The organism is Leuconostoc sp. BM2, from assembly GCF_002095565.1.
Lineage (GTDB): Bacteria > Bacillota > Bacilli > Lactobacillales > Lactobacillaceae > Leuconostoc > Leuconostoc falkenbergense.
In genome coordinates this window covers 57,672-115,342 of sequence record NZ_MOWQ01000002.1, presented here as the reverse complement: position 1 = coordinate 115,342, position 57,671 = coordinate 57,672, and the positions used below count along the sequence as shown (strand labels likewise).

General features: G+C 39.8%; 53 protein-coding genes and 1 riboswitch (2 of these 54 cut by a window edge). Of the genes, 49 read left to right on the top strand and 4 right to left on the bottom strand.

Translation table 11 applies throughout. From position 1 onward, the window contains the following. Window positions 1-297: the 5' end (the start) of a DsbA family protein gene (locus BMG01_RS01645; protein WP_004916071.1), read on the bottom strand. The gene continues 318 nt to the left of window position 1, outside the view; 297 of the gene's 615 nt are visible here — the first part of the coding sequence; its start codon is at window positions 295-297; its stop codon lies beyond the left edge, outside the window. 138 nt (window positions 298-435) lie between these two features. Between BMG01_RS01645 and BMG01_RS01640 the strand changes: the two genes are divergently transcribed. From BMG01_RS01640 to mgtE, 4 genes are read left to right on the top strand one after another with little or no spacing between them, the layout of a single operon-like run. Beyond that, on the top strand, window positions 436-1,011 hold the full coding sequence (locus tag BMG01_RS01640; protein ID WP_004916070.1) for a GTP pyrophosphokinase family protein: 576 nt from the start codon (window positions 436-438) through the stop codon (window positions 1,009-1,011). Next, the gene (locus tag BMG01_RS01635) at window positions 1,008-1,802 is read left to right on the top strand and encodes an NAD kinase (protein ID WP_004916067.1); all 795 of its coding nucleotides are present in this window, start codon (window positions 1,008-1,010) and stop codon (window positions 1,800-1,802) included. The genes BMG01_RS01640 and BMG01_RS01635 overlap by 4 nt, the downstream gene beginning before the upstream one ends. A 59-nt stretch (window positions 1,803-1,861) precedes the next feature. After that, on the top strand, window positions 1,862-2,764 hold the full coding sequence (locus tag BMG01_RS01630) for an RluA family pseudouridine synthase (protein ID WP_004916065.1): 903 nt from the start codon (window positions 1,862-1,864) through the stop codon (window positions 2,762-2,764). A gap of 2 nt (window positions 2,765-2,766) precedes the next feature. Further along, a complete protein-coding gene (mgtE, locus tag BMG01_RS01625; RefSeq protein WP_004916063.1) occupies window positions 2,767-4,128 on the top strand; it encodes a magnesium transporter in 1,362 nt (453 codons plus the stop codon). A 46-nt stretch (window positions 4,129-4,174) separates the two neighbouring features. Here the strand turns inward: mgtE and BMG01_RS01620 are convergent, their stop codons facing one another. Next, window positions 4,175-4,663, bottom strand: coding sequence for a hypothetical protein (locus BMG01_RS01620; protein ID WP_004916062.1), 489 nt, complete (start codon window positions 4,661-4,663; stop codon window positions 4,175-4,177). Beyond that, window positions 4,660-6,333 (bottom strand): adenine deaminase, encoded by a 1,674-nt coding sequence (ade, locus tag BMG01_RS01615; RefSeq protein ID WP_004916060.1) that lies wholly within the window; start codon window positions 6,331-6,333, stop codon window positions 4,660-4,662. The genes BMG01_RS01620 and ade overlap by 4 nt, the downstream gene beginning before the upstream one ends. Window positions 6,334-6,539: 206 nt before the next feature. On the opposite strand from ade, the gene glmS reads away from it, so the two are divergent. The 29 genes from glmS (at window position 6,540) to BMG01_RS01475 (ending at window position 39,855) form a co-directional block, all read left to right on the top strand. Beyond that, complete coding sequence (gene glmS / locus BMG01_RS01610; RefSeq protein ID WP_084013410.1) at window positions 6,540-8,345, top strand: glutamine--fructose-6-phosphate transaminase (isomerizing); 1,806 nt, start codon at window positions 6,540-6,542, stop codon at window positions 8,343-8,345. A gap of 118 nt (window positions 8,346-8,463) precedes the next feature. Continuing rightward, complete coding sequence (locus BMG01_RS01605) at window positions 8,464-9,237, top strand: isoprenyl transferase (protein WP_004916056.1); 774 nt, start codon at window positions 8,464-8,466, stop codon at window positions 9,235-9,237. A gap of 6 nt (window positions 9,238-9,243) precedes the next feature. Further along, window positions 9,244-10,038: a phosphatidate cytidylyltransferase gene (locus tag BMG01_RS01600; RefSeq protein ID WP_004916054.1), complete on the top strand. Its 795-nt coding sequence runs from the start codon at window positions 9,244-9,246 to the stop codon at window positions 10,036-10,038. Between the two features lie 13 nt (window positions 10,039-10,051). Beyond that, entirely contained in the window at window positions 10,052-11,305 is a 1,254-nt protein-coding gene (gene rseP / locus BMG01_RS01595; protein WP_004916053.1) for an RIP metalloprotease RseP, read from the top strand. A gap of 37 nt (window positions 11,306-11,342) precedes the next feature. Beyond that, window positions 11,343-13,061 carry a proline--tRNA ligase gene (locus tag BMG01_RS01590; protein ID WP_004916051.1) on the top strand — a complete coding sequence of 573 codons (1,719 nt, stop codon included), beginning with the start codon at window positions 11,343-11,345 and terminating at the stop codon, window positions 13,059-13,061. Between the two features lie 61 nt (window positions 13,062-13,122). Beyond that, the gene (locus BMG01_RS01585; RefSeq protein WP_004916050.1) at window positions 13,123-17,436 is read left to right on the top strand and encodes a PolC-type DNA polymerase III; all 4,314 of its coding nucleotides are present in this window, start codon (window positions 13,123-13,125) and stop codon (window positions 17,434-17,436) included. Between the two features lie 29 nt (window positions 17,437-17,465). After that, a complete protein-coding gene (locus BMG01_RS01580) occupies window positions 17,466-17,873 on the top strand; it encodes a phosphate-starvation-inducible protein PsiE (RefSeq protein ID WP_004916048.1) in 408 nt (135 codons plus the stop codon). Window positions 17,874-17,980: 107 nt separating this feature from the next. Further along, a complete protein-coding gene (locus BMG01_RS01575) occupies window positions 17,981-18,982 on the top strand; it encodes a VOC family protein (protein WP_004916046.1) in 1,002 nt (333 codons plus the stop codon). A 116-nt stretch (window positions 18,983-19,098) separates the two neighbouring features. Beyond that, the gene (locus tag BMG01_RS01570; protein WP_004916044.1) at window positions 19,099-19,458 is read left to right on the top strand and encodes a hypothetical protein; all 360 of its coding nucleotides are present in this window, start codon (window positions 19,099-19,101) and stop codon (window positions 19,456-19,458) included. Window positions 19,459-19,591: 133 nt separating this feature from the next. Further along, entirely contained in the window at window positions 19,592-20,506 is a 915-nt protein-coding gene (gene rbsK / locus BMG01_RS01565) for a ribokinase (protein WP_036067300.1), read from the top strand. Next, entirely contained in the window at window positions 20,503-21,921 is a 1,419-nt protein-coding gene (locus tag BMG01_RS01560; RefSeq protein ID WP_004916040.1) for an RsmF rRNA methyltransferase first C-terminal domain-containing protein, read from the top strand. The genes rbsK and BMG01_RS01560 overlap by 4 nt, the downstream gene beginning before the upstream one ends. Before the next feature lie 63 nt (window positions 21,922-21,984). Continuing rightward, window positions 21,985-22,482, top strand: a complete 498-nt coding sequence (locus BMG01_RS01555) for a hypothetical protein (RefSeq protein ID WP_004916037.1) — start codon at window positions 21,985-21,987, stop codon at window positions 22,480-22,482. A gap of 210 nt (window positions 22,483-22,692) precedes the next feature. Then, entirely contained in the window at window positions 22,693-23,808 is a 1,116-nt protein-coding gene (locus tag BMG01_RS01550; protein ID WP_004916036.1) for a BMP family protein, read from the top strand. A 72-nt stretch (window positions 23,809-23,880) separates the two neighbouring features. Then, on the top strand, window positions 23,881-24,222 hold the full coding sequence (locus tag BMG01_RS01545) for a DUF1831 domain-containing protein (protein WP_004916034.1): 342 nt from the start codon (window positions 23,881-23,883) through the stop codon (window positions 24,220-24,222). Between the two features lie 44 nt (window positions 24,223-24,266). After that, entirely contained in the window at window positions 24,267-24,920 is a 654-nt protein-coding gene (locus BMG01_RS01540) for a histidine phosphatase family protein (RefSeq protein ID WP_004916032.1), read from the top strand. After that, window positions 24,920-27,325: an ATP-dependent RecD-like DNA helicase gene (locus tag BMG01_RS01535; RefSeq protein WP_036067610.1), complete on the top strand. Its 2,406-nt coding sequence runs from the start codon at window positions 24,920-24,922 to the stop codon at window positions 27,323-27,325. Before BMG01_RS01540 ends, BMG01_RS01535 begins: the two co-directional genes overlap by 1 nt. A 51-nt stretch (window positions 27,326-27,376) precedes the next feature. Next, window positions 27,377-28,348, top strand: a complete 972-nt coding sequence (locus tag BMG01_RS01530) for a ribose-phosphate pyrophosphokinase (RefSeq protein WP_004916026.1) — start codon at window positions 27,377-27,379, stop codon at window positions 28,346-28,348. Continuing rightward, window positions 28,345-29,235 (top strand): SGNH/GDSL hydrolase family protein, encoded by an 891-nt coding sequence (locus BMG01_RS01525; protein WP_004916025.1) that lies wholly within the window; start codon window positions 28,345-28,347, stop codon window positions 29,233-29,235. Before BMG01_RS01530 ends, BMG01_RS01525 begins: the two co-directional genes overlap by 4 nt. Beyond that, on the top strand, window positions 29,235-30,227 hold the full coding sequence (locus tag BMG01_RS01520; protein ID WP_004916023.1) for an aldo/keto reductase: 993 nt from the start codon (window positions 29,235-29,237) through the stop codon (window positions 30,225-30,227). Before BMG01_RS01525 ends, BMG01_RS01520 begins: the two co-directional genes overlap by 1 nt. 127 nt (window positions 30,228-30,354) lie before the next feature. Beyond that, window positions 30,355-31,113: a glucose 1-dehydrogenase gene (locus BMG01_RS01515; protein WP_004916020.1), complete on the top strand. Its 759-nt coding sequence runs from the start codon at window positions 30,355-30,357 to the stop codon at window positions 31,111-31,113. A gap of 173 nt (window positions 31,114-31,286) precedes the next feature. Beyond that, entirely contained in the window at window positions 31,287-32,525 is a 1,239-nt protein-coding gene (gene purD, locus BMG01_RS01510; protein ID WP_036067297.1) for a phosphoribosylamine--glycine ligase, read from the top strand. 275 nt (window positions 32,526-32,800) lie between these two features. Continuing rightward, window positions 32,801-32,941, top strand: a complete 141-nt coding sequence (locus tag BMG01_RS11275; RefSeq protein ID WP_004916016.1) for a hypothetical protein — start codon at window positions 32,801-32,803, stop codon at window positions 32,939-32,941. Window positions 32,942-33,171: 230 nt separating this feature from the next. Further along, on the top strand, window positions 33,172-34,836 hold the full coding sequence (locus tag BMG01_RS01505; protein WP_004916014.1) for a formate--tetrahydrofolate ligase: 1,665 nt from the start codon (window positions 33,172-33,174) through the stop codon (window positions 34,834-34,836). 189 nt (window positions 34,837-35,025) lie between these two features. Beyond that, window positions 35,026-36,390, top strand: a complete 1,365-nt coding sequence (locus BMG01_RS01500; RefSeq protein WP_080519024.1) for an ATP-binding cassette domain-containing protein — start codon at window positions 35,026-35,028, stop codon at window positions 36,388-36,390. Between the two features lie 36 nt (window positions 36,391-36,426). After that, a riboswitch (purine riboswitch) is annotated at window positions 36,427-36,523 on the top strand. Between the two features lie 55 nt (window positions 36,524-36,578). Next, window positions 36,579-38,027, top strand: coding sequence for an NCS2 family permease (locus tag BMG01_RS01495; RefSeq protein ID WP_036067612.1), 1,449 nt, complete (start codon window positions 36,579-36,581; stop codon window positions 38,025-38,027). A 61-nt stretch (window positions 38,028-38,088) separates the two neighbouring features. Continuing rightward, the gene (locus BMG01_RS01490; RefSeq protein WP_004916006.1) at window positions 38,089-38,313 is read left to right on the top strand and encodes a cold-shock protein; all 225 of its coding nucleotides are present in this window, start codon (window positions 38,089-38,091) and stop codon (window positions 38,311-38,313) included. Beyond that, entirely contained in the window at window positions 38,313-38,864 is a 552-nt protein-coding gene (locus BMG01_RS01485; protein ID WP_004916005.1) for an NUDIX hydrolase, read from the top strand. The genes BMG01_RS01490 and BMG01_RS01485 overlap by 1 nt, the downstream gene beginning before the upstream one ends. A 3-nt stretch (window positions 38,865-38,867) precedes the next feature. Further along, on the top strand, window positions 38,868-39,161 hold the full coding sequence (locus BMG01_RS01480) for a membrane protein (RefSeq protein WP_004916002.1): 294 nt from the start codon (window positions 38,868-38,870) through the stop codon (window positions 39,159-39,161). A gap of 19 nt (window positions 39,162-39,180) precedes the next feature. After that, complete coding sequence (locus BMG01_RS01475) at window positions 39,181-39,855, top strand: 5'-methylthioadenosine/adenosylhomocysteine nucleosidase (protein ID WP_036067615.1); 675 nt, start codon at window positions 39,181-39,183, stop codon at window positions 39,853-39,855. Window positions 39,856-39,859: 4 nt separating this feature from the next. Here BMG01_RS01475 and BMG01_RS01470 read toward each other — a convergent pair whose 3' ends face one another. Continuing rightward, window positions 39,860-40,843, bottom strand: coding sequence for a DMT family transporter (locus BMG01_RS01470; protein WP_036067618.1), 984 nt, complete (start codon window positions 40,841-40,843; stop codon window positions 39,860-39,862). Window positions 40,844-40,979: 136 nt separating this feature from the next. Here BMG01_RS01470 and ytpR point away from each other — a divergent pair, with 136 nt between their 5' ends. The 16 genes from ytpR to purM form a co-directional block, all read left to right on the top strand. Next, on the top strand, window positions 40,980-41,636 hold the full coding sequence (ytpR, locus tag BMG01_RS01465) for a YtpR family tRNA-binding protein (protein ID WP_036067621.1): 657 nt from the start codon (window positions 40,980-40,982) through the stop codon (window positions 41,634-41,636). After that, window positions 41,636-41,779, top strand: coding sequence for a hypothetical protein (locus tag BMG01_RS11385; protein WP_036067623.1), 144 nt, complete (start codon window positions 41,636-41,638; stop codon window positions 41,777-41,779). Before ytpR ends, BMG01_RS11385 begins: the two co-directional genes overlap by 1 nt. Further along, window positions 41,772-43,106: a UDP-N-acetylmuramate--L-alanine ligase gene (gene murC / locus BMG01_RS01455; RefSeq protein WP_036067625.1), complete on the top strand. Its 1,335-nt coding sequence runs from the start codon at window positions 41,772-41,774 to the stop codon at window positions 43,104-43,106. The genes BMG01_RS11385 and murC overlap by 8 nt, the downstream gene beginning before the upstream one ends. A gap of 85 nt (window positions 43,107-43,191) precedes the next feature. Further along, entirely contained in the window at window positions 43,192-43,914 is a 723-nt protein-coding gene (locus BMG01_RS01450) for a Bax inhibitor-1/YccA family protein (protein ID WP_004915990.1), read from the top strand. A 138-nt stretch (window positions 43,915-44,052) separates the two neighbouring features. Further along, window positions 44,053-46,737 carry a DNA polymerase I gene (gene polA / locus BMG01_RS01445; protein ID WP_036067626.1) on the top strand — a complete coding sequence of 895 codons (2,685 nt, stop codon included), beginning with the start codon at window positions 44,053-44,055 and terminating at the stop codon, window positions 46,735-46,737. 20 nt (window positions 46,738-46,757) lie between these two features. Further along, window positions 46,758-47,750, top strand: a complete 993-nt coding sequence (locus tag BMG01_RS01440; protein WP_004915987.1) for a class A sortase — start codon at window positions 46,758-46,760, stop codon at window positions 47,748-47,750. 161 nt (window positions 47,751-47,911) lie between these two features. Beyond that, window positions 47,912-48,250, top strand: a complete 339-nt coding sequence (locus tag BMG01_RS01435) for a MerR family transcriptional regulator (protein WP_004915986.1) — start codon at window positions 47,912-47,914, stop codon at window positions 48,248-48,250. A 12-nt stretch (window positions 48,251-48,262) separates the two neighbouring features. After that, entirely contained in the window at window positions 48,263-49,609 is a 1,347-nt protein-coding gene (glnA, locus tag BMG01_RS01430; RefSeq protein ID WP_004915984.1) for a type I glutamate--ammonia ligase, read from the top strand. A 257-nt stretch (window positions 49,610-49,866) separates the two neighbouring features. Beyond that, complete coding sequence (purE, locus tag BMG01_RS01425) at window positions 49,867-50,352, top strand: 5-(carboxyamino)imidazole ribonucleotide mutase (protein ID WP_004915983.1); 486 nt, start codon at window positions 49,867-49,869, stop codon at window positions 50,350-50,352. Continuing rightward, complete coding sequence (gene purK / locus BMG01_RS01420) at window positions 50,349-51,464, top strand: 5-(carboxyamino)imidazole ribonucleotide synthase (RefSeq protein WP_004915982.1); 1,116 nt, start codon at window positions 50,349-50,351, stop codon at window positions 51,462-51,464. The genes purE and purK overlap by 4 nt, the downstream gene beginning before the upstream one ends. Next, complete coding sequence (locus tag BMG01_RS01415; RefSeq protein WP_004915981.1) at window positions 51,442-52,191, top strand: phosphoribosylaminoimidazolesuccinocarboxamide synthase; 750 nt, start codon at window positions 51,442-51,444, stop codon at window positions 52,189-52,191. The genes purK and BMG01_RS01415 overlap by 23 nt, the downstream gene beginning before the upstream one ends. A gap of 2 nt (window positions 52,192-52,193) precedes the next feature. Next, window positions 52,194-52,463 (top strand): phosphoribosylformylglycinamidine synthase subunit PurS, encoded by a 270-nt coding sequence (gene purS / locus BMG01_RS01410; protein ID WP_004915980.1) that lies wholly within the window; start codon window positions 52,194-52,196, stop codon window positions 52,461-52,463. Further along, window positions 52,460-53,125 (top strand): phosphoribosylformylglycinamidine synthase subunit PurQ, encoded by a 666-nt coding sequence (purQ, locus tag BMG01_RS01405; RefSeq protein WP_004915979.1) that lies wholly within the window; start codon window positions 52,460-52,462, stop codon window positions 53,123-53,125. The genes purS and purQ overlap by 4 nt, the downstream gene beginning before the upstream one ends. Before the next feature lie 3 nt (window positions 53,126-53,128). Beyond that, window positions 53,129-55,345 carry a phosphoribosylformylglycinamidine synthase subunit PurL gene (gene purL / locus BMG01_RS01400; protein ID WP_036067628.1) on the top strand — a complete coding sequence of 739 codons (2,217 nt, stop codon included), beginning with the start codon at window positions 53,129-53,131 and terminating at the stop codon, window positions 55,343-55,345. Further along, window positions 55,327-56,952, top strand: a complete 1,626-nt coding sequence (purF, locus tag BMG01_RS01395) for an amidophosphoribosyltransferase (protein ID WP_004915977.1) — start codon at window positions 55,327-55,329, stop codon at window positions 56,950-56,952. The genes purL and purF overlap by 19 nt, the downstream gene beginning before the upstream one ends. Then, a protein-coding gene (gene purM, locus BMG01_RS01390) for a phosphoribosylformylglycinamidine cyclo-ligase (protein ID WP_036067630.1) crosses the window boundary here: on the top strand, window positions 56,949-57,671 show its 5' portion. The gene runs 315 nt beyond the window's last position; 723 of the gene's 1,038 nt are visible here — the first part of the coding sequence; its start codon is at window positions 56,949-56,951; the stop codon falls past the right edge of the window. Before purF ends, purM begins: the two co-directional genes overlap by 4 nt.

Sequence of the window (57,671 nt, the reverse complement as noted above, 5' to 3'; positions counted from 1 at the left end):
AATCAATGCAGTCTGTAAGGCTAATAAAAAAGGTCGCGCTTTTTTATTGCCTTCAATTTGTGCCGCTTTAAAATCAAGAATTACACGACAAATGAGGGATTCTCTGTCATAAGGTATGTCCATTAACGGCAATGATTGCTCACCTTGGATTAATTTGGCACTGACTTGTTCATTGATGAGTGGAATAAAGCGTAAGCGCGCCTTTTGGAAAACTGTATGAGTGAGTTTTTCAAGGCATTCTTCGGTGGCTAAACAGTTTTCTGATAAAGGATTAGCGAAGTGGTAAATGTCGATCATGATGTTTCTCCTACGTAAAACAATATAAATATCCAAGATATTAGTATAACCGTCAATATTGGGATTGACAAATGGTAGGCTCAAAAATATGTTAAAATGTAATAGTAATGTTTTAAATTGTATAAAAGGGGTAGTAATATGGATTGGGAAATCTTTTTTACACCATACGTTCAAACTGTATCAGAATTAAAAGTTAAATTACGCGGATTACGCGATCAATATGAAAAAAACGGTGAGGATTCACCGATTGAATTTGTGACAGGCCGTGTCAAATCACAGGCCTCTATTGAAGAAAAAATTGTGCGACGTCATTTAGACGAAAATCGTTTATCACTTGATTTACAAGATATCGCTGGTGTACGAATTATGACCAAGTACGTGGAAGATATCTATACTGTGGTTGATTTGCTAAGACAACGTACGGATTTTCAAATTTTAGAAGAGCGAGATTATGTGACTAATGCCAAGCCGTCAGGCTACCGATCATATCATATCGTCATTGAATATCCTGTTCAAATGTATAGTGGTGAACTAAAAGTACTAGCGGAAATTCAAGTTCGTACAATGGCCATGAATTTTTGGGCAACAGTCGAGCATGATTTGCGTTACAAACACGGTGAATTAAGTGATAATTTGGCTGATCGCCTCACCAAATTATCAGAATCAACATTTGCTTTAGATCAAGAATTAAGTGAAATAAGAGCGGTCGAATGAAGTATGCTATTTTCAACAATGAAGATGTTAGCAGTCGTGTTGTTGCCAAAAATCTTGCTTTAGAAATGCGAAAACAGGGTTTGACTGTTGATAATGATGAGCCTGATATTGTCGTCTCTGTTGGTGGGGATGGCACCCTTTTGGGCGCTTTTCAGCATTATGTCAACCGAATTGACCATATTAGATTTGTTGGTTTACATACTGGACATTTGGGATTTTACACTGATTGGTTAAGCACAGAATTAGATCAATTAGTAGCTAGTTTAAGCCACGACAACGGTCAAAAAGTCAGTTATCCGTTGTTAGAATTGACAGTTATTCAAACGAGTGGTGAGAAGAGCCAATATTTGGCATTGAACGAAGCCGTCATTAAACAACCACTTGGTACGCTAGTCGCTGATATCTATTTAGGTGGCGAAGTTTTTGAACGTTTTAGGGGTGATGGTATTGCTGTGGCGACGCCGACGGGTTCAACTGCCTACAACAAGGCTAATGGTGGGGCTGTTTTGCACCCTGCTTTACAAGCAATTCAAATGTCGGAAATTGCTTCAATTAACAATCGTGTTTTTAGAACGTTAGGATCACCATTGATTGTACCTCGTGATCAAGAAATTGTAATGAGGCCGCAGAGTAATAACTTTTTGGTGATGTATGATCAGGGAGAAATTGCCAGTGATCATATTTTAGAGTTGCGATTTAGAGTGTCTGAAAAATGTGTCCATTTTGCTAGATACCGTCACGTCGATTTTTGGCGTCGCGTACAAAATGCCTTCATCAATGACATTGAATAAATATTTTAAATTTTTTAGGAGAAAAATACACGTCGACAAATGATGTGTATGATAAGAATATGCAGTTTACTTGGACTTATACTGGATCAGAAGCGCGCAAAGTGCGTACGTTTCTACAAAAACATGGCGTTTCTCACCGTATGTTTAGTCAAATGAAACATAATGGTGGGGCGATTTTGGTCAATGAGAAGCCAGTTTATACGTCTGATTATTTAAAAGATGAGGATAAAGTGACGATTGTGATGCCGGTAGAAGAGAGTAATGATCTCGTCGTACCTGATTACAAACCTCTAAACATCATTTTTGAAAATGAGCATTGGCTGGTAGTTGATAAACCGTATGGTGTCACAACAGTGCCAGGACATGCTGATCGGCTACACACATTGGTTAATCAAGTTAAGGGCCATTTGGAACAAATTGAGGCACAAGATTTGGTTCCTCATGTAGTGACACGACTTGATCGGGATACATCAGGTATTGTTTTGCTGGCAAAACATCGATTCGCCCATGCTGTATTAGATCAACAGTTACAAGATCATACTGTGGAAAAATTTTATCTGGCTTATCCGTCTGGTATTATATCAGATGATCACGGGGATATTAACGCCCCAATTGGTCGTGTTGAGGGCGATTTTATTAAGCGTGAAGTTCGTGATGATGGTAAACCATCTCGAACAGAATACTGGGTTGAACGCCGTTATGATGAAGATGGACAACATCCCATGACGCGTGTCAAGGTACAATTGCACACTGGGAGAACGCATCAAATACGGGTTCATTTTGCAAACATTGGGCATCCATTAGTGGGTGACGATCTTTATAATGGACCACTTTGGTATGGGCTCCAACGTCAAGCGTTGCATGCCTATCATATGAAATTTTACGACCCATTTATTGAAGATTTTCGTGAGTTTAATACAAAATTACCTGAGGATCTCAAAACATTAAGGGATATTGATTAAGTTTGGAAGAAACTGCAGAACAATTACAAAAGACTGTCACTCACTTGGCCGATTTAATCCATTCAGGTCAAGATGAGGATTTTGTGGTCTCATTTAAAGCGTTGCACGATTTTGAAATGGGCCAAGTTTATAGTAGTTTGCCTGAACAAATGCGAGCAGTCGCATGGCGCTTACTAGATGATGAGACTTTGGCAGATGTCTTCGATAATTTGGATGCGGATGATGACGACATTGGGGAATTACTCCAAGAAATGCCGCCTCAAAAAGCGACTGAAATTTTGCGTAACATGTACGCCGATAATGAGGCGGATGTCTTGCAAAATCTACCATCTCGTTTGGTTGCAACGTACTTGAGCTTGATGCCTAAGGATGAAGCAGATGAAATGCGTAAGCTGATTGATTATGACGATCAAACAGCTGGATCTTTGATGTCAACAGAGTATTTGGCTGTGACTGAGGATTTGCGAGTTGTTGAAGTGATGCGATTGGTTAAACACCAAGCTGCTGAAGCTGAAGCGATTAGTTACGTGTATGTTCTAGATAACCAAAAACACTTGGTCGGCGTTATTTCATTGCGTGATTTGTTGACACACCCTGATGATATGTTGGTGTCAGATATCACTAATGATCGAATTATTAGTGTTAAAGCTGGCGATGATCAGCAAGATGTGGCACAAATTGTGGCTGATTATAACTTTCTTTCTATTCCAGTTACTGATGATAATGATTTGTTGCTGGGTGTGATTACGGTTGACGATATTGTTGATGTTATTGATGAAGAAGCGGTGGAAGATTATTCTGGTTTGGCCGCCGTTAACGTTAGTCAAACAGACGATACACCATGGCATTCAGCGATAAAACGTATTCCGTGGCTGATTGCCTTGCTATTACTAGGTATGTCCACGGCTACACTGATCAGTTCATTTGATGGTTTAGTCAAGCAAGCTTCTATTTTGGCGGTCTTTATTTCGCTCATTACCGGTACAGCGGGTAATGCTGGAACGCAGGCATTAGCGCTGGCGGTACGTCGATTGGCAGTGGGAACCGACAATACAGCTTGGAAAAACTTTTGGAGCGAAGTGTTGGCGGGGTTGTTGGTTGGGACTGCGACAGGTGCTTCAGTGTTTGCAATCGTGACAATTTGGAAACACAATTTTGAACTTGGATTAGCTGTGGGCATTGCTATGGCGATTGCAATTATGGTTGCCAATTTGGCGGGATATCTTGTCCCGGTATTAATTGACAAATTAGGGTTCGATCCCGCGGTTGCGAGTGGTCCGTTTATTACGACGCTGTCAGATTTGACTTCTGTTTTAATCTATTTTAACGTCGCACAATTGTTTATCTCTCATTATTATTGGTAATTAAAAACGTATCATCCAGAACTTGGATGATACGTTTTTATGTAACTTAATCAAACATTGGTTTGATTTGAGCTGCAAATGAGCCGTCGGGATCATTGACGAATTGCGCATAAGTTTGCCAATAGTCATCAGACAAAATGATTGGGGCGGCAATTTCATTAGGAATATAGTTACGCGGAATCCCGCCATTTTTTGCACGTGGGCCATCGTAATTTTTAGCAAAATCGCTCATCTTTTTTTCAATGACTAGTGCTTGCGGACCAAACCAATTGACGGGTTCGCGTTGAATTAGTTGATTGTCAACTTCAAATAATTGCGCTTCCGATGCTATTTTAAAAGGATGAACTAAACTGACTAATGTGAGCTGATTCTCTTGAATTTCAACGATTGCACCGGCCATTTCTGATGGTAAGTGGCGTTGATCATTTTTATTGGCCGCGATTAATAATTGACCGGTATAGGGAACCATTAAAGAGGTTTTTTGACCCAAAAATACTGACAATAGGTCTTGTGGCGTTATACTAAAGGCTTTCATGACTTAAATTCTCCTGCATCTTGAATATCAATAAAACTAAATTTATCAAAATCAAACAAACCTTGATCTGTTATTTTTAAACTTGGAATAACAGGTAAAGCCATAAATGAGAGTGTTAAGAATGGATCAAATGGCACATCACTGATTTTTGAAAAAGCTTTATCTAAAGCGCGATTTTGATCAATAGTCGTTTGATAATCTTGATCAGACATTAGGCCACCGATTGGAAGGGGCATTGCGGTCACTTGACCATTGATCACGACAACTTGTCCGCCGCCGATTTTCTTTAACGTTTCAGCTGCTAATAACATATCCTTGTCATCAACACCAGCAATAATGATGTTATGTGAATCGTGAGCTACCGTAGAACCGATTGCACCAGTTACCATGTCGAAGCCTTTAATGATACCTAAACCATGTCCTAAGTCGTGATAACGCTCAGCCACAACAACTTTAGCAAATGTTTTATTCGCCTCAAAGTGATTATTAACGACTGGCACGTTTTCAACGGTGTGCTGGGTTGTAATATGATGAGGCATAATGTTGATAACATGTGCAGGAACGTTGTCTGCCAGTGGCAAGATTAAATCAGTAGCGGATAATGTGAAATTTAGGGACTGATTTGCTAATGGTGTCACAGTTGAAAACTTATTTTCATACCAGTGACCATCTACCATAACTTCTTGGGCTTTGAATTGTGTTAATGTATCAAACACAACCAAATCAGCAACGAATCCGTCCGTTAATGCGCCGACGTTTTTTAAATTATGGGCTTTGGCAGCATTATAACTTGCCATAGTAAAAGCGATTTCCGGCGCAATACCATTTTGAAGTGCGAGGTTAATACTAAAGTCAATTGACCCCTCATGTTGAATGTCACTAGCAGTTTTATCATCGGTGGCAAATGAAAAATGTGCGTGATTGGCTGTTGTAATAGCTGGTAATATGGCTTCCTCATCACGTTCTACCGTACCTTCACGCACAAAGACAGAAAATCCTGCATCGACTCGTGCTAAGGCTTGAGTAGCGTTTTCACTTTCGTGATCGGTATCAATTCCGACTTGACGATAAGTTGAAAGTTGTGCGCGGCTTAAACCGGCACCGTGGCCATCAACGTGTTTACCTGCTGCTAAAGCGTCGTTGATTTTTTCAAGCATATCTGTGTCACCGTTCGCAACAGCAGGATAATCCATCACTTCGGCTAGACCATTTACTTCAGGAATGCTGTAAAAAGGTTTGAGGGCTTCGGCATGCAGTGTTGCTCCAGCGTGTTCAAAAGGCGTTGCAGGGACTGAGGATGGTAGCATGTAGTGAATGTGCAGTGGTGTTTGTCGTGCTTCTTCGAGCATATATTGGATGCCTGATATACCTGCTACACTAGCGATTTCATGCGGATCAGCAATGACACAGGTAACACCATGAGGTATTACTAATTTTCCAAATTCACTTGGTGCGAGTAGGGAACTTTCAATATGAAGATGTGCGTCAATCAAACCGGGGACAATATATCGACCGCCAGCATCAAATGTGTGAGTTGCAGCAAGATCATCTCGAGGACCACGATAAACAATCATGTTATTGTCAATCCAAAGCTCGGTGTCATCGAATTTAAGATTAAAAACATCCAAAATTTTAGCGTTTTGAATATGCCAAGTTACAATTTGTGTCACAATAGATCTCACTTTCAGGTTTTTTCTATCATACCATAATGGCAGGGTTTGTATTTTGACACTATGTTATTTTTAAATTATACCAATTATAAAAATAGGACTATACCAATTTATTTTTATTGTTTGACAAAAGTTTACAAAGACTGTAAAATAGCTACTGTTAGTTAAAAATAAAAAGTAAACCATTTTTGGTAAAGAGGCTATATATGTGCGGAATTGTCGGATTTACAGGTGTTAATCAAGTGTTACCTAGTTTGTTAAAAGGGCTAGAAAAATTAGAATATCGTGGGTACGATTCAGCTGGTGTTTATGTGAATGACGGCGATAAAGGCGATTTTCTTGTCAAAGAAAAAGGTCGCGTAGCTGATTTGGAACGTGCAACAGAAGGTAAGGGTATTGAAGGTACTGCGGGTATCGCCCATACACGCTGGGCAACTCACGGTGGTGTATCAGTTGAAAATGCGCATCCACACATGTCCGAGGATGGACGTTTTTACTTGGTTCACAATGGTGTTATCGAAAATTATGAAGCATTGCGTGATCAATATTTACAAGGCGTTCAGCTTCACTCACAAACAGATACTGAAATTGCTGTCCAATTGATTGACAAATTTTCAAAGGAAAACCACTTGTCGACATTTGACGCATTTCGCAGAATGATTAGTTTGTTAGATGGTAACTCAGCGTATGGCTTTCTTTTAATGGATCGTCAGACACCCGATTTGATGTATGCGGCTAAGAAAAAGAGCCCTTTATTAATTGGTGTTTCTGAAGTTGGCAACGTTGTGACATCAGATGCAACAGCAATGTTAGACGTGACCCATGATTTTATTGAATTGATGGATGGGGAAATTGCTGTCATTGACATGCAAAAGATTGATTTGTTTGATCCAAATGGCAAACAAATTACCCGTGAGGCCTTTCATTTAGATATTGATGCTTCTGAAACAGACAAAGGAATTTATCCTTACTATATGTTAAAGGAAGTTGATGAACAGGCCATCGTTGCACGTACTTTGTCACAATACTATTTTGACGATGAAGGGCAGGTGCAAAATATTGCTCCTGAAGTTATTGAGGCTATTCAGGCAGCAGATCGCATTTATATTGTTGCAGCTGGAACATCATATCACGCGGGACTTGTGGGGCAACGATATTTTGAACAGTGGACACAAACACCAACAGAAGTTCATATTTCGTCGGAATTTGCTTATGAGCAGCCCTTGTTGAGTAAAAAGCCATTCTTCATTTTCTTAAGCCAATCTGGGGAAACAGCTGATTCACGTGAAGTACTGGATAATATCACAAAACAAGGTTATCCAACTTTAACCATTGCTAATGTCATGAATTCAACATTGACTCGTGAAGCGGACTTTGCCTTACCATTGTTGGCTGGCCCTGAAATTGCTGTGGCCTCGACAAAAGCCTATACAGCACAAATTATTGTGACAGCTATTTTGGCTGCAGCGGTTGGTCATACACCATTTGATTTAAAAAATGAGTTAGCAAAAGTTGCTGTTGAAATGCAAGTGATTATTGATCAAAAAGACACTTTCAAATCAATTGCTGAAAGTGCCTTAAAGAATCGTCGTTCAGCATTTTATATTGGACGTGGCTTAGATGCAGCGGTTGCTGTTGAGGCGGCGTTGAAGCTAAAAGAAATATCATACGTTCAAACTGAAGGTTTTGCAGCTGGTGAGCTAAAACATGGTACAATTTCTTTGATTGAAGAAGGTACACCAGTATTTGCTTTGCTGACTCAGACTAAAACTGCTGGACTTGTCCGTGGTGAAATTGCACAAGTTGCAGCACGAGGCGCCAATACGATTATTATTGCCGCTAAGACTTTGGCTAAAACAGATGATGCTTTTGTTCTCCCTGAGGTCAATGAGCTCTTAATGCCATTGCTGACAGTCATTCCGGCACAATTGATTGCCTACTATGCGACCCTTGACCGTGGCTTAGATGTTGATCGACCACGTAATTTGGCAAAGAGTGTTACGGTTCAATAATTTTAATGATTCGATAGGATAATTCTTATCGAATTTTTTTGTACCTTGCGCGCCATTCTGGTAAAATAGGTTAGATACAATATATGCATTCAGTGGTTGCATACGAAGGAGGAGCGTTTTGGCGCTTTTTAAAATTAAAAATGAGGAGACGAAGACCGTCTCCCAGCTCAAAATTCCGCGACATGTTGCCATTATTATGGATGGTAATGGTCGTTGGGCAAAACAACGTTTTATGCCACGTGTTGCTGGCCACAAAGCGGGTATGAAAACTGTCAAAAAAGTTGCGATTGCAGCCAGCGACTTAGGTATTGAAGTATTGACACTGTACGCTTTTTCAACCGAAAATTGGTCACGCCCGAATGACGAAGTTAACTTTTTGATGCAATTACCGATTGATTTTTTTAATGATTTTGTACCAGAATTGATTAAAAATAATATTCGTGTTGAAGTTATGGGCGATGTTGCGGGCCTACCTAAGGGTACGCAAGATGCCGTGCAGCGCGCGATTGAACAAACAGCGCAGGGTACGGGGATGATTTTGAACTTTGCTCTTAATTATGGTGGTCAAACCGAAATTGTGGCAGCAGCGAAATTACTAGCACAACAGGTCGCGTCAGGTGATCTGACCGCTGAAGAGATTGACGCTAATCATTTTGCCAGCGCCCTTCAAACTTCACCTTTAGGTGAATTAGCGACGCCTGATTTGATGATTCGTACGTCGGGTGAATTGCGCTTGAGTAATTTTTTACCTTATCAATCGGCATACGCTGAACTATACTTTACGGATGTTTTATGGCCAGAATATTCAGGTGAAGACTTGATAGAAGCTATTACATCTTACACTAAAAGAGATCGTCGTTTTGGCGGTCTTAATGACGAAAGCGAGAAATAGTAAGCCATGAAAACACGTGTGATTACGGCAGTAGTTGCTTTGATTATCTTTGTTCCTCTTTTAATCATGGGCGGCGCACCACTTCTGATTTTGACATTGATTATGGGTGTGATTGCGATGAGTGAAATTTTGCGGATGAAACATCGTTTTTTTGTTTCTGCCGAAGCTTGGGTTAGTTTTATAGGTGTTGTGGCACTTATTTTGCCAAATAGTTTTTGGCAAGACGTCCCACTCATTAAAAGTGCTCATATATTCTTTTATATACTAGCATTTCTCTTATTACTACATACAGTCTTTAGCCGCAACCATTTTAATTTTGATGATGCTGGGACATTGACTCTAGCCATGCTGTATATTGGTACTGGATTTCATTATTTTTTCCAAGCCGACACAAAAGGATTGGCAACGGTGATGTTTGGTATGCTAATTGTTTGGTTAACTGATTCAGGTGCTTATATGGTTGGCCGAGCTATTGGCAAACACAAACTCGCCCCCAAAATTAGTCCTAATAAAACTTGGGAAGGATCCATTGGTGGTAGTTTGGTAGCAGTAATTGTTGTGGCATCTTTGTACACTATATTTAATTGGTTGCCAGCATACAATTTCATTGAACTCTTACTATTTGCAGTTGTCTTGTCTATTGCAGGTCAACTTGGTGATTTAATCGAGTCAGGTTTGAAACGCCATTTTAACGTAAAAGATTCAGGCAATATTTTACCAGGGCATGGTGGTATTTTAGATCGTTTTGATTCAATGTTAGTTGTTATGCCACTGATGTCTATTTTAGGCATGTTAATTTAAAGCGAGATTTGGAATGAGTTTAACGGCGATAATTGCATTCATATTTGTTTTTGGTGTATTGGTTACAGTACATGAATTTGGGCATTTTTTTGCTGCCAAAAAATCTGGTGTATTGGTTCGTGAATTTGCAATTGGTATGGGGCCAAAGTTATTGAGCTGGAATCGCAATCATACTGCCTATACAATCCGTATATTACCTGTTGGTGGATATGTACGGATGGCTGGAATGGATGAAACACCGGATTTAGAAGCAGGACAGCGCTTACGATTACGCTTTGATCAGGTGGGTAAAGTTACCGAAATTGACACACGGATTGATCAGGCGGGTCAAGGTGTACCATTTCAAATCGACACTTTCGACTTGAGTGATGACCTGACGCTGACAGGTTACCAAGCTGATGATTCAGAGATGAAAGTGTTATCTGTTAGTCATGATGCGACCATCATTGAAGAAAATGGTGTGACTGTTCAAATCGCACCACGTGACACATGGTTTCAAAGTGCAAAATTATGGCGACGCGCGTTGATTAATATTGCCGGACCATTTATGAACTTTGTCTTAGCCTTAGTGGTTTTTTCAGGACTAGGCTTCACCTTACCAAGTGTTACACTTAACGAACCGATTGTAGGCACAGTTCAACACAACATGCCAGCTCAAAAGGCTGGACTGCAAGCAGGTGACCGAATTACCGAAGTGAATGGACATAAAACCACAACTTGGGAAAATGTAGCAACCGTTATTAGCAGTGTTGGACACAAACAAATGACGATTGATATTGTCCGTGACGGTAAACAAGAGACTATCAAAGTCACACCCAAATTGGTTACGGTTAATGGTGCAAAAACGCCGTTAGTGGGTATCACAGAGAAAACACACCAGAGCTTTGGTGCACGTATAAAGTATGGTGTTTACACAACCGCTTCGACAACTAGCCGGATTTGGTACGCGCTGACACATCTGTTTAGTGGCGGGTTCAGTTTGGATAAACTAGGTGGTCCAGTTTCAATTGCCAAAACAACGTCTACTGTTGCTAAAACAGGATTTTTGAATATTCTATTCTATATGGCATTTTTGTCGATTAACTTAGGTATTATGAATTTAATTCCAATACCAGCTCTAGATGGTGGTAAACTAATCTTGAACTTACTGGAAGCGATTCTAAGGCGTCCATTGCCAGCATCATTTGAAAATGGTGTCACCGTGGTAGGTGCAATTGCAATGGTAATTCTAATGATTGCTGTTACTATTAATGATATTTTGCGATAAAATAAATGAGAGTACATTTAATAAAAGAGGAGTTTATATGAAACAGTCTAAATTACTGATGCCAACTTTACGAGAAGTTCCGGCGGAAGCAGAGGTTAAAAGCCACCAATTATTGTTAAAAGCAGGTTATATCCGCCCCGTTGCAGCTGGTATGTTTTCATATTTACCTTTAGCCAAAAGGGTTTTAAACAAAATTGAAGCCATCATTCGTGAGGAAATGGCGCGAATCGACGCCAATGAGATGTTAGTTCCAGAAATTTTACCAGCAGAATTGTGGCAACGCTCAGGTCGTTATGCGACATATGGTCCAGCGTTGTATAAATTTAAAAACCGGCAAGATCGTGATTTCATATTAGGACCAACACACGAAGAAACCTTTACTCAGTTGATTGCTGATGAAATTAAGTCATATAAAAAATTGCCTTTAGTGGTTTACCAAATCCAACCAAAGTTCCGAGATGAAAATAGACCACGTTTTGGGTTACTTCGAACACGTGAGTTCATTATGAAAGATGCTTATTCGTTTAGTGCCGACCAAGATGGCCTTGATGATGCCTTTCACAATATGGAAAAAGCGTATGTCAACATTTTTAATCGACTTGGTCTGCATTATCGGGCAATTGTCGGTGATGCCGGCGCTATGGGAGGATCGGATTCAAAAGAATTTTCGGCTCCTGCAGCTGCTGGAGAAGATACCATTGCTTATTCTGACGCGACTGACTATGCGGCAAATTTGGAAATGGCCAAGGATTTCTATGAGAGAAAAATCACCGATGCAGAATTATTGGCGTCGAAAAAAGTTGCAACTCCTGAAGTAAAAACAATTGCGGAAGTGGCAGAATTTTTGGGTAAATCATCCAATGAACTTGTTAAAACAATGATGTTTATTGCTGACGATCAGCTTGTAGCAGTTGTGACAACAGGTGATTATGATGTTAATGAGGTTAAGGTCCAAAATTTCTTGAATGCTGATAAATTTGAATTAGCTGACGAAAACCGTGTCCGAGATATTGTTGGTGCAGGTTTTGGATCATTAGGACCAGTCGAACTACCTGAAAATGTGCAACTTTTGGTCGATGAACGGGCTGCCGATTTGGTAAATTTTGTCGCTGGAGCCAATGAAGATGGTTATCATTTGACTAATTTGAATTGGGGACGAGACGTCCAAGTTGAGGAAACAAATATTGGCGATTTTCGTGTCGCTAGAGAAGGTGACTTGGCTGTTGATGGCAAAGGGCACTTAGTATTTACTTCCGGTATTGAAATTGGTCATATTTTTAAACTTGGTACGCGTTATTCTAAGTCGTTAGGCGCACAGGTTTTAGATGAAAATGGTCGCCAAACTGATGTTGTAATGGGCTCATATGGTATTGGTGTTTCACGTTTGTTGAGCGCGATTGCAGAACAAAAAGCTGATGAGGCTGGGTTAGTTTGGCCAGCCAGTGTTGCACCATTTGATGTCCACATTGTACCGGTGAATACGAAAGATGCCGATCAAGTGCGTGTTGCTGAACAACTTGAATCGTTGCTAGAGGCAAAGCATTTGGAAGTTTTGGTTGACGATCGTAAGGAACGTGCAGGCGTCAAGTTTGCTGATGCTGATTTAATTGGATTACCAATTAGAATTACAGTAGGTAAAAAGGCGAGTGAAGACGTTGTTGAAGTGAAAGTTCGTGCAAGTAATACTAATATTGAGATGCGAGTGAGTGAAGTGGTTGACTCAGTTTTAGTTTTGCTTCAAGGCGACAGTGAATAAATAAGTGAGTAAACATTTGGCCGATGATTGATCGGCTTTTTTACTCAAATTAGGGGGACAAATGGCGTTAACCCATGAAGAACAATTAAAGCATTTAATTAGTCAGATTCAATTATCAGACGAAATTGTATCCTTTTTTGAAGGTGGTCAGCTAACTCGCGTAGATGTATCAGCTAGACAGAGACAGTGGGTATTCCACATTCAATTATTGCAACCGCTGCCAGCCAACGTATATATGCAATTTCAGCAATATTTGAAAAAAGCATTTACTAATATAGCTGACGTGTCAATAATGATTTCCAGTCAATCGCAAGCAATTAATCAAGAAATGATGGCACAATACTGGCATTTGGCTTTAGATCACTCTAAATTAAACCATGCCAAGGCGCAACAGTTAGCAAGTAACACGATTCTTAAATTATTAAATGATAACGAATTCAGTGTTGCAGTTGGTGCGCAACTACTATTTCAATCACTAGATAGTCAGGCGGTTGCCTCAATAATTTCAGCATATGAAAGTTTTGGTTTTCCCAAAATCACATTAGTGCCACAGCTCGATGAACAACTGGCACAAGAAATTCAGGAAAATGTTGCACAGCATCACGCTAAGGCCCGTGAAGACTTGCAAAAAGCAATTGAAGCTAACAAACAGGCTAAACCAAAAACAACATCAGAGGGTGTGCCGCTAACGCTGGGTCGTAAAATTTCAACTGATGCTGAAATTACGAGATTAGAAGACATCGATGGTGAAGAAAATCGTGTGGTGGTTGAAGGCTATATTTTTGCTGATGAAATCAGAGAATTGCGTTCAGGGCGACAACTTCTCACTATCAAAATAACTGATTATTCAAGTTCCATTTCAGCCAAAAAGTTTTCTAATAATGAATCTGATGAAGCTGTGTTTGAGGGATTGAAGGCTGGTTTGTGGGTTCGGCTAAGTGGTAATGTTCAAGAAGATACTTATGCCCGCGAACTGGTTATGAATATCTACGATTTACAAGTCATTGATCATGCTAATCGTCAGGAAGATTATATTGGAGAACAGCAACGCATTGAGTTACACGTTCATACAAACATGTCGACCATGGATGCTGTGACAAACTATTCAGAAGTTGCAAAGCTCGCAAAAAATTGGGGCCAAACAGCTTTGGCTGTTACTGATACTGGAAATGTTCAAGGCTTTCCTGAGGCGGTTGCTGCGGGTAGTAAAAATAACCTCAAAATGATCTACGGTATGGAAGCTAATTTGGTCGAAGATGGTGAACCAATTGCCTTCAATCTGCGACCAATTTCACTATTAGACAAAGGCACAACTTTTGTCGCTTTTGATTTGGAAACTACTGGACTTTCGGCAGTAACAGATAAAATCATTGAACTATCCGCTGTTAAAATGCAAATTGGTAACGTTGTTGATAAGTTCTCAGAATATATTAATCCAGGTTTTCCATTATCTGAATTCACTACCAATTTGACATCAATTACTGATGCTATGGTAGCAAATGCTGACAGTGAAGAAAACATAATTCGACGTTTTCGAGAGTGGTGCGGTGATGCTATTTTAGTGGGTCATAATGTAACATTTGATATTGGCTTCATGAACGCCGCTTATGCGCGTTATCAACAATCCCAAATTAGTAACCCTATTATTGATACGTTACCGTTTACTCGTTGGTTATATCCTGATTATAAATCCTACCGACTTGGCACGATTGCTAAACGATTTAATATTAATTTAGAGCAAGCTCACCGTGCCATTTTCGATTCTGAAACTACTGGACATATCGCATGGCGCTTGATGAAAGAGGCGAAAGAACGTTTTGATTTAAACTACCATAATCAACTTAACGACCACATGACTGAAGGGGACGCGTGGAAGCATGGGCGGCCGGTTCATGTGACATTGCTGGTTCAAAATGCGACTGGGTTAAAAAATCTTTATAAGCTGGTCTCCCGTTCAAACATTGAGTTTTTTGCTCGGGTACCTCGAATTCCGCGTTCCATCTTACAGCAATATCGTGAAGGTTTACTAGTAGGAACAGGTGATACTGGCGGAGATGTCATCATTTCTCTCATTGAAAAAGGAAAAAATGAGGCGACTGAAAAAGCTAAATATTATGATTTTATTGAAATTCAACCAACCGCAAACTATCAACCAATGATTGAATCGGCACTAATTTCCGACCAAACAAAACTGCAAGAAATTTTAGAGGAAATGATTGCCATTGGTGACGAATTAGGGAAACCAGTGGTGGTCACTGGTGATGTTAAATACACCAACCCTGAAGATAAAATTTACCGTAATATTTTGATTGCAACACAACCAGGTAATCCACAAAATAGAACTGCTTTACCTGATAATTATTTCAAAACGACCCAAGAATTGCTCGATGATTTTGCTTTTGTTGGTGACGAAACAGCAAAAAGGATTGTGATTGAGAATACGCATCTTATTTCTGATATGCTTGACGATATTGAACCGTTGAAAAGTGGTTCCTATCCGCCAAATATTCCTGGTGCAGGTGATGAACTCACTGAAAAAACTTACCGGACGGCAAAAGCTTGGTATGGTGATCCAATTCCACCAGAAATACAAGCACGCATAGACCAAGAGTTGAAAGCAATTATTGGTAATGGTTTCGCGCCACACTACATGATTGCCCAACGTTTGGTAGCTAAATCTGTTAAAGACGGTTATTTAGTTGGGTCGCGAGGATCCGTAGGATCCTCGTTTGTCGCCACAATGTCGGGTATAACTGAAGTTAACCCGTTGCCGCCTCATTATCGATCCGCGCATGGTGATTATTTCGAACTAGTTGATCCGAAACAATATGAGTCTGGTTATGATTTGCCTGAAAAAGAAGATCCCAATCATCCAGGTGAAATGTTGATTGGTGATGGACAAAATATTCCGTTTGAAACTTTTATGGGCTTCACCGGAAATAAAGTGCCAGATATTGATTTGAATTTTTCTGGTGATTATCAGCCAATTGCTCATAATTACATGAAAGTACTGTTTGGCGAGCATAATGTGTACCGTGCCGGAACGATAGCGACAGTGGCTGAAAAAACAGCTTTTGGTTACGTGAAAGGCTATGAACGGGATCATGATAAACATTATCGTGGGGCAGAAATTGAACGATTGGCCCAAGGAATCACAGGCGTCAAACGGACAACAGGACAGCATCCCGGTGGTATATTGATTGTGCCACGTGAATATGAAGTCTATGATTTCACACCGATTCAGTATCCTGCTGATGATCAAAAATCTCTCTGGCAAACAACTCACATGGATTATCATTCTATTCATGATAATTTATTAAAAATGGATATTTTGGGACATGATGATCCGACAATGGTGCGAACATTAAAGGATATGTCTGGCATTGATCCGCAATCAATTCCAGCAAACGACCCGGGTGTTTTAAGTTTATTTACTTCTACTGAAGCACTTGGTGTGACGCCAGAGCAAATTTTTTCAAAGACAGGTACACTGGGATTGCCTGAATTCGGCACTAATTTCGTGCGTGGTATGTTGGAAGAGACGCAACCGCATACTTATTCTGAGCTATTACAAATTTCTGGCCTATCTCACGGGACTGATGTTTGGTTGGGCAACGCTAACGAGCTGATTGAAAACGGAACGGCCACAATTGGTACTGTTATTGGAACGCGTGATAAAATCATGACCGATTTAATTAATTGGGGCTTCCCAGCAGCTGATGCTTTTAACATTATGGAAAAAGTCCGTAAAGGTAAAGGCATCACTGATGAGTACCAAAAGCAGTTACGTGAAGCAAACATTCCAGAGTGGTACATCCAGTCGATGCTCAAAATTAAGTATATGTTTCCACGGGCACATGCTGCGGCCTATGTTTTGATGGCATTGCGGATTGCCTATTTTAAAGTTTATTTCCCCACAATTTATTATGCAACTTACTTTTCGGTTCGTGCGGATGCTTTTGATGTTGTTGCGATGAGTCGGGGTAAAGAAGCAACCAAATCTGCTTTAAAGAAATTACGTGAACTTGGCAATGATGCGACTGTTGGAGATAAGAATTTAATGACAGTTCTTGAAATGGCTAACGAAGCGCTTGAGCGGGGAATCAGCTTCAAAATGGTTGATTTAAACCGATCGGAAGCACTTGAATGGGTGATTGATGGCGAAACATTAATACCACCATTTATTTCTCTGCCAGGATTAGGTGACAACGTGGCTAAACAAATTGTTGCTGCAAGAACAGAAAAACCTTTTTTGAGTAAAGAAGACCTCAAAAAACGAGGTAAAGTGTCACAAACGATTATTGATTTTATGACACAGCATTCCGTTCTAGAAGGACTACCAGATGAAAATCAGTTGAGTTTGTTTGATTTTTAACGTGATAAATATGAAAAGGCGGTGAATAAATGAAGCATGAGTGGCATCAAAAAGTTGCAGGTTACTTCGAGTATGTTTTAAATGCAGTCATGATTGTTATTGGCGTCGTGATATTTGGATTTTTGCTACGAGAGTTGTTGAATCTCGCTCAAATGTTGTGGATGACCGATATCGCTGGTCATTTTACAGAATTGGCCGAAGAAATATTGGTTGTATTTTTGTTTTTTGAGTTTTTGAGTTTGGTGCGTGAATACTTCATAAAAGACGCACACATTTCAACTGGCAACTTCTTATATATTGGCGTGACAGCTTTAATAAGAGCAATGTTAGTTTACCATGATCAAACCGATAAAACGTTAATGTTAGCTGCAGCAATATTCTTATTGGTAGTTGCGCAGGCAATATATCGTTATTTTAGACCAAAAATGGATAATTAGCTTCTAAAAAGTAATCAAAATGCTTGCTTTTTTATTTAGGGCATATATAATTTAATCAACAATAAAAATAGAAAGGCGCGCCTTTTGACGCGCATGGCGATAAGCATATGAAAACGCATCACGTCTCTCTTTTAACAGGTAATTTTAAACAAAATGCACATTTTTATGTTGATATTTTGGGTTTACGCTTCATAAAAAATTCTATTAATCAGGCTAATCCTCACATGCGGCATGTTTATTATGGTGATTTCATTGGCACACCGGGTACTGTGGTCACTTTTTTCCCAGATGCAAAACTTGATCGTCCTCGTGTCGACGGTAAAATGTTTTTCAATGGGCTACATTTTGGTGTGCCAGCAGGTGCGTTACCATATTGGCAAGAACGATTGTTATCATTCAACTTACCAGCAACGATTGATGGCCGTGGTATACTACACACACAAGACTTTGATGCTATTCCAATTGAAATTAAGGCAGTCAATCAGCAACAATTTGACTGGCATATCAACTTTATGTCAGATGTTCCAGCGAACAAACAAATCACAGGTATTCTAGGTGCTGAATTACATGTTCCTGATGTTGTGGCGACTGCGAATTTTTTTGAACAACTATTCAGTGACTATGGCGTTGTTGTTAAGGGCAACGTTATTAATTTGGCAGATGAACAGGCCATTTATTTGTACGAAACACCTAACGATGCCCCAGAATCAAAATTTGGCAAAGGATCAACTGATCATTTTGCTTTAGCCGTCGAATCTTCGCAGGATCTAGATTACTTGTGGGCGCGTGCAGAGGAACAAGGTTGGCGTCGTGAAGTCTATATTGATCGTGGCTATTTCAATTCTATATACTTTATTGAACCAGGTGGTAATCGCGTTGAGGTAGCAACTACTAATCCCGGTTTTACACTAGATGAATCTGTCCAAGATTTAGGAACAACATTTGCGTTACCACCAAGATTTGATGCCAATAAAGAAGTTTTAAGAAAATGGTGGGCTGATCAAGGTGTTTTGTTTGATGATTATCAACCATATTCTGGCACAGGGCGAGTTAATAATGCCAAAGTTGTAGCAATTCACGATCAAACGGGCAACACTCGCAATGATTAGCGTTTAAAATATACCATTTTTAATATTAAATGGGTAATATTGTTCAACTTGTCCATTTTTAAATATAAATATTTCCTTTATAATAATTATCAAAGTATTAAAAAGGATGGTAAAAAATGGAAACTAGAGCACATTATTCATTAAAAACGCGTAACGAAGTTTGTGACAAAATCATTAACCGCCATCAATCTGGAAAATCAGTGGCTTCTGAATTTGAGATTCCCTATAACACGGTCATGCGGTGGGTGCGTCAAGAACGTGATACCTTTTCAGAGTCTGTTTACACAGGTAATAAGCAACCATATCACCAAGTATTTGGCTATCAAGATAATACAACCGACGATTTAGCTGAAATGAAACGCCAGATCAAGGCGATGCGATTTGAATTGCAAGTACTGACAAATCAAAATCAAGAGTTAATGGAAATGCTGCGTATTATGATCGAAAATGGTGGCGATATTCAAAGACACGCTTAAGACGAGCGTGTCTTTTTTGATGACTTTCCAAGTGTGTGATAATAAATGATATAATTAACTTTATGCAAAAATAATGTTTGATAACCAATTGTGTTATCAACTTTATTTGACATTAATGAGATGGATGAAAGTTATGACAAAAAAAATCGTTGTTCTTGGAAGTTTGAATGTTGATAGCATTATGAAAATGCCGCGAATGCCACTAGTCGGAGAGACAATGGCTTTGACTAATGTGACTACTGCACCGGGTGGAAAGGGCGCCAATCAAGCCGTTGCAGCGGCAAGGCAAGGGGCCAATGTGTCCTTTATTGGTGCAATTGGTAATGATGCCAATGGTCAATTCATGCGCGCTACTCTTGTCAATAACGGGGTTAACGTCGATCAATTAAAAACTAATGGTGATGTACCGACTGGGTCTGCTTTTATCATGTTACAAGATGATGGCGCCAATACAATTCTAATTCATGGTGGTGCTAATCAAGCTCTGACAACTGCCGACTTAGATCGCGACTTAATTATTGATGCCGATTTGATTATTGCGCAGTTTGAGGTACCGTATGCTGTTATTTTGGCAGCCTTTGAGCTAGCACATAACCATCAGGTTCAAACTGTTTTAAATCCGGCTCCAGCAGTGTACGAATTAACGCCCGAATTAATGGCTGTTACAGACATTATTTTGCCAAATGAGACAGAGGCGCAACTGTTGACAGGAATTGAAGTTGTAAATGACGAAGGTGTTTTAAATCGTGTGACGGATGCGTTGCAAGCAAAAGGCGCAAAGCGAAGTATTATCACGCTTGGCGCCGCAGGATCTTTTGTTGCTGATGGCCAAAGAAGATGGTGGGCACAACCTGAAAAGGTAGTCGCACAAGACACCACAGCGGCGGGAGATACTTTCATTGGCACATTAGCGAGTGTTATAGCACCTGATTTTAATAATTTAGATGATGCTGTAAAACGTGCTAGCATAGCTAGCGCTATCGCTGTAACAAGACCGGGAGCCATTCCTTCAATTCCAACATTTGATGAGGTTGAAGCATACTCATGAACTTACCTGAAGATTTCAAAAAAAAGTACACACGTTTGTTAGGACAGGAAGCAACGGATTTTTTTAACAGTTTTGAGACTATCCATCAAAAGGGCTATCGACTTAACCCTTTGAAAGCAAATCCAGTGTCGCATGATACACCAAATGATGGAAAAGTGCCTTATGGTCAATGGGGATACTTCGGAACGGTTGATGGTCATTCAAAAGATCATGTTACCGGTGTTGTCTATTCTCAGGAACCGTCTGCTCAATTTGTGGGTGAGGTTCTTGCCCCAAAACCTGGAGAAAAAGTATTAGATTTAGCTGCAGCACCGGGTGGAAAATCAACTCATTTGGCGGCTTTTATGATGCAAAAAGGCTTGCTGTGGTCTAATGAAATTTTTATGTCGCGTGCTAAAATATTAAGCGAAAATATCGAGAGACTCGGTGTTCAAAATGCAATTGTCAGTTCACAGACACCGGCGGAATTGAGTGCACGACTACCATTATTTTTTGACAAAATTCTACTAGATGCCCCATGTTCAGGTGAAGGGATGTTTCGAAAAGACCCGGCAGCAATGGCTTATTGGCATTCAGATTACCCTGCTGAAAACGCACAACGGCAACGGGAAATATTACATGAAACAGTTAAGATGTTACGGCCTGGCGGTGAGTTAGTTTATTCAACTTGCACTTTTTCACCTGAAGAAGATGAGCAGATGATAGCTTGGTTACTTGATACTTATCCAGAATTTGAGCTGATGCCAATTGATAAGCCGATTAACAGTGGCATTAGTGATGGGCGTCCAGAGTGGGCTGATTCTGATTTTGTCAGTGGCGTGACAACAACTAGTCAAACGCAAAATCGTTCTGAGCTCCTAAAAACAGCGCGTTTATGGCCACATCATTTAAATGGTGAAGGGCATTTTGTAGCAAAATTGGTCAAAAGGGCTAAAGAAGTAGAACCTACTGAGAATGTGATAAAAGCGCTCAAACCAGCCGAACTTAATCGTGAGCAACAAAAAGTTATTGCTGATTTTTGGGAATCAACTTTTCAACAGTTTGACATTGAAAATCGTCAATTTTTGCTGTTTGGTGATCGGTTATTCCTTGCGCCTGATGCGACACCTGATTTGAATGGGTTGAAGATTGTGCGCCCGGGATTGGAAATAGGTACCTTCAAAAAAAATCGTTTTGAACCAGCACATGCTCTGGCTTTAGCTGTGTCACCAACACAAGTTAAGCAGCAATTTAATTTAGTGGATCAAGACTGGGCTGATTATGCTCATGGCGATGTTATTAATACTGATGATCCATTATCTAAGGGGTGGATATTGATGGTGGTTAACGGCAATGGTGCTGGTTGGGGTAAATTTGTGACCGGACAAATCAAAAACTTTTTGCCAAAAGGGTTGCGCTTTGCTGTGCGTGCATAAGTGAGAAACGCACTAAAAATAATGTGCCAATAAGCAATTAAATCAGAGAAAGCGGTTTTTGACATGATAATTGATAATCCTGATAGTGTTTTGACAGCTGCTTTGATACGTGAACAATATGCTTTACAGCAATTCAGGCGATTGTTTCAGTTAACTGATTTGAATTGTGATGAGGTTGTTTTAACTGATGAAAAGCAATATTTAACAGAGCAGTGGACAGTAAAAGACTATTTGAGTGACATTGTATTTTGGCATGAAAGTTTTGCAAGAAACATCGCAGATGTCGGCTCATCAGTGAAACCTAATTTGATTAAATTATCATTACGCGCAGCAACCGCCTATGGTGTTGAATCAAATAAAAATGAAACGGTTTCGCAGTTACTTCGAAGATTAAATAAAGCGCAACGCATCATTGAGGCACACATTTTTAACCAAAGTATTTTAACAGTACCTTATCGACAAGGCAGTCGTTTGTACACAAAAACTGAGTATTTGGATATTAGAACAAGTGAATTAAACTGGCATTTTTGGGCAATTATTCGTTCAGCTCTGCAAAAGTAAGTAACTGTAAGTGTGTTCTTAAGATCGTTAAAATAAAAAAGCAAGGACCACTATGGGCCTTGTTTTTTATTGCCACTAATGTAAAATCAATAGCTGGAACTAATTGAAAAAAGTACAGCTTATATTTAGTTAGTCAAAAATAATTGGGTCGGTGCTACGCGTCAGCGTACCCAATGAAAAAACGTGAGAGCGTAATAGAGGAGAATCACCATGAATCAATCAACAAAAATTATTGCTGGTGTCGTAGCAGTTGCCGTGATTGGCGGCGGTATTTATGCGGCTACTAGCCATAAATCAACATCATCAACTGATACTAGTAAGGCAGCAACATTAGGCCTTGTTTTGGATGTTGGGGGTGTGGATGACCATTCATTCAACCAATCTGCATGGGAAGGCGCACAAGCTTATGCTAAGAAAAATAATTTGAAGTCTGGTCAAAATGCCCCTGTGACTTATTTTAATACAGCTGATCATTCTGACCTTGATCAAAATTTTAATTTGGCAACAAAGAGTAAGAAGTACACGATTGTTTATGGTATCGGTTATTCATTGAACCAATCAATCACAAAATCTGCTAAATTGAACCCTAAACAAAAATTTGTTTTGGTAGATGACATTGTTAAAAGTCGTAAAAACGTCGCAAGTGTCATGTTCCGTTCTGAACAATCATCATATCTCGCTGGTGTTGCTGCAGCAACAAAAGCCGACGCCAACGGTGAAAAAACAGTTGGCTTCATTGGTGGTATTCACGGTAACATTATTGATGCCTTTGATGCAGGGTTTGAAGCTGGTGTAAAAGCAACTGATTCATCTTTGAAAGTTGAAAAGCAGTATGCTAACTCATTTACTGACTCTGCTAAAGGAAAAACAATTGCAGCGACGATGTATGCTTCTGGTATTCGTACTATTTTTGCGGCAGCTGGATTTGTTGGAAATGGCGCATTTTCTGAAGCAAAGGCAGAAAATGCTAAGTTGAACGCAGATTCCAAAGAACGTCTCTACATCATTGGTGTTGACCGCGATCAAAAGTCTGATGGGGCTTACACTTCAAAAGATGGTAAAAAGACGACATCGACATTAGCTTCATCAATTACGTCAGTAGGCGATGGTGTCAAAAATGTTGCGGATAATTACAACAAGACCAAAAAATTCCCTGGTGGTAAAACAATTGCTTATGGTTTGAAAGAGCATGGTGTTTATCTCACGGATTCAGAATTAACTTCTGCCGAAAAGAAGGCTGTTAATAAAGCTAAAAAGGCAATCATAAATGGTAAGATAAAAGTCCCTAACCATCCAAAGGGATCTGAATTTAATCAAAAGTTTTAAGTCAATCAGCGCCACGATAGTGGTGCTTTTTTGCTATAATGGTAGTTAGACTAACTGAGGAGCTACAAAATAATGGCATTTGAGAAAAGTGTAACAATCGCCGGAGACGCGACTTATCAATTGAGTGATCAACTAAAAAAATATACGCTAGGTGATTTAGGATTTGTCACTAACAATGCAGGAATTCATGTTTTGCATCGAGCATTAGAGCCAGAAAAAGCATTAGCTAATTCAATTCAGCTTAAAGTATCCGTTAATCAAGATTTGACTGGTTTCAAAATGAGCACGGTCTCAGCAGGGGATGTGGTTCGCGTGGATATTTTCAAAAACAATAATGCTGAAGAAATTGTCAAGTTGTATCATTTTTTTATTGATGAATTGGTGCAACGCGGTGTTATTACAAAGGTTAATTAGAACGCATTGTCATCATCAATTTTTTTGGAGGTAAATCAATCAATATGACTAAATTTTATTTTGTTAGGCACGGTCAAACGGAATGGAATCTCGAACGACGCTTTCAAGGTGGCAATGGTGATTCAGAGTTACTGCCATCAAGTTATGCGGATATGAAAAAAGTAGGCGGATTTTTGAGCGACGCCAAATTTGCTCACATCTATGCTTCGCCGATTAAACGTGCTCGGATTACTGCTACAAAAATTGCGCAATTTTTAAAGGCATCACCAGCCTTATCACTAAGATCTAATTTGGCCGAAGTTGGTTTAGGCGAATGGGAAGGTGAATTAGTTGCAAATGTGCAAGAACGTTATCCAGAGGCCTACAATAATTATCGTCATGATTTGAATCAGTTCGAGGGTCAGGAATTTGGTGGTGAAGGTTATACCAAAGCGACCAAACGTTTTGTGCGAGTAATTAAAGATATAGCACAACAATATCCAAACGACAATATTTTGATTGTATCGCACGGTATGGCACTTTCTTTTGGATTGAATGGTTTATTACAGCAACCACGAATGAGCATCCGCGAACGTGGTGGTTTGAGCAATACCTCGACAACTGTATTATCAACTGTTGATGGTGAACATTATCAAATTGAAGATTGGAATAATACGAGTTATCTCAATAAAAAGCAAGATGACTCGACAACAATTTAATGGCATTAGTAACGACAGAATTGGATAAAGTTATTGGCACATTACAATCTGTAATTTTTACGTCAACGGATTCCTATTTTAAAATTTTATCTGTGTCAGTAGAAGAGACGTCACTTGACGACTGGGACGCGCCTGAAATCATTGTGACGGGAACTTTTGGTGATGTCCAAGAAGGTAGAGTTTATGCTTTTTATGGTCAAACAGTGCGCCATCCCAAATACGGGCAACAATTCAAGGCGGAACGATACGAAAATGAATTACCACCTGATGAAAATGGATTAATTAAATATTTTGCTAGTGGTCAGTTTTCAGGTATTGGACCAAAATCTGCACAAAAAATTGTTGATCATCTCGGGCTAAATGCTGTGGATTTGATTTTAGCAGATGTTACTGTTTTAGACGGTATCATTAAGGATTCAACCGCGAAAAAAATGGCGAAAACGCTGCAACTCAACCTTGGTTTGGAGCGTTTGTTCCAAATTGGTAATCAATTTGGCATTGGGGCTGACCTAGCAGGTCGCTTATATGACCAATATGGTAATCAGGCACAAGATATTTTAATGCAAGATCCATATCGTCTCGTATTCGAATTTGAAGGCATTAATTTCAAAAAAGCCGATGAAATAGGTCGCCAAATTGGTGTTGAAGATTCGGATCAAAAACGTTTACAAGCAGCTGTTTATGCGGCGGTTATGCGAGTCAGCTTTCAGCACGGTCACACTTATCTGTATCATGACCAATTACGTTATGCGGTTGCTCAAATGATTCATGAGCAGGGTCAAAGCTTTGAAACACAAATTGAAACAGCGATTGCGCGTTTGATTAGTAGTCATATTTTAGTGAATGATGATGGTCGTTATTACCCTAACACACTATTTGAAGCGGAAGTTCAAGTATCGAATGATATTCAGCGTTTACAAACAGCCACGCCACCATTTGAATTAACAATGTCAGACATTGACCAAGCTTTTGTGACGCCAGGCAATATGACCTTAGATGAAACACAAATTTCAGCTGTTAAAGAGGGGTTAAACGCACCCATTTTTTTGCTGACGGGCGGACCAGGAACTGGCAAGACAACGATTATTCGAACGATTGTTGCAACATGGCAAAAAATAGTGCAGCAACGTGCAAGTACCGCTGCAGATGGGCAAAAGCTGTTAAAACAATACCAAGTACGGATGGCATCGCCAACCGGTCGCGCTGCAAAACGTATGACTGAGGTGACCGGACATGAGGCCTCAACAATTCATCGTTTGTTGGGAATTTCTGATTTGGATGAACCAGAATTTAATGCGGATAATCCAATTGCCGGTGGTTTGCTTATTATTGATGAGGCGTCAATGTTAGATATTGAGCTGACCGCTAAGCTGCTTGCGGCTGTACCAAACGGTATGAAGCTGATTGTTGTTGGCGATAGTGATCAACTACCGTCTGTTGGACCCGGAAATGTGCTTGCTGATTTAGTCAATTCTCAAAAAATTGCACATGTGGAACTCGCCATCATTTATCGGCAGGGTAGAGGTAGTAGTATTTCTGATTTGGCAGCTAATGTTAAAAAGGGCCGACTTCCAAGTGACTTTTTAACACATCAACCTGACCGATCGGCTTTTATGGTGGGGGCAGATCAAGCGTTGACCGCCATTCAACAGATAGTCACTTCTGCTGTTAAAAAGGGTTTCACGCAAGATGACCTACAAATTTTGACACCAATGTATAAGAGTTCTGCAGGGGTGAATGCCTTAAATCAAATGGCGCAAGCCTTGTTTAATCCCATTAAGCCAACTCAAAAAAGTATTCAGTTTGGTGCCTTGATTTTTCGCAAAGGTGACAAGGTGTTGCAGTTAGAAAATGACAGCGAACGTGATGTTTACAATGGCGATATGGGGAAAATTATCGCTGTTCAGTATAAAAAAGATCCTAGCAATGATGATAATGAAGATCGCCTGATAATTGATTTTGATGGGAAAGAACTGGCTTATCCAAAAAAGAACTTAAATCAATTGACACTAGCGTATGCCACCACGGTTCACAAGGCACAGGGTAATGAGTTCAAATTAGTCATTTTGGCGTTAACCAATCAGTTTGGCCTAATGCTAAATCGAAATCTTTTGTATACTGGCTTGACACGTGCTAAAGAAGCTTTGATTTTGGTGGGGGAGTACGCCGCGTTTCAACGTGCCGCTGAAACTTTAGTACCCCCACGTCAAACATTTTTGCAACAACGATTGAATTTTGATGGCGAAAAAACGATGCCGTTACCCGAAAAAAATGTTGCTATAACGGCAAATCAGTTGACGCAAGCAGCAGTGTCAGCTAATCAACTCACTGTTAATCAGATCATTGATGGTAGTATTGATCCAATGATTGGGATGGCAAATATATCACCCTATGATTTCATGTAATCGTTTTCATATAGTATAATAAAATCAGAACGATAATGAATGGAGAATCACATGACCCCAGCCTATCAATTGTTTAATCTTGGTAGTAATAACCAACTTGCACAGGAAATATCAACTATTTTGGGCAAGCCGCTCTCCCCAATAGATGTGAAAACTTTTGCTGACAATGAAATTTATGAGCGCATTGAAAATACTGTTCGTGGCCGTGACGTTTATGTTATCCAAGGCATTTCAGATCCCGTCAATGAAAACTTTATGCGTTTGATGATATTCATTGACGCTGCCAGACGAGCCTCTGCTAATTCAATAAATGTGGTGATTCCATACTTTGGTTACGCGCGTGCAGATAGAAAAGCACGCTCACGAGAACCGATTTCGGCACGATTGATTGCAGACATGCTTGAGTCTCAAGGTGTTAAACGCGTTATGACGATGGATTTGCACGCAGATCAGGTACAAGGATTCTTTGACATTCCGGTGGATCATTTGATTGCCATGCCAGCACTTGGTCACTACTTTTATGAAAATAATTTGCTCGGGGATGATTTGGTAGTGGTTGCGCCGGGACACACAAGTGTGGCGCGCGCTCGTAAATTTGCTAAATTGTTGCATGCTGAATGGGCTATCGTCGACCATCGTTTAGATAAGAATACGAATGAATTCTCCTATCAAATCACAGGAAATGTCGCCGGTAAGCGTGCTATTTTGGTTGATGATATTATTGATACTGGGGCAAGTATGGTTCAGTCGAGTAAGGCACTCAATGCTGCTGGGGTTGATGTCATTTACGCTGTTGCGACGCATGCTGTTTTATCTAACAAAGCGAGCCAATTATTGGATCAGTCTCACATCAAACAGCTCATTGTTACAAATACAATTGAAGTACCTGCTAAAAAGGAATTTAGCAAGCTGATTAAGTTATCTGTGGCGGCGCCGTTTGCTGAGGCTCTCAAACGTGTCGATGCCTTTGAAAGTATTCAAGACGTGCTGAAAAGTCAAGATAATATGGACGTCACATTATGAGGATTGATTTAAAACCACTGTTATCTCCCGAGTGGGCGCAACAGGAAGATTACTATGTTACAACACAGCAGGGTGCTTCGTTAAGTTTTATAACTGATGGTGTCAAAAAATTACAAATTGTTTTTGACAACCCATATAGTGTTATTACGTTAGCATACTCCTCTAATGACAATGATTGGCGAGATATTGTTGTCGATTCAACTGGTCGCGCTACAATATCCATTCAAGACGGTCGTCATTCTCTGATGTTACGAACTTGGCAAAAAGATCAAGCCTTATTTTGGACATCTCCGTTAAAATTATTGTCAATGTCGATTGATAATGGTTTGGTTTCTCCCATTACGCAGTCGCAACCATTTCTTACCTTTGTCGGTGATTCGATTACGGTAGGTGAGGAGATGGCATCAGATGGTGATCATCCTGAATTGAGTTATCCGGTGTTGGTTTCTAAAGCACTACAAAAACCATTGGCACGCATTGCTTATGGTGGCTCAGGGTTAACACCTTTTGCACCGTTTCAAGTACCAACTGCAATTGAATCATTATGGCATGTTGCGCTCAATGTGCCACGGCCATTGGTTTCAACCGATATAGTAGTCGTTAATTATGGTACCAATGATTTGAACTATGGGGCCAGTCCTCAGGACTTTGCGTTTGGCTTACGTGTCTATTTACTAGAGATTATCAAGCGTTTCCACGATGCAAAAATTTTTATATTACTACCGTTTAATGGCGCATTTGAAACTGTTTTTCGAAACGAGATGTCACGATTTGAAGCGTTGACTTTTATCAATACAAACAACTGGCAAATTGCCACTGATCGTGTTCATCCAACTGTCGCCGATCATGAACGTATTGCAAAATTAATTTTGGAGGAATTGAAATAATGGTATATGCAGCAGATGAGCAACGTTATGAAAAGTTACCTTATCGTCGGGTGAGTGATTCAGGGTTAATTTTGCCAGCAGTTTCTTTTGGTTTATGGCGAAATTTGGGTGATCAAATGCCCTTAGAAAACTCAAAAAAAGTTATTTTAAAGGCTTTTGATAGCGGTATTTTTAGCTTTGATAATGCTTCTAACTATGGCCCAAGTAATGGTACAGCCGAGGAAACATTTGGACAGGTATTTCGACAGGACTTAAAGCCATATCGTGATGAATTGGTGATTACGACTAAAGCCGGCTATCATATGTGGCCTGGTCCGTTGGGTGAATTTTCTGGTAAAAAAACGTTGGTGGCAGCGTTAGACCTCAGTTTGCAGCGAATGGGATTGGATTACGTTGATATATTCTACGCCCATCGTTGGGATCCAAACACACGTCTTGAGGAAACAGCGCGTGCGTTAGATCTGATTGTTAGGCAAGGCAAAGCATTGTACGTGGGTGTTTCAAATTACAATGCTGAACAAACAGCTGCAATTGCGAAAATTTTTGAGACGCTAGGAACGCCATTTATCGGCAACCAAGTTTCATACAACATGCTTAATCGCACCGCAGAAAACGACGGTTTATTAGAAGTTTTGGATCAAAATCATGCTGGTCTCGTTGCCTATGGACCATTAGCTGAAGGCTTATTAACATCAAAATATCTCAATGATATACCAGATGATTATCCAATTCACCGTACAAATGCCGTATTATTTGAAAAAGGTAAAGTAGCTTTAATTGACAAATTAAATGCTTTGAATAAGATTGCCCAACAAAGAGAACAGTCGCTTTCACAAATGGCTTTAGCTTGGTTGCTAAAAGATCGCCGCGTTGCAAGTGTTGTAATTGGGGCAAGCAATGTCACACATTTGATTGATAATTTAAAGTTTTCAGATAATTTGACGTTTTCTGACGATGAATTAACAACAATTGAATCAATCTTGTCAAAGTAAAGCCAACGAAAGTTGGCTTTTTTAATGATCAAAAATTGAAATGAATGTGAACGCTTACAAAGATAGTGAATTTTTTAACAATTATTGTGATATAATAAACTATATAAAAGAAAAAAGGGGAATTCTCATGGTAGATCGTTTAAAGAACAAAGTTGCAATTGTTACAGGTGGTACGCTTGGTATTGGATTGGCTATTGCTCAGAAGTTCGTTGAAGAAGGTGCAAAAGTTGTTATCACAGGACGTCGTGCTAACGTTGGTGAGGAAGCTGTAAAGTCAATTGGTGATGAATCAGTGGCACGATTTGTACAGCACGATGCTTCAGATGAGCAAGGCTGGATTGATTTGTTTGAAAACACAATTAAGTGGTTTGGACATGTTGATACTGTGGTAAACAATGCAGGTATCGCAATTGCGAAGAACATTGAAGAAACAACTTTTGAAGACTGGAAATTCTTGCAATCAATTAATTCTGATGGTGTATTTTTGGGTACTAAGTACGGCATTCAATATATGAAGAATCAACCTGGCGGTGCTTCAATTATCAACATGTCATCAATTGAAGGATTTGTTGGTGACCCTAACTTGGCTGCTTACAATCACTCAAAGGGTGGTGTACGAATCTTGAGCAAGTCAGCTGCATTACACGCTGCACTAAATGATTATAATTTGCGTGTTAACACAATTCACCCAGGTTATATCAAGACGCCACTGGTAGAAAATATTCCTGGTGCTGAAGAAGCACAATCACAACGTACACAGACACCAATGGGCCACATTGGTGAGCCAAATGATATTGCTTATATGGCTGTTTATTTGGCTAGTGAAGAGTCAAAGTTTGCGACAGGATCAGAATTTGTTGTAGACGGTGGCTATTTGGCACAATAATAAGAAAACTTTCGACGTCATCTTAACGATGGCGTTTTTTAATGTTCGTATTTTGACTTGGTTTGCCAAATAAAAACAAAAAATTTTACTTAAATAATTGTATTAACCGTACAAATCAAACGCATTTATTGTTAAAATATGTAGGTAGGAAATAAAAATTATGGATGGTAATTATGTCAAAAGTACTAATTGTTGGTTCTGGTGCACGTGAGCACGCACTTGCGCAGACTTTTTTGCGAAGCCCCCAAGTAGATGAGGTGATTGTTGCACCAGGCAATGATGGCATGTTGAGAAGTGGCATTATTTGTCAAGATATTGCTGTCACTGAATTAACAACATTGCGCGATTTTGCGCGTGACAAAAAAATCGATTTGACATTTGTTGGTAGTGAAGAACCATTGACGTTAGGAATTGTCGATGTTTTTGAGGCGTCCGGCTTGACAATATTTGGACCATCAAAACAGGCGGCGCAACTTGAAGGGTCCAAGTCGTTCACAAAAAATATTTTGAAGAAGTATCACATCCCCACAGCAAACTCACAAACTGTCACATCACGTTCGGCGGCTCAAGCCAGCTTAGAGTTATTTGATTTTCCTGTCGTGTTCAAGTTGGATGGTTTGGCACTGGGAAAAGGTGTCACGATTATCAATAATAGAAACGATGGGGAAACTTATTTAGATAATCTTTATCAACAACGAGTTAATGCGAAACTGGTTATTGAAGAATATTTGGACGGTGTTGAATTTTCGGTTTTCACGCTAGTTGGTCGTAATGGTCAAATGACCCACGCCCCGTTGGCGCAGGATCATAAACGCCGTTTTGATGGTGATAAAGGACCAAATACTGGTGGCATGGGAGCATATAGTCCAGTGACTTGGATTTCAGATGACATTCGACGTCAAACGATCAATATGTTAGTTGAGCCTACTATTAAAGCCATGTTGTCTGAAAAAATACCATTTTCAGGTGTGCTATATACTGGCGTGATGTTAACAGCACAAGGGCCAAAAGTAATTGAATTTAATGTCCGCTTTGGTGATCCAGAGGCACAGGTTGTGTTGCCACAGTATACAGGTGATTTTTATGACCTAATTATGCAATTATTACAAGGCAATCAACCTACTCCAAAATGGCAGGAAGAAGATATCTATCTTGGTGTGGTGCTAGCATCCCCCGGCTATCCTGAAGCACCACAAAATGGCTTAACAGTTCCAGAAATACCTTATCCGGTTAATTATGCTGGTGTGTCATTGCAAAATGGTCAGTTGGTGACCAAGGGAGGTCGTGTTTTAACGGTTGTTCACCATCAAAAAACTGCTGCTGTGGCTCAAAAGCAATTGTATGAGGCGCTTGATAAGATTGACATGGCACTTGTATTTCGACATGATATTGGCTATCAAGCTGTTGAATAATCCAAGCTGACAACGCTTTCAAAAGCAGACTCATCAAATATACCCTTTTGATGGTGGTAAGAAACCTGACAAAAAATCCGACATTACAACTATAATAGTTTACACTAATGTTGTGATACTCCCTGTATTGCTAGCCCAACAAACGACATATGTTTATCCTGATATAGTCTTCGTTTGTTGGGCTTTTTAGTTGCTTTCACATATTTGATGGTATACACTGAGGTTGTCAAAACAGAAATTAGTGTTAACGTTAAAATGCAAGGAGGCAAATGACGATGACAAAAAATAAGTTGATAAGCAATGCTGGTAAGTCATCCGCTAATGTTGTTAAAAAGGCAGTTAATACTGTAGAAGATGCTGTGGAAGAAGCTGCCAAAGATTTCCGGAAAGACAGTAAGAAAGAAATTGACAAATAGTATTAAAAATGTAACTGAAAAATAAGTTGATGTGACAAATGTTTGCAGGCTGATTTTTCAGTTTTTTCTTTAGAAATTCGCTTTAAAGTTGACTTCAGCGCATCAACTGACTGATTTGTTATAATAATTGTCGTAGAGGTGGACTTTAGTTTATAATGAATTTAACGGAAATACTAACCAGCGATCACATTATATTTTAGATGTGTACCACGTTCAAAGAGGATAAATTCATGCCAACAGATATTGAAATTGCACAAGCTGCTAAAATTACACCTATCTCTGAAATTGCTGCCAGCGCGGGATTACAGCCCCAAGAAATCGAACCATACGGTTATGATAAAGCTAAAATTAAGTTAGATCCTGAGGTTAAACGTCCAACCGATTTGGGTAAACTCATTTTGGTTACTTCAATAAATCCAACACCTGCTGGAGAAGGTAAATCAACCGTTACAGTTGGTTTGGCTGATGCACTTAAATTAGCTGGTAAAAATACGATGATTGCGCTTCGTGAACCATCATTAGGCCCAGTTATGGGATTAAAAGGTGGTGCAACGGGTGGCGGCTATGCGCAGGTTGTGCCAATGGCGGATATTAATTTGCACTTTACTGGTGATTTCCATGCGCTTACTTCGGCACATGATACTTTGTCGGCAGTGATAGATAACAGTTTACATCAGGGCAATCCACTTAACATTGATCCGCGTCGCATTTTATGGAAGCGTGTTGTGGATATTAATGATCGCGCTTTACGTCATGTGACTATTGGTTTAGGGGGGCCGACTTCTGGTGTGCCTCGTGAAGATGGTTTTGATATTACTGTTGCATCTGAATTAATGGCTATTTTGACGCTATCAACTGATCTAATGGACCTAAAGGCTCGCATTAATCGTATTGTCGTTGGCTATACTTACGACAAAGAACCAGTTACTGTTGCTGATTTAGGTGTAGCCGGTGCGTTAACAGTATTGCTAAAAGATGCAATTAAACCTAATTTGGTACAAACACTGGCTCATACACCGGCAATCATTCATGGTGGTCCATTTGCAAACATTGCGCAAGGGACAAACTCAATTTTGGCAACAAAAACAGCACTACAATTGGCTGATTACGTGGTTACAGAGGCCGGATTCGGAGCTGATTTGGGTGGTGAAAAATTCCTCGATGTTAAAGTCCCATTGCTAGGAAAAACACCGGATGCAATTGTTATTGTAGCGACCATTCGCGCACTGAAACATCATGGTGGTGTGGCACTGGGCGACTTAAACAATGAAAATATTGAGGCTTTGTCTGCTGGATTAGAAAACTTAGGACAGCATTTAACGGCGATGAATCGTTATGGTGTACCGGTTGTCGTTGCAATTAATCGTTTCACCGCGGATACAGCTCAAGAACTAGCAGTCATAAAAGACTACGTTGCACAATTTGGCGCGACCGCTTACACGACAGAGGTTTGGGCCAAGGGTGGCGAAGGTGCAACAGACTTGGCACAAGCCGTTATTGAAAAAGTAGCACAAGAATCTGATTTTACACCACTTTATCAACCTAACGATGCTGCAACTGATAAACTTAATGCCATTGTGCAAACGATTTATGGTGGCAAAACTATTGTATTATCTGGCAAAGCTCAAAAGCAACTAAAAGAATTTGAAACTCGTGGCTGGGATAAGCTACCAATTATTATGGCTAAAACGCAATATTCTCTGTCTGATGATGCTAAAAAGTTAGGAGCACCAAAAGACTTTGCTATTCATATTCGTGAATTTGTCCCTAAGTTGGGCGCTGGTTTCTTAGTTGCATTGACTGGTAATATTATGACAATGCCCGGTTTGCCAAAACATCCTGCAGCATTAGACATTGATATTGACGAAAAGGGTCAAATTACTGGCTTGTTCTAATTCGTACAGCATGATATAATCATTTTAAATATTGAAAAGAGGTCGATCCAGTGCGTAACTAAACTATTCATTCAAATTTCACAAACGGAATTGGAAAGAGTAGGATAAGTGCGCCAAAATCGACAATAAGTCGTTATTTTTGCGATGTTTACGAAACCAATTCTGTGAAAAATCAGAGGAGGTTTTTTTATGCATGCAATCACATTAAATAAAGTCAATTACAGTATTGACGGACGCGACATTTTAACACAAGTTACTCAGCAAATAAAAATTGGTGAGCGTATTGGCGTTATTGGCGCTAATGGTGTTGGCAAAACGACATTGGCGCACTTAATGATTGGTGATTTATCACCTGACAGTGGTGAGATTTCTATAAATGGCCGTGTTATTTATGTGCCGCAATTGGTCGTCGACGATAGTGATCGTAGTGGTGGTGAAAAAATGATGCAACGTATCAATGAGTCACTGAACAATCAACCTGATATTTTGGTGTTAGATGAACCAACTGCTAATTTAGATATGACACATCAGAATTGGTTAATCAAACGGCTGTCACATTTTTATGGTACATTGATTGTGATTTCACACGACAGTTATTTTCTTAATCATATCATCCAAAAAATATGGGCGCTGCATGAACAACAAGTTACTGCTTATAATGGCAATTATCACGACTATCTAGCGCAACGTAATCTTGCCAACGAAACTCAGAATCATCTGTATCATGATGCGGTCAATAAGAAAAAGCAACTGCAACGGGCAATGACGAAAGTGAAGGTGAGAGAAGGGCGAGCAACAAAACGACCAAAGAATATTAGTCCATCTGATGCACGTTTGATCAGTGGAAAAGGTAACGCATTAAAAACACAGAAAAAATTAGGCCAAAATGCCAAAACGATGGCGCGTCGCTTTTCAGAATTAGAAAAAGTTGATAAACCGCTTGTCACAAAGCCTTTAAAACTTCAAACGGTTGCAGGTCAAAACTATAAAACACGGACTATTTTAAAAATAACAGGGGAAACAGTTAAAGCCGGCAATCATTTACTGTTACAAGACGTGAATTTTAATCTGGAAACAGGGGAGCGACTGGCTGTTTTAGGTGATAATGGCAGTGGTAAAACCACCTTGATTAAGCAAATCATCAAAAATTATGATAAGCCGGTTGGCTATTTTTCACAAAATTTGTCTGGTTTGGACGAAGAAAAGACAGTCCTAGAAAACGTATTATTGAAATCTTCTCAACTGCCACAATTGGCCAGAGATTTTCTTGGTGCTTTTGGCATTAAAAGAGATATGGCTTTTCAAAAAGTTAGTTCACTAAGTGGCGGTGAAAAAGTAAAAGTATTACTGCTACAAGTTTTATTTACCGATACGCAGTTACTTATTTTAGATGAACCCACTAATTATTTAGATTTACTAGCCTTAGATGCGCTGACAAATTTTTTAACGCATTATGCTGGCGCTGTTTTGATTGTATCTCATTATAAGGACTTTATTGACGCGGTTGCTACGAAAAAAATGAGGATTCAATTTCAGCATTTACTGCCTGTTTGAAATTCTTGCAACTGCGTCGTGGCGGTGCTAAACTAGAATATATTAAAATAAATTGTTGATATAGTGTCGGATATTGGCCGACAGTTTCTACCCAACACCAACATGTTGGACTATCATAAATTGTGTGGTGCTAATCCATTCATCGTTTGTGATGGGTGGATTTTTCTATGTCACAGGGAGATACACATATGCAAAAGTTTTTTCATCTTAAGGAAAATGGTACCAGTGTACGACGGGAGATTGTCGCAGGTATAACGACCTTTGTTTCCATGGCTTACATCTTTTTCTTGAATCCACAGATTCTTGGTCAAGCAGGTATCCCACAGCAAGCTGTTTTCTTGGCTGCGATTTTAGTGGCGGTATTTGGCACCCTGTTTATGGGATTGTTTGCTAACGTACCCTTTGCTTTAGCACCAGGTATCGGAATGCAAGCGTACTTTACCTATACGATTGTGTTTGGTTTTGGCTTTAATTGGCAGCAAGCCTTAGCAATCGTGTTCTTGGTCGGTGTGGTTGATATCGTCATTACTTTAACACATGGTCGACGCGCTATTGTGAAAGGCATTCCTAGCGAATTGAAGGCTGCCATAGGTGGTGGTATTGGTATGTTTGTCACTTATATTGGATTAAAAAACGCTGGTTTTATCAACTTTATCGTTGATCCAGGCAATATTTTGACGCTAAATGACAAACCATTTACTGGCAAGGCCACAGGTACGATTAATTCTATTTTAGCGAGTGGTGGCGTGACACCTGAACTGTCAAAGTTCAATTCTGCGTCTGTACTATTGGCACTAATTGGGTTTGTTCTATTAGTAATATTAGTAATGCGTAAAGTGCCTGGTGCATTTTTGATCACATTAATTGCGACAACGGTCATCGGTATTCCAATGGGCGTTACTAATACTCATATTTCAGCCGGTACATCGGTTGGATCAGCATTTGGCGCCTTGGGACATGTTTTTGGGCAAGCATTAGGTGCAAATGGTTTAGGATCATTGTTCACTGATTGGCACCATGCTTCATTAGCAATTATTACGATTTTTGCAATGGGACTTACCGGTCTCTTTGATGCGATTGGCACTTTGATTGGTATTGGTGACCAAACTGGTATTTTCTCAAAAGCAGATACAAAGGCATTCGAAGAAGATAAAGGGTTTAATTCTAAAATGGATCGCGCGTTGGTTGTTGACACCTTTACAACAGCATTTGCTGGTATCGCGGGTACTAGTAACACGACAACGTTTATTGAATCGGCAGCTGGTGTTGCTGCTGGTGCCCGTACTGGTTTGGCAAACATTGTCACAGCAGCTGGCTTTGCTTTGATGATTATTTTTGCCCCATTTGTTGGCGTTATACCAACTGCGGCAACATCATCATTACTGATTCTGGTAGGTATCATGATGATGGGAGAATTTACTAAAATCTCTTGGGAAAACCTAGAAGTAGCATTGCCAGCTTTCTTCACGTCAGTGTTTATGGCATTTTCTTATTCCATTTCGTACGGTATTGCCGCTGGTTTCTTATTTTTCATTATAGTGAAATTAACATTAGGTAAATTCAAAGAAATTTCACCGGTATTGATTGTCGTGTCACTATTTTTCTTGATAAATTTTGTTGTCCTAGCATTTATTTAAAAAAATAATTGAAAACTATGAAAGTTGTCCGTGGGGGCAACTTTTTTGATACAATAAAGATATGAAAACAGGAAAAGTAAAAATTTGGCAAAAAGAACGTGGCTACGGTTATATCACACCTGATGATGGTGGGGATGATATTTTTGTCCACTTTAATGGCATTGAAATGGATGGCTTTAAGTCATTAATTCAAGGTGAAAGGGTCGAGTATGTCTTGGTGCAAGGTCATCAAAACTATCAAGCTGCCCGTGTGCAACCTATTAAGACAAAAGCTGGAGAAGTTTAATGGCTGAAAAAGAGATCGTGACTGACACTAAAACTGTCTATGAAGGACCTATTTTTAGTGTTGAGACACAAAGTGTACAGCTCTACAATAATCAGACATCACAGCGTGATATTGTGAGACACGTGCCAGCCATTTCAGTTTTAGCGATGGTGGATGATGATCATATTATTTTGGAAAAGCAATGGCGTGCCACAATTGGTGATTTTATTCTTGAAATTCCGGCAGGCAAGTTGGATGAAAGAGATTTCGACGCCCCACATCATGCGGTCGTTCGTGAATTAAACGAAGAGTTACGAATGTCCGCTGGAACGATTGAAAAGGCCTTCGGTTTTGTAGAAACGGTCGGTTTCTCTGATGCTTATATGCATCTCTATGTTGCTAAAGATTTGCAACCAATATTAAAATCAGATCAATTGCCTCGTGATTTAGGGGAAACAATGGATTTAATAACAATTTCGTTTGATGACTTAAAAGAGATGTTTGAGGCTGGAAAATTAAACGATCAAAAGACAGTAACGGCGTTTTTGTATTGGGCCTATCTTAGAGGTTAATGAATGGATAACGAAACAAGAAAAGCTGCGAAAAAGGCACAAAAGCAACGTGATAAACAACGGGTGAAAGCAGAAAAAGAATATGCTAAAGCGCATCCAATGAAAGTAGAAGTTGTCACACCAGAAACACGTCAAGAGATGCGGTTAACCCGCAAAGGTCGCTATGAGTTGGGTTCAGACGGGAAACTGACACCAATCGGTAAATCTAAACGATTAACTCATCGCTACAATTTGGCCATTATTTTTTTGGCAGTATTAATTATTGCGACATATGCGTATTTCTTTTTAGTAAATTAGACTTGGAGCGTAAATTATTATGAAAATCGGTATTATTACACCAATGGCGGAAGAAAAGTTGTCATTGATTGCTGCACTAGATAACACAAAGACAAAGCAGCATGGTGGTACTTCAATTACCACAGGCACTTATAAGGGTCATGAAGTGATTTTAACAGAATCCGGTATTGGAAAAGTCGCAGCAGCATCAGCGGCGACAGTAATGATTGACAATTTTGAACCAGATTTAATTGTAAATACTGGTTCGGCTGGCGCCCTTGACCCTGACTTGAAAATTGGTGATGAGGTTGTCGGTACTCGAGTTGCCCATTCTGACGTTGACGTTACTGTATTTGGCTATGCATTTGGGCAGGTACCTAACAAACCTTTGTATTATTTGGCCGATCCTGAAGTTGTCGCTGATTTTGAAAAATTGGCTGCCGTTAAGGAAGGACTCATTGTTTCCGGCGATCAATTTGTACAAGACGATGCCAAGAAGCGTATTTTAGCTCATTTTCCAGACGCTCTAGTTGCTGAAATGGAAGCCGCAGCAGTAGCGCAAGTTGCCACCCAATTTGGGACGCCATTTATTGTATTACGCGGTGTTTCCGACTTAGCGAATGGTGATTCGGGCGTTGTGTTTGATGACTATGTTGTTGAAGCAGGGAGAGCTTCAGCTAAGCTATTGTTACGGTATTTGGATCAAAAAAAATAAGCCGTTAGGCTTTTTTTTGTGTTTCGGTTTCCTGTTGATAGGGCACGGTGTCAGCTTTACTACTATAACGATTACCAATAAACATGATGGTTGAACCTATCACGATAATGACAACGCCAATTATTGTATTGAGTTTGATGCTTTCGTGGAGAATAATCAGTGCCAAGATTGGTGCAAGGGCTGGTTTAATAAAAAAGACAAGCGAGGCAGTTGAGACATCTGAAGCCTCCATTGCTAGTGAATAGAGTACATAACCGGCTGCTGTAACACCCAAGAATATGTATGCCAATAAAATGATATTGTGGATAGTAATGCCCTGAAAGAAAGGAATATTCGAAAAATCGTGCATGACAGGATTATGTGTAAACAAATTAGCCACACTCTGAATATGAGATAAAATCATAATCACCATCAGCTCCAAGGCACCAGCAATAAACGAAAATGTGTTCATTGTTAAGCCGTCATAGCCACGCTTCATGCCAACTTGTCGCTGCATAATCGCGAATAATCCAAAAGTTAGTGCCGCAATCAGCGCAAGTGAAATGCCAAGTGGATTCGTTAAGTGGGCTGGATTGACAATAACGAGTAACCCAATAACTGATACAATGACGGCAATCAAATTAGAACGTGTCAGCGTCTCATGAAGAATGATATAACCAAAAATGAGGGCAAAAATGGGATTCGAACTGAATAGGACCGCCACCGTTGAAGCAGCATCGACTTCAACTGCAATTTGAAAGAATGTCATACTGATAACAACACCTATAAAACCAGTTAAAAGAAAAGTACCAATATCTTGTTTTTGAAAGGTGACATGACGCTGTTTCATGTTATGAACAGCTAAAGGGACTAAAGCCAAGCCACCAATTAAAAAGCGCAGGAAATTTAATTGCACGCCATTGAATTGACTACCGGCTAATTTTAATGAAATTTCCATCGAACTGAAGAGAAATGTTGAAATGAGAACGTAGATATAAGCTTTTTTCAAGATGATTACTCCATTGTTTTTTCAGTATACTACTCTGTTTTACTCTTTTCACAAGCGTTCGTCAAATATTGACTTTATTGGGATTAAAAAGTAATGTAAAATAGATAATGTACTGATAAAACAAAGGAATTGAACCATGATAACAACATATAACCCAGAACATCTCGGAAATGTTTTAATGATTATTTTGGCGCCAAATGCTAACCAGCAAGTTGTGACAACCAATAAGAATGTTACACGAGTGAGTGATTTATCTTCGGATAAAACAACAGGCTATAACATCTTTGGTATTGGCAAAAAATTACAGATTAAGCACAAATCTGGTCAGCTAACATTGACACAAGAACAAATTGATGTCATTAATCAAGAATTAAAACAAGCAGGATTTTCTGACAAATTGACAGTTGAACCAACGAAATTAGTCATTGGCTATGTCGAAACGGTTGCCACACATCCAGACTCTGATCACTTACATGTCACCAAAACGCGCGTGGCTAATGATAAAACTTTACAAATTGTTTCGGGATCGCCTAACATTAAAGAAAATATCAAGGTGGCAGTTGCGCAACCAGGCACAATGATGCCGAGTGGGGCTTTGATTTGGGATGGCGAATTACGCGGTGTACCTTCAGCTGGAATGATTGTGTCTGGCAGAGAATTGCATTTGCCAGGCGCTCCTGATAAGCCAGGCGCACTGATTTTACCAGACGATTTTGGTGAGGTTGGTGACAGCTTTAATTTTGAAAAGGCTGCTAATTTGTATCATGATAATCTCGTGGATCTAAACTACTAATGAGCGATAATTTGAAGAATGCTCCACGAGTATATCGCACGTTAAATGACGAAATAGCACAGTATCGTCGCTTAATTTTTGAACTGCGAAAAGGTGAGTTGCAATATTTTACATTTGTAACAGAAGGTGAAAATAATGAGTAAACAATATTATTTTATTGGTATTAAAGGCACAGGAATGGGACCCTTAGCGCAAATTTTGCATGATCAGGGCAATGAAGTTTTGGGATCTGATATTGATACTTATACGTACACACAAGCACCTTTAGAAGCAGCGGGTATCAAAATTTTACCCTTTGAAGCTAAAAATGTTGATGAATATCAGTCAGCCGTTTTTGTACGAGGAAACGCTTTTGAAGATACGCATGTTGAGGTAGCACGCGCACTTGAACTAGGTGTCAAGATGATTTCGTATCCTGAAGCAGTGCAAGAGCAAATTGCTCAAACAACCTCAATTGCTGTCGCTGGCGCGCATGGTAAAACATCAACTACTGGATTATTGGCTCATGTACTCAAAAACATCGCGCCAACCTCGTATTTGATTGGAGATGGAACCGGACGTGGTGTACCAAACTCGCAATTTTTTGTTGTGGAAGCCGATGAATATCGTCGCCATTTTAAGGATTATCGTCCAGATTACGCAATCTTGACTAATATTGATTTTGATCACCCTGATTATTACACGGGTATTGAGGATGTGACAAATGCGTTTGCTGATTTTGCCAACAATGTCAAAAAAGGTATTTTTGCATGGGGTGATGATGAGCATCTGCGTTCATTAAAACCTAATGCTGACGTTTACTATTATGGTGTTAACCCTGATAAAGATGATTTTGTTGCCACCAATATTCGTAAATCAACCTTAGGTTCTCATTTTGAAGTGGTATTTCGCGGTAAAAGTCTTGGTGATTTTGCCGTACCTCTGTTCGGTCAACATGGTATTTTAAATGCTTTGGCTGTCATTGGTGTTAGTTATATGGAACAAGTTGATCTTGATTTGATATGTCAGTATTTACTCACATATCAAGGTGTTAAACGGCGCTTCAGTGAAAAACAAATCGGTGATATCACGGTAATTGATGATTACGCACATCATCCAACAGAAATCACCGCGACTTTAGATGCTGCTCGACAAAAATACCCTAATAAGCCAATTATTGCTATTTTTCAACCACACACATTTTCTCGTGTCATTGCCTATAAGGACGAATTTGCTGAAAGCCTAGAAGCAGCTGATAAAGTTTATTTGGCCAATATTTTTGGCTCAGCGCGAGAACAATCAGGTACGATTTCTTCAGAGGACTTAGGTGCAGAAATTTCCAAGTTTGGTGGCATCGTTCAGGAAGATAATATGCGTTTGCTGATGCCTTATGATAATGCGGTCATGGTGTTTATGGGGGCTGGTGACATCGAAAAATATGAATTTGCTTACGAAAAATTACTTGGGCAACTTCATACTGATTTGACTTAATGTCTATTTAATGACCTTTCTGATATAATAGATATAACTGAAATACAACGGTGTTGTATTTGCTAATTGGAGGAGGTAAGCATTAATGGATAATTTTAATATGAATGCACGTCGCGATGTGACGGGTATCGATGATGGGCTAAGAGCATTTTTTAGACAAACATATAGTTTCATGGGTATTGCTATCATTGTGACTGCGATTACAGGGTTTATTGTTCAGAATTTTTTCTTGACTCAAGTTTATAGTCTTATTGCTGGTAACATTATCGGTACGTTAGCACTGTTCGGGGTACAAATTTTAATCATGACAATGATTGGACGTGCAACGTTCAAAAATCCTGCTAAAGCTTTTGGATTGCTCATGGCGTTTGCCGTGATTGAAGGCTTAACGCTCGGATTGTTGTTAGCAGTCTACACTGGCGCATCAGTCTTAATGGCATTCGTTTCAGCTGCTGGTGTTTTTGGCGGTATGGCTGTATATGGTATGGTGACAAAGCGTGATTTGACTGGCTTAGGATCAATTTTGTTTGGTTTGTTGATTGGCTTGGTCATTGCTTCCGTTGTTAACATGTTCTTTTATAGTGGTATGGTATCATTGCTGATTTCTTGGGCAAGTGTCTTTGTCTTCTCATTGTATACAGCTTATGACAACCAAAGCCTTAAGGTTATGTACGCTCAATATGCTGGGCAAGCTGATACAACAGGCTTGGCAGTTAACGGTGCGCTACGTCTCTACTTAGACTTTGTGAACTTGTTCTTCGCTTTGTTGCGTATCTTTGGTGTTGCAGCCGGTGGATCTCGTGACTAATTTATTTAAAATAAAAATCAGCCCGTTAGGGCTTTTTTATTTGGGAAATTATTACATGGTATAATAATTGGGATAGGTATTATCTCACTACATTGTTTTTGAAGATATCATTACAATGAAAAACAGAATGGATAGCAAATGACCAATAAAAAACTCTTATTAATTGATGGCAATTCACTGGCTTTTCGAGCCTTTTATGCGATGTATAATCAACTAGACCGTATGATTTCACATGATGGCCTACATACTAATGCACTAGTTGCGTTTAACAATTTCTTGGATCAAATAGTTGATCCGATGCAACCTGATTTGGCAGTAGTGGCTTGGGATGCTGGTTCTGGTAAAACGACGTTTCGTGGTGAACTATTATCAAGTTATAAAGATGGGCGTTCTAAAACACCATCTGAATTTTTAGAACAATTTCCTTATTTGCGTGAAATGGTCGCGCTCCATGGGCTGCGCAATTATCAACAAGAAGGGCTTGAGGCAGACGACATTATTGGGACATATTCGCGTTTAGGCGAGGCGGCTGGATACTCAGTGACCATTGTGACTGGTGACCAAGATTTAATACAACTTGCGACTGATAACATTACTGTAAATGTCACCAAAAAAGGTGTGACCGAAATTGAACGCTATACGCCGGATTACATACTAGAAAAATTCAATTTGACGCCGGCCCAAATTATTGAAAAAAAAGCTTTGACTGGTGATACTTCTGATAATTATCCCGGTGTAACAAAAGTCGGTGAGAAAACGGCGCTTAAGTTACTAGCAGAGTACCATGACTTGGATAATCTGTATGCCAATATTGATGGCATGAAGCCGTCTAAAATGAAAGAAAATCTGATAAATGATCGCGATCAAGCTTTTCGAGCACGTCAACTAGCGACGATTTTAACAGCGGCTGATCTTGAATTACCATTGGAAGAGATTGAATATCGCGGTGTTGATTATGATGCTCTCATTCCTTTTTATGAGAAATTAGATTTTAAGCAACAATTAGCTAAAATTAAAGCACTAAAACGTTCGGGGCAAATTGCCGGAGACGATACGGTTGGTGAGAAGAGTGTACAAGTTGTTGAATTAAAAGACAGTAATTTATGCGCTTTGAGTATGTTAGGGGACAAAGTTGCGCTCCATATTGAATATGTCGGCGAAGATTATCATGCTGGCGAGATGATTGGCTTTGTGATTGGAAATGCTGCTGTCGGGTATTATGGTAGCCGAGATGTGTCATTATTACAGCAGTCCGAACTCAAAACGTTGGTTGAAAACGATAAAATTCAAAAAAATGTTTTCAATGTCAAGGCGCAATTAGTCTTATTTAAGCGTTTAGGCTTGAAATTAACTGGTGTTAATTTTGACTTTTTGCTCGCGGCATATTTACTGGATACTGTTGATAATGACAATGTGTTTGCGACATTAGCGCAACGATTTGACATTTATCTCACTCCTGATGAAGAAGTCTATGGCAAGGGCGCTAAATTTAAGATACCTTCAGATAGTGGTCGAGTTTTGATGCATATTGCTAACAAAGCAAATGCGTTGATGGCATTAGAAGAGCCAACTTTTTCAGCATTAAATGAACATCAACAGACTCATTTATATACGGACATTGAGTTACCATTAGCACATGTATTAGCTAATATGGAGTTTCAAGGAATTAAAGTTAACCCAGAATATTTACAAGAAAGAGGACGTGATTTAGCGCAACGTATTGAAGATATTCAGTCAGCTATCTATATTGAGGCGGGAGAAAAAATCAATTTAAACTCACCTAAACAGCTCGGTGTGCTATTATTTGAAAAAATGGGATTGCCAGTTATCAAAAAAACGAAAACAGGTTATTCTACGGCAATTGATGTTCTTGAAAAGTTGGCCCCACAAGCACCGATTGTGGATCACATATTGCAGTATCGTCAGCTGGCTAAACTTAAATCTACTTACATTGATGGTTTACTGTCAGTCATTTATCCAGAAGATAGTAAAATCCACACCCGATTCTTGCAAACGCTCACTCAAACAGGAAGATTATCATCTGTTGACCCCAATCTTCAAAATATTCCAATGCGCTCAGAAGAAGGACGTTTAATTCGCACGGCGTTTATTCCAAGTGAACCAAATTGGCAAATTTTTGGTGCCGACTATTCTCAAATTGAGCTTCGTGTGTTGGCACATGTGACAGGGGATGCTAATATGCAAAAAGCATTTTTGAATGGCGAAGATATTCATGCGGAAACTGCACGAGCTGTATTTGGTTTGCCAAATGATGCCGTCGTTGATCCACTTATGAGACGAACTGCTAAAGCAGTTAATTTTGGAATCGTTTATGGTATATCTGACTTCGGTCTGGCTAATAATTTGGGCATTTCTCGAGCTGAAGCCAAGCGATTTATTGATACTTATTTTCAAGAGTTTCCTCAAATACATGATTGGATGAATCAAATCAAACAATTTGCGCACGATCATGGCTATGTCGAAACAATTGCTCATCGTCGTCGTTACTTGCCAGATATTAATGCGAAAAACTTTAATTTGCGTTCTTTTGCCGAGCGGACTGCCATGAATTCACCGATTCAAGGATCAGCTGCTGATATCATCAAAATCGCTATGATTAAAGTTAATGATGCATTAAAAGCGCATCACTTCCAAGCACGCATGCTATTACAGGTACACGATGAATTAATTTTTGAAGCCCCATCTAGTGAAATTGATGCATTATCAGAAATCATTACCAGTGTGATGGATTCAGCAGTGTCATTAGATGTACCTTTGAAAGTGGAAAGTCATTCTGGCGCCACATGGTATGATGCTAAGTAACAGAAAAGTATAGGATTATCATGATAATATTACCAAATAATTTAGCAGCTACGCTAAATGACAGTCAAGTTCCTCATCAATTAGCTCATCAAATTGCGACTTATGTTGCCGTTTTCGTGGTGGCTTTCTTGCTGGTTGCTATTTGTCGCTTATTGATAACTCGTTTGCGTCATCACAAATTCAAACCACGCCAACTTATCTATGATGGTTTAATTGGTGCATGCATTATTTTACTAGCATACCTCGGTGGTACCTATGTTTATCAACAAAATATATTAGGCGTTAAAACTGCTATTTTGAAACCTGTTCAGCACCATGAACGACAAGTAGCAGACAAAAAAGCATCATCATCTACGGTTTCACGTGCCACAATTAGGAAAATGGTAATGCGAAATGCCGCCAAGGGCTTTGAAAAACAAGGTTTTGTGTCGATTCCAAGTCGTAATATTTTGTTGCCAATCTATAATGATGCTTATAGTGATGCTGGGTTGAATTTGGGGGCTGATTACGCCAACCGCTCTAGTCAAGACCCAGATGGCACTAAAGTACCAGTGATGGGTCAAGGAAACTATGGTTTGGCAGCACATAATTTCAATGATGGTGTGACTGGATTTAGTGGCTTGCAACAAGTCATTAATCAAAATGCACCTTATCTCACTAATGGTCAATTAAAGGGATCATCATGGTTGAATGGCACATCAGTTCTGTTGGCAAACAATAAAGGCTTATACCAATATGAGATTACAGGGCAAGATGCTGTTAAGAATACAGATGTCTCGGTTTTGGATCCAACAAAAAACGCGCAGTTAACAATCATTAGTTGCTTATTTCCCTCAACTCAGTATCGTATTATTACCCACGCAGATTTGAAGCACACTTATACTTGGAAAAACGCCCCGCAAAGCGTTGTTTCGAGATTTAACTTACAGGTTTATAACACCAATGCTCGTGTGAGTTGGTGGAACCCAGGTGTTGAAGAGGGTGCCAATGGTGATCAGGGTGGTACAAAATAATACTTTTTAGGTAAGGACGATTGTGCCCTTACCTTTTTCTTTAATAATGATAAAAATTAATTGGTATAATAAAAAAATATATGTTAGGTTTCCTGACATATATTTGCAAACAACTAAAATTTCGTATAAAATAAAAGTATCTTAAGCGAAGGGGTATTGTGATGAGCGAACGTGAGTTAAGACGTAATCTATCGATTTTAACAATTGGTACAGTTCGTGAATTGACGTTACTGACTGACCGTCAAATACGGTATTATGAGCAGCAAAACTTAATCACACCAGGACGTGGTAAAGGTGGTCAGCGCCGATTTTCACTAAATGATGTTGATCGATTATTAGCTATTCGTGATTTTTTGGATTCGGGTGATTCTATCAAAGATATTCAAGAAATATTCGCCAAACAACACCGCAAAGCACAAGAAAAACAAGATTCGGAATCAGCACTACGTCGTTCATTACAGAAAGAATTCGCTCAAATTGGGCGATTCGGGGCTCGTTAAGGAAGGAAAATCATGGCTCGCAAAACATTTACCAAAGAAGAAATTAAACAGATCGTTGTTGATGAAAATGTGGAATTCATTCGGGTGACATTTACTGATGTACTTGGTGCGATTAAAAACGTTGAAGTACCAACGTCTCAATTAGATAAAGTACTTGACAACAATTTGATGTTTGATGGTTCATCAATCGAGGGCTTTGTTCGTATCAATGAATCAGATATGTACCTTTACCCAGATTTATCGACATTTATGATTTTCCCTTGGGAAACAGATGGTCATGGTGGTAAAGTTGCCCGTCTAATTGCAGATATTTACACTTCTGATCGTGAGCCATTTGCGGGAGATCCACGTCATGCACTACGTTCAGTACTAGCTGATGCACGTGAAGCTGGATTTACGGCATTTAACGTTGGTACAGAACCTGAGTTTTTCTTGTTCAAACTCGATGAAAAAGGCAACCCAACTACTGAATTAAATGACAAAGGTGGCTATTTTGACTTAGCACCATTGGATATGGGCGAAAATGTTCGTCGTGAAATTGTTTTGACTTTGGAAAAAATGGGCTTTGAAATTGAAGCTGCTCACCACGAAGTCGCTGAAGGTCAACATGAAGTGGACTTTAAATATGCGTCAGCCCTTGAAGCAGCTGACAATATTCAGACATTTAAGTTGGTTGTTAAAACGATTGCACGTAAGAATGGTTACTATGCAACCTTTATGCCTAAGCCTGTTGCCGGTATCAACGGATCGGGTATGCACACTAACATGTCACTATTTACTAAAGATGGTAATTCGTTTGTTGATACGTCAGATGAAATGGGCTTGTCAAAAACAGCCTATAATTTCTTGGGTGGTATTTTGGAACATGCGACTGCGTTTACAGCACTTGCAAACCCAACAGTTAACTCTTACAAGCGCCTAACACCAGGATTTGAAGCACCTGTTTATGTTGCATGGTCAGCATCAAATCGTTCACCAATGGTTCGAGTTCCAGCTTCACGTGGTAATTCAACACGTTTGGAACTACGTTCAGTTGATCCAACAGCTAATCCATATACTGCTTTAGCAGCCATTTTGGCTTCGGGATTGGATGGTATCAAGCGTGAACTAGAGCCTTTGGCTTCAGTCGATAAAAACATTTATTTGATGGATGAGGTTGAACGTGAAAAGGCTGGCATTACAGATTTGCCAGACACTTTGTTGGCAGCCGTCCGTGAGTTAGCAGCTGACGACGTTGTTCGTTCAGCCATCGGAGAACATATTGCAGACAAGTTCATTGAAGCAAAGAAGATTGAATACACATCATATCGTCAGTTTGTTTCTGAATGGGAAACAGATTCTTATCTTGAAAATTACTAAAATAATTATTTTAAAAAGCGCTTGTCGCTTTTTTTTTGTGCTCAAAAAAATGTATTTTAAATTGTTTTTGAAAGCGCTAATAAACTTAACATTCGGTTATTTTTGTTAAAATGCGTAAAAATCCAGCAAAAAGCGAACTATAAACAATAAACTGTGAAAATTCTTATTTTAAAACGAACACAATTGATTGAAAATTTGTTAAATTAGTATCATAAATGAATGATTAGTGATGCGGAACTAAAAAGAATGGAGAAAAAATGACACAAGTAGCCGTTGTAATGGGGTCAACCAGTGATTGGGAAAGCATGAAGCAAACAGTCATGCTTTTAAAAGAGTTGGGTGTTAGCTACGAAAAGCACGTGATTTCAGCTCACCGTATGCCCGTACATTTACAAAATTTTGCTGAAAAAGCACGCGATAATCATTTTCAAGTCATTATTGCTGGTGCGGGTGGCGCTGCACATTTACCAGGTATGCTAGCTGCTAACACCACCTTACCAGTGATTGGTGTTCCTATGAAATCACATGCTTTAAACGGCATTGATTCGTTGTTATCGATTGTTCAAATGCCAGCAGGCGTTCCCGTTGCAACAGTTGCAATTGGTGATGCTGGTGCTAAAAATGCAGCCATTTTGGCAGCCCAAATAATCGCATTATCTGATGATGAAGTATTGGCCAAGTTGACTAACTTCAGGCAAGCTCAAACACAACATTCAGTTGACAGTGAAAAGGAGTTGAAATGACGCATAGTATTTTACCACCAGCAACCATTGGTATCATTGGTGGTGGGCAACTTGGGCGTATGATGGCATTGGCTGCAAAACCAATGGGTTACACTGTCATTGTGCTTGATCCAACACCACAGTCTCCAGCAGGGCAGGTAGCAGATGATCAAATTATCGCAAGCTATGACGATGTGAGTGCCCTAAAAATTCTAGCTAGTCGCAGTGACGTGCTAACTTATGAATTTGAAAACGTTGATCGCGATGTTTTGGAAAAGTATGCCTCAAAAATTTTGCCACAAGGGGTTGATTTGTTAAGAATTACCAGTGATCGCATAGCAGAAAAAACGTTTATTCGTGATGAAGCAGGTGTGCCAGTCGCACCATTTCAAATAATTGATTCAGCTGAACAGCTGAAAACGGTAACGACGCCTTCAATTTTAAAAACGGTTAGTGGTGGTTATGATGGGCATGGTCAATGGCAACTTAATACACCATTCGAAGCATCACAATTAGCTGATAATTTTCCAGGTGGTCGACTAATCTTGGAAACACTGGTCAATTTTAAGCAAGAGGTTAGTATCATGGTTTCTCGTTCTCATGATGGACAAATAACGACATGGCCAATTGCAGAAAATGTGCATCAAAATCATATTTTAAAGTACACAACCGTTCCTGCTAAAATTTCTAGCACATTGCGCAAAAAGATCATCGAGATTGCTCATCAAATTGCTAAAAAAATTGATTTGCGTGGTATTTTGGGTATTGAATTATTTGTCAATGACGAGGAAGTTTGGGTAAACGAGTTGGCCCCACGGCCTCATAATTCAGGGCACTTTACTATTGAAGCAACCAATGTTTCTCAATTCGAAGGTCATATTCGAAGCATTGTAGGATTGCCACTGCCAGAGATTACGTTAACGCAGCCAGCAACAATGTTGAATTTATTAGGTGATGAATTGACGCAGGCAAAGGCCGATTTTAAAAATCATCCAGAATGGCATTTTCATGATTACGGCAAGGCAACGATCAAGGCAGATCGTAAAATGGGACACATTACGGTGCTAGGTGATGAAAACGGGCAAGCATTAATCGCATGGGGTAAACAACATGAACAACGTAACAGACTATAACAATCAAACGATAACACGTGGTGATTTGAAGTATCAAGGAAAGGCTAAATCTGTTTATTGGACAAGTCAGGCAGATATTTTGTGGTTACATGATACAAACCAAGCAACAGCTTTAAATGGTAAAGTTCATGAAAATATTTCTGATAAAGGCCGCCTTAATAGTGCAATTTCCTATCTCTTATTCAAGCACCTCCATCAACATGGCGTTGCAACGCATTATTTAAAACACATCTCAGAAACGGATGAGTTGGTTGAAAAATTAGATATCATTCCCGTTGAAGTCGTGGTGCGAAATTTTGCTTCAGGTCATTTCGTCAGTCGATTTGGTGTCGCGAGCATGACTGAGTTAACACCAATTGTGCAAGAATTTTACTATAAATCAGATGCTTTGGATGATCCATTTATTAACGATTCACAACTTATTGCTTTGCATTACGCAACAGCTGAAGAAATTAAATCGCTTCGCTTGAAAAGCGCTGAAATCAACGATATATTGAGACGTCGGTTTGCAGAAATTAATATTGAGCTGATTGACTTCAAGCTGGAATTTGGTCGAAGAGCTGATGGCAATATGATTCTCGCGGATGAATTGTCACCAGATAATATGCGTTTGGTTGACAAAACAAGTGGTCAATCACTTGATAAAGACATATTCCGCCAACACAAAGGTGATTTGACGGTCGGTTATCGTGAAGTATTACAGCGTTTAGAAAAATTGGAGAAATAAACATGTACTTAGCCAAAATTTATGTTACCTATAAGCCATCAATTCTTGATCCACAAGGTGAGGTCATCAAATCAGCCCTGACACGACTGGATTACACTGGTATTTCGCAGGTATCACAGGGTAAGTATTTCGAAGTGAAATTGGATGCACGAGATGTTGAAGCGGCAACTGCTGAAGTGAAAAGTTTTACCGATTCACTTTTAATTAACCAAAATACAGAAACCTACCGTTTTGATTTATCCATTGTCAATGAAGACGAGGCAACCTTATGAAAGCAGCAGTAATTAGATTTCCAGGATCAAATTGCGATTTTGATATGTTATATGCTTTGCAAGATTTTGGTATTGACGCCGAAATCCTTTCAGCTGATAATAACGACCTCAATGACTTTGACGCCGTCTTTTTACCAGGTGGTTTTGCCTACGGTGACTATTTGAGAACTGGCGCCATTGCAAAGTTTTCGCCAATCATGGCGGCCGTTATTCAAGCGGCTAACGATGGTAAATTAGTGGTGGGTGTCTGCAACGGATTCCAAATTTTGACTGAAGCTGGTTTGTTACCTGGTCAATTGCAAGTTAACAAGGTACCGGGTTTTATTTGTGAAGATGTTGAGCTGTTGATTGAAAATCCAAATACAGCGTTCACAAATGCCTATGAAACAGAATCAATTATGATTCCAATTGCTCACGGTGAAGGTAATTACTATGCTGATGACGCAACATTAGCGCAACTGGAAGATAATCATCAAATTGTTTTCCGTTATGCTCAAAATCCTAATGGTTCGGCACATGACATCGCTGGCATTATGAATGAACGGGGCAATGTCTTTGGCATGATGCCACATCCAGAACGCGCAGTAGACGCAGTAACAGGCAATGTTGATGGACAACCATTTTTCAAAAGCATTTTGTCAGAGATAATAGCGGGAGATTAGGACATGCATAGTGATAATGAGATAACACCCGAAATGGTCCGTGATAGTAAAATTTATCAGCAATGGGGTTTGACTGATACGGAGTACCAACTTATTGTTGATACACTTGATCGCTTACCTAATTATACTGAAACAGGTATTTTCTCTGGCATGTGGTCAGAACATGTTTCTTACAAAAAGTCCAAGCCAATTTTACGTCATTTTTGGTCAACTAATGAACGTGTTTTGCAGGGGCCGGGTGAAGGTGCCGGTATATTGGATATTGGTGATAATCAAGCAGTAGTTTTCAAAGCTGAGAGTCATAATCATCCGTCATTTGTTGAGCCTTATGAAGGCGCGGCGACTGGTGTTGGTGGTATTTTACGCGATATTTTTTCAATGGGAGCCCAGCCTATTGCTGTACTAGATTCGCTACGTTTTGGCGAACTTGATAACGCACACACACGCCACATTGTTGACGGTGTGATTGCTGGTATTGCTGGTTACGGTAATGCGATTGGGATTCCCACAGTTGGTGGTGAAATTGGTTTTGACCCAGTTTATGCGGGTAATCCATTAGTTAATGTAATGGCTGTTGGACTAATGGATCAAAAGGGTATGCAAGTCGGTCAAGCCAAAGGTGTTGGTAACTCAATTATTTATGTAGGTGCCAAAACTGGGCGCGATGGGATTAACGGGGCATCATTTGCATCGGCCGAATTTTCAACTGAACATGAGTCAGATCGTTCTGCTGTTCAGGTTGGCGATCCATTTCTAGAAAAATTAGTGATGGATGCCACTTTGCAAGCAGTTCGCGATCATTCAGATATTATTGTTGGTATTCAGGATATGGGTGCTGCTGGTTTGTTATCTTCTAGTTCAGAAATGGCCTCAAAAGCTGGTATGGGAATTGATTTAGACTTAAACCAAGTGCCACAACGTGAAACAGCGATGACGCCTTATGAATTGATGTTGTCCGAATCCCAAGAACGCATGTTATTTGTTGTTAAAAAAGGGGAAGAGCAAGTTATATTAGATTTGTTCAAAAAAGCCAACTTGGATGCTGTCATTATCGGTCGTGTGACGGATGATGGTCGCTATCGTTTACGTTTCAATGATCAAGTAGTGGCTGATGTGCCCGTTGACTTTTTGACGCATGCCCCTAAACAAGATTTGCCAATGGTGGCGCCTCAACGTTTGGCTATTTTGAAAGCAGATCAATTCGTACCAGATGTAACTGATTTAAAGCAAACAGTCCTTGATTTAGTTGGTCAACCGACGATTGCTTCAAAAAGTGATTTGTTCCGTCATTTCGATTCCCAAGTTCGTGCTGATACGGTCATTAAACCTAGTGGTGATGCTGCTTTAGTCAGGATTCGTGGGACTAAGAAGGCACTAGCAATGACGACCGACGTGAATGCACGATATTTGTACTTAAATCCTAAAGTAGGCGCTAAAATGGCTGTTGCAGAGGCAGCTCGTAATATCGTTGCTACTGGAGCAACACCAATTGGCATCACAGACGGATTGAATTTTGGTTCACCGGATAATCCGGAAGTGTATTATGAATTGGCTCAAGCAGTTGATGGCATTAATGAACTTGCAAAACAACTCAATACACCAATTATTTCTGGAAACGTATCACTTTATAATGAAACGGATGGTCAAGCCATTTATCCGACACCAATGATTGGCATGGTTGGTTTGCTAACTGATGTGTCAAAAGCAACACGGATTGGATTCCAAAATGCCGGCGACAGCATTTATATCATTGGGGAAACGAGCGCTAGTTTCAATGGTACTGAAATTCAAAAAATGCAGACAGGTACCATCGACGGGCAGCTTTTTGAATTTAATGATCATGATGAAATTACCAATCAAAAGCTAGTATTAGCAGCAATAGAGCAGTCATTATTAGCTAGCGTACACGATTTATCTGAAGGTGGTTTGATTGTTGGTTTATTGGAAAGTGCATTTGCTGGTCATTTAAGTTTCAATGTTGTCACTGACATGACTTCAGAGTTCCTATTTGCTGAAACACCTAGTCGTTTCATTGTTTCCGTGGCACCCCAAAATCGTGATGCTTTTGAAAAACTAGTGGGTGAGTCAGCTCAAAAAATTGGTGAGGTATCTGATGAGGATCAAATGACGATTCAATCAAGTGACCAATTATTGCAGTTATCACGACAAGAAACTCAAACCATCTATCAGGAGAGCATTTCATGGCGATTAAAGGCATAATGACAGATATTAACACACAAGCGAATCAGGCAATGAGAACTGAGCAATCACGCGTCAATGTTCGAAGCCTTAATGAAGAATGTGGCATATTTGGTGTTTGGGGACGGAGTGATGCTGCGCAGCTGACCTATTATGGCTTACATGCATTGCAACATCGTGGTCAAGAAGGTGCTGGGATTGTATCTAATCGTTCAGGCCATTTGTGGCAGGAAAGAGGACTTGGCTTATTAAGTGACGTCTTTCGAGATCCAAGCAGAATAGAAGCCCTGCAAGGAAACAGTGCAATTGGACACGTTCGTTATGCGACTGCTGGCTCTCATGGTATAGAAAATATTCAACCACTCATGGTCAACTTTCACGATATGCAAATTTCACTTGCACACAATGGTAACTTGACTAATGCCTTGACATTGCGCGAAAAGCTCGAAGAAGAAGGCGCCATTTTCCAGTCATCGGCTGATTCAGAAATTTTATTGCATTTGATTCGTCGTTCTAAAGCGTCAACATTTGTTGACAAACTTAAAGCTTCACTCAATGTTCTCCGCGGGGGATTTGCTTACTTGCTGTTAACCCCGCACGGGTTGTACGCGGCGCTTGACCCCCATGCTTTTCGACCTTTTGTGGTTGGTCAAATGCCGGATGGCCAATACATTGTGACTTCTGAAACTGCAGCATTAGACGTTGTTGGCGCTAAATTTTTGCGAGATGTACAACCTGGCGAACTGCTGATTATTGATGATAGCGGACTCACGATTGACCATTATACTGATAAGACGACGTTAAATATCGATGCGATGGAATATATTTATTTTGCTCGACCTGATTCATCAATATATGGTGTCAATGTTCATCAAGCCCGCAAGCGTATGGGAGCAGCTTTGGCAGCTGAACAGCCTGTGAAGGATGCCGACATTGTGGTCGGTGTTCCCAACTCAAGTTTGAGCGCTGCCGCTGGTTTTGCAGAAGCTACCGGCCTACCAAACGAAATGGGTTTGGTAAAAAATCAGTATATTGCTCGAACATTTATTGAGCCAACACAAGATAAACGTGAGCGTGCAGTACGTATGAAATTAAGCGCGGTTCGTGATGTCGTTCGTGGACAAAACGTTGTTTTGGTTGATGATTCAATTGTTCGTGGTACAACATCAATGTACATCGTTCGCATGCTAAAAGAGGCGGGAGCTAAGTCAGTTCATGTGCGCATTGCGAGTCCGATTTTTAAATTTCCTTCTTTTTATGGTATTGATATGCAAACGACTAAAGAGTTAATGGGCGCTAACCACTCATTGACAGAAATGACCGACATGATAGAGGCTGATTCACTAGGATTTTTGTCGGTAGATGGCTTGGTGTCAGCGATTGACTTGCCATACTATGGTGAGGGGACAGGATTGACCACAGCATATTTTGATGGACATTATCCTAGCCCAATATATGACTATCAAGCAGGATTAGCGGATTTTGAGGCACGTCACGAAGTTGATTTTGCACCAGAGCCAACCACAACTTATCATCCACATCAAGTCAGATCTTTGCGTAATCAAGATATTTTGGCAGATGGAACTGTTCATCTTGATGCACAACCAATTATGGGAGGAGAACGATGACCAACGAAAATGCCTATCAGAAGGCTGGCGTGGATATCAAAGCTGGTGAAAAAGCTGTTGATTTAATGCAAGATGAAGTTGCTAAGACATATAACGATAATGTTTTGAGTGGTATTGGCGGTTTTGGTGCGGCTTATGCACTTGGTACAGACTACAAAGATCCAGTACTGATTTCAGGCGCGGATGGTGTTGGAACAAAGTTATTGTTGGCGATTGCGGCGAATAAGCACGACACCATTGGCCAAGATTTAGTTGGTATGGTGGCTAACGATATTTTAGCTCAAGGTGCCAAACCGGCATTCATGTTGGACTATTTAGCGGTTGATAAAATGCGACCGGAAGTGGTCGCTGAAATCGTACAAGGCATAGCACATGCAGCCAAAGAATCTGGTATGGCTCTTATTGGTGGCGAAAGTGCTGAATTGCCCGGATTGTATGCTAAAAATCACTACGATCTAGCTGCATTTGCTGTTGGTATAGCAGAGCGGGATCAGTTATTGAAACCAGAAAATGTTGATGTAGATGATATTTTAATTGGTTTGCCATCGTCAGGCATTCATTCAAATGGCTACTCATTAGTTCGCCACATTTATCATATTGATAATGAATCAGCCTTTCAACAGCTTGATGAGCAATTGCAAACGACTTTGCTGACGCCAACAGCATTATATGCTAAATCGGTATGGCCATTAGTTCAAGCAGGTCTGGTACAATCAATG

What these genes read in the sequence shown, in the direction of transcription:
- BMG01_RS01475 (WP_036067615.1), top strand. Translation starts at nt 39,181, where the DNA reads ATGAAAATCGGTATTATTACACCAATGGCGGAAGAAAAGTTGTCATTG.
- BMG01_RS01550 (WP_004916036.1), top strand. Translation starts at nt 22,693, where the DNA reads ATGAATCAATCAACAAAAATTATTGCTGGTGTCGTAGCAGTTGCCGTG.
- rbsK (WP_036067300.1), top strand. Translation starts at nt 19,592, where the DNA reads ATGACAAAAAAAATCGTTGTTCTTGGAAGTTTGAATGTTGATAGCATT.
- BMG01_RS01500 (WP_080519024.1), top strand. Translation starts at nt 35,026, where the DNA reads ATGCATGCAATCACATTAAATAAAGTCAATTACAGTATTGACGGACGC.
- BMG01_RS01520 (WP_004916023.1), top strand. Translation starts at nt 29,235, where the DNA reads ATGGTATATGCAGCAGATGAGCAACGTTATGAAAAGTTACCTTATCGT.
- BMG01_RS01590 (WP_004916051.1), top strand. Translation starts at nt 11,343, where the DNA reads ATGAAACAGTCTAAATTACTGATGCCAACTTTACGAGAAGTTCCGGCG.
- BMG01_RS01570 (WP_004916044.1), top strand. Translation starts at nt 19,099, where the DNA reads ATGGAAACTAGAGCACATTATTCATTAAAAACGCGTAACGAAGTTTGT.
- BMG01_RS01480 (WP_004916002.1), top strand. Translation starts at nt 38,868, where the DNA reads ATGGATAACGAAACAAGAAAAGCTGCGAAAAAGGCACAAAAGCAACGT.
- glnA (WP_004915984.1), top strand. Translation starts at nt 48,263, where the DNA reads ATGGCTCGCAAAACATTTACCAAAGAAGAAATTAAACAGATCGTTGTT.
- BMG01_RS01415 (WP_004915981.1), top strand. Translation starts at nt 51,442, where the DNA reads ATGAACAACGTAACAGACTATAACAATCAAACGATAACACGTGGTGAT.
- BMG01_RS01515 (WP_004916020.1), top strand. Translation starts at nt 30,355, where the DNA reads ATGGTAGATCGTTTAAAGAACAAAGTTGCAATTGTTACAGGTGGTACG.
- BMG01_RS01450 (WP_004915990.1), top strand. Translation starts at nt 43,192, where the DNA reads ATGGATAATTTTAATATGAATGCACGTCGCGATGTGACGGGTATCGAT.
- BMG01_RS01560 (WP_004916040.1), top strand. Translation starts at nt 20,503, where the DNA reads ATGAACTTACCTGAAGATTTCAAAAAAAAGTACACACGTTTGTTAGGA.
- polA (WP_036067626.1), top strand. Translation starts at nt 44,053, where the DNA reads ATGACCAATAAAAAACTCTTATTAATTGATGGCAATTCACTGGCTTTT.
- BMG01_RS01585 (WP_004916050.1), top strand. Translation starts at nt 13,123, where the DNA reads ATGGCGTTAACCCATGAAGAACAATTAAAGCATTTAATTAGTCAGATT.
- BMG01_RS01525 (WP_004916025.1), top strand. Translation starts at nt 28,345, where the DNA reads ATGAGGATTGATTTAAAACCACTGTTATCTCCCGAGTGGGCGCAACAG.
- BMG01_RS01640 (WP_004916070.1), top strand. Translation starts at nt 436, where the DNA reads ATGGATTGGGAAATCTTTTTTACACCATACGTTCAAACTGTATCAGAA.
- BMG01_RS01440 (WP_004915987.1), top strand. Translation starts at nt 46,758, where the DNA reads ATGATAATATTACCAAATAATTTAGCAGCTACGCTAAATGACAGTCAA.
- BMG01_RS01635 (WP_004916067.1), top strand. Translation starts at nt 1,008, where the DNA reads ATGAAGTATGCTATTTTCAACAATGAAGATGTTAGCAGTCGTGTTGTT.
- BMG01_RS01490 (WP_004916006.1), top strand. Translation starts at nt 38,089, where the DNA reads ATGAAAACAGGAAAAGTAAAAATTTGGCAAAAAGAACGTGGCTACGGT.
- BMG01_RS01485 (WP_004916005.1), top strand. Translation starts at nt 38,313, where the DNA reads ATGGCTGAAAAAGAGATCGTGACTGACACTAAAACTGTCTATGAAGGA.
- purE (WP_004915983.1), top strand. Translation starts at nt 49,867, where the DNA reads ATGACACAAGTAGCCGTTGTAATGGGGTCAACCAGTGATTGGGAAAGC.
- purF (WP_004915977.1), top strand. Translation starts at nt 55,327, where the DNA reads ATGGCGATTAAAGGCATAATGACAGATATTAACACACAAGCGAATCAG.
- ytpR (WP_036067621.1), top strand. Translation starts at nt 40,980, where the DNA reads ATGATAACAACATATAACCCAGAACATCTCGGAAATGTTTTAATGATT.
- purL (WP_036067628.1), top strand. Translation starts at nt 53,129, where the DNA reads ATGCATAGTGATAATGAGATAACACCCGAAATGGTCCGTGATAGTAAA.
- BMG01_RS01530 (WP_004916026.1), top strand. Translation starts at nt 27,377, where the DNA reads ATGACCCCAGCCTATCAATTGTTTAATCTTGGTAGTAATAACCAACTT.
- murC (WP_036067625.1), top strand. Translation starts at nt 41,772, where the DNA reads ATGAGTAAACAATATTATTTTATTGGTATTAAAGGCACAGGAATGGGA.
- purD (WP_036067297.1), top strand. Translation starts at nt 31,287, where the DNA reads ATGTCAAAAGTACTAATTGTTGGTTCTGGTGCACGTGAGCACGCACTT.
- glmS (WP_084013410.1), top strand. Translation starts at nt 6,540, where the DNA reads ATGTGCGGAATTGTCGGATTTACAGGTGTTAATCAAGTGTTACCTAGT.
- purK (WP_004915982.1), top strand. Translation starts at nt 50,349, where the DNA reads ATGACGCATAGTATTTTACCACCAGCAACCATTGGTATCATTGGTGGT.
- BMG01_RS01435 (WP_004915986.1), top strand. Translation starts at nt 47,912, where the DNA reads ATGAGCGAACGTGAGTTAAGACGTAATCTATCGATTTTAACAATTGGT.
- purQ (WP_004915979.1), top strand. Translation starts at nt 52,460, where the DNA reads ATGAAAGCAGCAGTAATTAGATTTCCAGGATCAAATTGCGATTTTGAT.
- BMG01_RS01580 (WP_004916048.1), top strand. Translation starts at nt 17,466, where the DNA reads ATGAAGCATGAGTGGCATCAAAAAGTTGCAGGTTACTTCGAGTATGTT.
- purS (WP_004915980.1), top strand. Translation starts at nt 52,194, where the DNA reads ATGTACTTAGCCAAAATTTATGTTACCTATAAGCCATCAATTCTTGAT.
- BMG01_RS01495 (WP_036067612.1), top strand. Translation starts at nt 36,579, where the DNA reads ATGCAAAAGTTTTTTCATCTTAAGGAAAATGGTACCAGTGTACGACGG.
- BMG01_RS01555 (WP_004916037.1), top strand. Translation starts at nt 21,985, where the DNA reads ATGATAATTGATAATCCTGATAGTGTTTTGACAGCTGCTTTGATACGT.
- BMG01_RS11275 (WP_004916016.1), top strand. Translation starts at nt 32,801, where the DNA reads ATGACAAAAAATAAGTTGATAAGCAATGCTGGTAAGTCATCCGCTAAT.
- BMG01_RS01620 (WP_004916062.1), bottom strand. Translation starts at nt 4,663, where the DNA reads ATGAAAGCCTTTAGTATAACGCCACAAGACCTATTGTCAGTATTTTTG.
- BMG01_RS01575 (WP_004916046.1), top strand. Translation starts at nt 17,981, where the DNA reads ATGAAAACGCATCACGTCTCTCTTTTAACAGGTAATTTTAAACAAAAT.
- BMG01_RS01630 (WP_004916065.1), top strand. Translation starts at nt 1,862, where the DNA reads ATGCAGTTTACTTGGACTTATACTGGATCAGAAGCGCGCAAAGTGCGT.
- BMG01_RS01505 (WP_004916014.1), top strand. Translation starts at nt 33,172, where the DNA reads ATGCCAACAGATATTGAAATTGCACAAGCTGCTAAAATTACACCTATC.
- BMG01_RS01600 (WP_004916054.1), top strand. Translation starts at nt 9,244, where the DNA reads ATGAAAACACGTGTGATTACGGCAGTAGTTGCTTTGATTATCTTTGTT.
- BMG01_RS11385 (WP_036067623.1), top strand. Translation starts at nt 41,636, where the DNA reads ATGAGCGATAATTTGAAGAATGCTCCACGAGTATATCGCACGTTAAAT.
- rseP (WP_004916053.1), top strand. Translation starts at nt 10,052, where the DNA reads ATGAGTTTAACGGCGATAATTGCATTCATATTTGTTTTTGGTGTATTG.
- BMG01_RS01545 (WP_004916034.1), top strand. Translation starts at nt 23,881, where the DNA reads ATGGCATTTGAGAAAAGTGTAACAATCGCCGGAGACGCGACTTATCAA.
- BMG01_RS01540 (WP_004916032.1), top strand. Translation starts at nt 24,267, where the DNA reads ATGACTAAATTTTATTTTGTTAGGCACGGTCAAACGGAATGGAATCTC.
- BMG01_RS01535 (WP_036067610.1), top strand. Translation starts at nt 24,920, where the DNA reads ATGGCATTAGTAACGACAGAATTGGATAAAGTTATTGGCACATTACAA.